Consider the following 57,671-nt stretch of genomic DNA (forward strand, 5'->3'; position numbering starts at 1 on the left):
TCTGAACCTTAGCCAGGCAATGTGTACTAATCATTTGGTAAAAATCCAAAATACCCGATTTATATAGTTCACTTTGCGATGCAAATTGTGGATTAGTTTTAAGTGCAAATTAACAACCGAATATTCACCGAATTGAGCTTGGTGGGGGGAGAAGATTGGGAAAGGGGCTTAATTTCACATCAATTTTTCGTAAATCACAGCCTACGTCTACTTTTACCACAATATAGTTGATTCAGTTGGCATTAAAGGGAGAAAAATTATTTTACTTTTGAGTCAGTGCAAACAGTAATATAGAAGCGAAAGCAATAATACCCAAACCACTTGAAACCATAACGATGCCAATGAGCCACATCAGGGGGGTAAACACACCAGCAATTACATCGAATAGTTTAAAGCCTTCCATTATGAGATAGGCACTGCCACCCATGGCGATCAATCCAACTAGCCATGCAAGATATACAAAAACTTTATTATTCTTCAATTTATCTATAAAAGTCATATTAATTCTAGACCTTGTATAAGTTTTCCATGCAATAACTAATATGAATAGTCTCACAACGTGTGCAGTGGTACAACAGATTTGTTCTCTGTCACTCAACAATACGTAACTCATTATAAAGTAAGTGGTTGCTCGTATTCGGAGCATTATCTTTATTCAATACTAATTTGCCTCCCGGGAACGACGTAATGCTTTAAAGTCAAATTGCCAAGTGTCAGTATTAGCTCATAAAAGCAAATTAGCATTAATTATGAAGTTAGAGCAAAAAAAGCCCTGTTCATAGAGCAGGGCTTTGTACGTTGCTAGGCTGCACCTCAAAAATACAGCATTTAACAGGCTGGGTTATCGAGCGGAGCCATCGCCACCATAGATTTTTCCATTATGGGCATCACAGCCATTGGCTTCGATATAGTCGATTGCATCTTTAGCTCGAACTAGGCCCCAACCAAACTTATGGTCATATCCAAATTCCCCTAAGTCTTCAGCAGACGCTCGTAAAGCCAGACGAATTCCTTGCGCTGAACATTGCGGAAAGTTGCTCCACACCAATGCTGCTACTCCAGATACATGCGGTGTTGCCATTGATGTACCTGACTGGAAACCGTGATTTGGATATTTATGGATATTAATCGTTGTCTCTTTGCCGATATTTTCCCGCAGCGCCAATCCCTGCTGTTTGGATACTGTGCCTGCTAAAATAGAAATATTATCAACTGTCCCTGGAACCGGTCCCGGTAGGTGATTTCGAATAATTGTAACGGTCAAATAAACTTGGAGACTTCTTTAGGCACTTTTTCTTAATTTCATCTCATAATCTGCTGGTGAGATGTTTCCTAATTTGTAGTGTCGTCGTTTTTGATTATAAAACGGTTCGATGTAATCAATAATATCAGCCATCGCCTCACGCCTTGTCAGATAGCGACGATAGTTAACTCGCTCTGATTTTAAACTACGAAAAAATCGTTCGGTAACCGCGTTATCCAAACAATTTCCAGCACGACTCATACTAGAGATTATTCCATGTTCTTTCAAGGAGCGTTGGAAAGCATCACATGTATATTGCACACCCTGATCTGAGTGAAACAACACTCCGTCAGTTGGTTGGCGTTTGTTTACCGCTAGTCGCAATGCTCGGGTTGTTAACTCGCTATTTGGCTTGTCTGAGAACGCCCAGCTAATCACTTTGCGAGAGCATAAGTCCATGATAACCGCTAGGTACAACCAACCCTGCTGTGTGCGTATATAAGTTATATCACCAGACCACAGCTTATTTAATTGCTGTGGATTAAACTGACGATTTAGGTAATTAGGCGCAATAACAGACGCTTTACCGCCAACCGGGTATTTGTGCTGTTTAGGGCGTTTGGCAACTAACCCCAGTCGTCTCATTGATGTACGAACACGGTGAATGCCAATATCAAAGCCCATAGCTTGTAATTCACCATGCATACGCACTTTGCCGTAAGTCGCATCCATATCGACATGAATTTGCTTCATGGCAGCATCTAACTGTACTTTTTCTGGGCAAATGGCCTTAGGCTTAGCTCGATGGTAAAACGAACTGACAGCAATAGACAAGCAGCGACAAATTTGTTGAACATTGCTTCCTGCCTTTTTCAACTTAACAGCTACTTGCTGACGTTGTTCATTTCCATAGCGAAAAAGGCCGAAGCTTTTTTTAACAAAGCATTGTCACTTTTTAGCTGTTTTACCTGTTTTTCAAGCTCTTGGATACGTATTTGCTCAGGCGTTAGTGCGCTCGCTTTAGGCGTTATTCCAGTTTGCTCGGCTTCATACTGGCTTACCCAACGCTGAATTGATGACAAGCCAACATTCATTGCTGCGGCTGCATCTTTATGTTTATAACCGTGGACAATGACAAGTTCTGCACATTCACGTTTAAATTCTGCTGATAATGTTTTCTTTGGCATTTTTAACCTCTTTCGTTAGTCGTATTTTACCTCTAACGAAGCCTCTAGTTAAATCATACCGTTACAAACTCTAAGATCATTATACTTGAAGGTTCAGACATGGAATGTGGATTATCATCGCTGTTATTGAAAATGGAAAATCACCTACGCCAAAATTTGTAATGAACATAAGCGTCATGCAACTGCTCAGAATTAGAACATGACGGTGTCGCAACTGGCGATTCACTTCTAAGGGCGGTTAGATTATGTCTTAGATATCTATAATAATTTAGCTGGCACAGTATTATTGACAGGCACTCTCAGCGCCTTCCTAACCTGATATAATACACTTTAGAACTATTTTTTCTTCAAACTAAAGATTAAGCTTGTTTTGTAATCCTAGTCGAATTATTTCGCGAGGGTTAAGGCCAAGCAGTTCTTCACAAGAAGCCACTTTCATGTATCCTAACTTAAGTACTTGACGATAACTAGGTTGAATATTTCTTTCTAAACTAGATGAAACCTCTGGTGGAAAGTATTCGGATTCAATAACCTTAAGCGTTTTTTTGAATGTGTCTTTAAGTGAAGCTATATTTTCGCTTTGGGATTGGTCACATTGAACAATCGGACTTTCAGGAAACTCTTCGGCCACTTCCAAAACGATTTCAGCGATGTTCTTACCAGCCAGGTTCTGTAAGACTTTTCGTTGAATATCCATTGCTTCACTTGTCTTAGGCTTAATCTCAAATATATCCTCTACGTCCAAGCTTTCAGAATTGACGTCTACAGACATACTTCTGATGATTTTGTGTGTATAAACTCCGAAAACCGCGGCAACGAAACGACCATCAAAGTCAAAATACTCACTTTGGTTTTGAACATGCTCTCTAAATTGCTCGATAGTTAGGTTGTCGGGTATTTTGGGCCCAATGTCTGCGATCTTAGTTTTACTGACCCATTCGACATCCACTTTAGGCTCCGAACAGGCAGCGATTATAAAAGATAATATCAACAAGAAGTACTTTTTACTCATAATCAATTTCCTTTAGGCCGTGTAAAGAGGGCAATTTACTCGCCTTGTGACGTTAGCAAACACTTTAAATTACTACCCGTAATTGGCAGTCTACCGCAATTCTCGATTTATTTAGCCTCGGCAATATTGTGATGCTGCCCTGCCGGCATTTTGCAATCTGTTCGAATATCTTAGGAAGTCTTCACTACTCATATCAAAATCTCGTTGAGCTACCGCCCTCACCATTTCATGATCATTCCTTATTTCAGGATCATCATACATTTTGGAAAGTTTAACCAACACTTTCCTGTCATCAGAATTGAGTAATTCGAGTATTTTTTCCGTTTCACAAACACACCGGTCTAATTTTTCTCCACTGTAATCAGAGCAACTCGCCGTTACAACTTCGCTATCGCCATTACTCAAACCGTTAGCAAAAAAATTTAAAATAACCGCTCCAGCAATAAATAGCAGTCCAACTCCAAGGATAATTCTTCTCATAAAAAAAAACTCAATCAAGGGGTTAACAATAAGCCTGACCATCAAATCCAGTTATAAACTAGTCACTTTAAACTTCACAGACTTTTCAAAAACTCTAGAGCAGAATAGTAAAAATGCAATTAATTTGTGCATCAATTTGCAGTATGCGGTCAAAGTACTGCGTATACAGGTGCGAATATCTTGTAGATATAAATTTATCAAGAGAGAACTTTTCGTGCGTTTGTAGTTAAAAAATCATCAACTATACTTACCGCCAATCGTCAGGTTCGGTGCTGAATTGCAGCAAAAACCACAATCTACCTTGCTGACGTATTGACACACCATTTATTTTCACCTTTAGAGGACTAGAATCATGTCATCAAGGAAAATATTATTTAGCAGTGCTGTTTCTTATTTACTTCTAATGAGTTGTTCTGAAAGTAGCGCACCACTGTCAATAGTCGGCACATCAATCTCTTGGAATTCGGAATACAACATATGTGTGCTAGAGGTTGCGGTGAATAATTCATCAAAGCATACGATTGATTTTGGGACTGTCTTAAAATGGTATGATGAAAGGGATATTCCCAATACATATGGGAATATAAACGGTTATTTACAGCCTGGAGAGGAGAAAACTTCATCGATTAGAATTTCGCGTGTATTTGGCAGTATGACAGAAGATAAGTGCAACACGGATCATTTACATGATGGCTATGTATTTGAGGTAGTTCAATGTAGTGTTGACGGCATTAGTGCGCCAGACTGCCTTGACAAATATATGAGCTTTAAACTACGTACTTAATCCGCAAGTAATTGTTGAGTGTTTTGGCATTCAAAGCTGGCGTAAATACCGAAGCGAGATTAAAAGCCGTTTATTCACATATAACACCATTATTATCAAGAAATGACGTATTGTAAGGTCCTAGGTTTATTTTGTGACTTTTAACATCCAAACTTCGTATGTTGAAGGTTGTCAACTATTACTTCTACAATGTTGACTTGGTAGGACGATAAGTCGATTAATCAACAATAATAGGGCTGAAGTACAGCTGATTTTTTAAGTTTCGAGCTATTCAAGCGTTGAGTAAGATTCACATATCAATAAAGAGTAAATTATTTGACATTTAGAGGAGAGAATCATGAAAGGTGCATTAATTTTTGCTGTTGTTATAGGTGTAGCTGTTTTGGTGTTTTGGGGATAGGTTGGGGTAGGTAAGAATAACAGTTTAAGCGATATAAAGCGCGAGGCTAAAAATGAGCTTACACAAATGCTAATGCAAATGGGCAAATACAAAGATAAAGAGGAAGATGAAGAATTTATGAAACTTATTGATGATTGTCTTAACCAGTGGATGGAGAATGTAACTGATGAAGCTGCCGAAATTTATTCGGAATATCTACGTCGCCAAAACTTCTCATCCGAAGATGCCTTTATAGATCCTAACCTGATCCTCAGACAAATAATGATAGAAAAAAATTTAACAGAAGAAGAGCTTATGAATCACATAAACAGTTTTGATCAAGGCCAGAGTAAAGTGGATAAAAACTGTCCTTTTTAAGTGAGTTGATTGTCGATCATTCCTTTTTAATGGATAAGAAGTTGAAATATTATGCAGTTTACGAACAGAAGTATTTCCAGAAAGCGGAAAAACAACATTGAACGACAAGATAGGTAAGCGGTAATTGTAATCCAAGAGTTAACATCTAGATGAAAGATAATCAAATAAGGCATATCTGAAGGAAATAATCATCCACTATCCCGGCCTCGCTTTGTACGGGAACATTCAGACACAAAAAAAGACGCTCTCGGGCGTCTTCTTTGTTCTAAATGGTGGCCCCTCCGTGACTTGAACACGGGACCTACCGATTATGAGTCGGGTGCTCTAACCAACTGAGCTAAGGGGCCATTTAGAAGTGTTTGCTTATCGTTGTTATTTATACCGTCTATAGCCTAAAGGCCAAGCCTGATAACCGATAACGCAGGCAAGTATAAGGTCTTTTTTTTCAGATGTCACCACTTGTAAAAGAAAATTATCGCGCTTTTTGTTTGAGTGGTTAATTTATAGGCGGTGGTTGTATCTCAAGCTAATTTTTCTTGCTTGCGCAGGTTTCACATATCATTGTGTGGCAGTGCTAAGATGCGAATTAATGATTAACATCGGTTAAAAAGTTGTTACTATAAAGGGGCTTTCAATAAAATTTACAATAATCACGAGGAAGGCAGGTGACTGGATTTTTACAAACAAGTAAGGCGTTTATTTTAGGGTGTATCTTTATTTTTGCTCTACACGTTGGCGCTGAGTTTAGTGTTGTTCAATGGCCTCAATTTGCGTTATCTATTGATAGTGTCGTCCCCATTTTACTTGTTGTTGCATGCTTGTTAGCAGCGTACTTTAAACAAGCCCGATTGTGTTTGCTTACCATTATTGTCGGCAGTTATTACGCGTTGCTTAAAACCCCGCACCCACTCTCTGAGCAGGCGGTATTTCTGTATGGTTTAGCAACCTTAGTTTGGGTATCGCTAATCAGTGAGCGTGGCTTGTTAAGCTTACACATGCTAAAGCAGCTGTTGTTTCTTTTGCTCAGCGTTGGCCTAACCCATGCTTGGTTGCAGGTAACACCACTGTTGCAAGCGAAATGGCCCATGTTAACAGCACAAATAGTTGATTTTTACCTACCCGTTTCTGTCGCGTTTGTCGTTCTAATGACGCGTAATGTGAGGCAAGCACAGTTAGCGCAAACGGCAATACTGATCACGGCAACTATTTGGTGCCTGAGCGCTACTAAGCTTATTACCTTGAATTGGCCTGTGACCATCGCCACTATTTGCGGTTATTACTTGATCGCGATATTAATGAATTCGTACTTTCTCGCTTATCGAGACGAGCTCACTGGGTTATCGTCAAGGCGATCGTTGTATCATCACGTCAGTACGCTGGGGAGTAAATACTCGGTGGCCATGCTCGATATTGACCATTTCAAAAAGTTTAATGATACCTATGGTCACGATGTCGGTGATCAAGTATTGAAATTGGTCGCTGCTAAGATTGCTCAAGTGAAACGCTCAGGTAAAGCGTTTCGCTATGGCGGTGAGGAGTTCTCATTGGTTTTTGCTGGTAAAAAAACAGAACAGATCACTGAAGAGCTCGAGCGCATTCGTTGCTTAATCGCCGACTATGAAATTGTTATCCGGCAAGCCGATATGCACAAAGGCAAACGCACTAAGACGGCAAAAGCTAAGAAAGTCAAAGTAACGGTATCAATGGGCGTGGCGACGCACAACAAGCAAGAGAGCTTTGACGACACGTTAAAGCGCGCCGATCAAGCGTTGTACAAGGCGAAGAAAAACGGCCGTAATGCGGTGGTATCAGCAACCTAACAGTGAGTTAATGACATTGCGGACGAGGTTATGTTTGGCTTACATAAACGGCCTACACCTACCTTAATGACTTAGCGGCAGATTTATTAGCGTACAAAAAAGGGACCATCAGGTCCCTTTTATCGTTAATAATAGCGTTGTTTACTCGCCGTCTAAGAAGCTTTTTAGTTGCTCTGAGCGCGACGGGTGACGCAATTTGCGCAACGCCTTCGCTTCAATTTGACGAATACGTTCACGAGTTACGTCAAACTGCTTACCCACTTCTTCTAGCGTGTGGTCAGTATTCATATCGATACCAAAGCGCATACGCAGTACTTTTGCTTCACGGGCGGTCAGGCCGGCAAGAACTTCGTTGGTGGCGGCGCGCAAGTTTTCCATAGTTGCTGCATCAACCGGCAACTCACCGCTACCGTCTTCGATAAAGTCGCCTAAGTGCGAATCTTCATCATCACCAATCGGCGTTTCCATTGAAATCGGCTCTTTGGCAATTTTGAGTACCTTGCGAATTTTATCTTCAGGCATCATCATGCGTTCAGCAAGCTCTTCTGGCGTTGGTTCGCGTCCCATTTCTTGTAACATTTGACGTGAAATACGATTTAACTTGTTAATTGTTTCAATCATATGCACAGGAATACGGATGGTACGCGCCTGATCGGCAATTGAACGCGTAATCGCTTGTCGAATCCACCATGTGGCATAGGTCGAAAACTTATAACCACGACGGTATTCAAACTTGTCTACCGCTTTCATCAAACCGATATTACCTTCTTGGATCAAGTCCAAGAATTGCAAGCCGCGGTTGGTGTACTTCTTGGCAATTGAAATAACCAAACGTAAGTTGGCTTCAACCATTTCTTTTTTCGCACGACGAGCTTTGGCTTCACCAATAGACATGCGACGGTTGATATCTTTAATGCCTTGCACTGACAGATAGGTTTCTTTTTCAAGTTGCTCTAACTTGTAGGTGCAACGCTCAATGTCAAACTGGACAAGCTTCAATTTGTCAGAGTAGCTGTGACCCGCGGCAATTTCGTTTTCAAGCCATTCAGTTTTGGTTTCGTTGCCCGGGAAAATCTTAATAAAATGCGCTTTTGGCATACCGGCGCCAACCACGCAGTGCTTCATGATCAAGCGCTCTTGTACGCGAACTCGGTCCATCACGTCACGCATGTTTTTGACTAAGCGATCAAACACTTTTGGAATTAAGCGAAATTCTTTGAACAACTCAGCAATGTCGTCTATTGCCTTAACCGCGTCTTTGTGGTCGCGACCTTTTTGTTCGATAACGCCATTGGCAACATCGTAAAGACGTCTTAGTTCAGTGAACTTCTCACGAGCCAGTTCCGGATCTGGACCTGTGTCCTCTTCTTCGTCACTTGAACTGTCATCGTCATCATCGCTATCTTCGTCTAGATCATCATCTTCGTCATCTAGCTCTTCTTCAGATAACTCAGAGCCAACGTGAGTAGCCGTTGGTGCAATATCGTCATCGTCCGCTAAGGGATCGGCAAAGCCTAAGATAATGTCGCTTAAACGGCATTCTTCGGCTTCAAAATTATCCCATTGATCTAATAAGTAATTGATCGCGGGAGGGTATTCGGAAACACTTCGCTGAACTTCGCGAATCCCTTCTTCAATGCGTTTAGCGATTTGAATCTCGCCTTTGCGGGTTAATAGTTCTACGGTACCCATTTCACGCATATACATACGTACAGGATCTGTGGTGCGACCTATTTCACTTTCAACCGTTGCAAGTGCTTGGGCAGCGGCTTCGGCTGCGTCTTCATCGGTATTAGCTTCACTCATCATTAATTCATCGGCATCTGGAGCGTTCTCAAACACTTGAATACCCATGTCATTGATCATGCGAATGATATCTTCAACTTGATCAGAATCAATGATGTCTTGTGGAAGGTGATCGTTTACCTCTGCAAAGGTTAAAAACCCTTGCTCCTTACCTTTAGTGATAAGTTCTTTCAGTCTAGATTGTGGGGCTTGATCCATTGACGAATGTCCACCTGTATTGGCTATCAAAATTCAAACAGTAAAGGACGAAATTATAGCAAGTCGAAAACAAAAATACCAGATAAAGCGAGGGGGTATTTTACTTAACTGCGAGCGTTAATAAGCACTTGCAGTTCTTTCTTTTCCGACGCACTAAGTTGTCCCATACGCGCTTTTTGTAACAGTAACTCGGTCCTTTTCTCGACAAAACTGTTAATAAGTTTTTCTAATATATCGCTAAAAACGTGTTCAGCAGCGTCACTATCTACGTGGTGATCCCACATTAATAGCTTTGACAATATTTGTTGTTGCGGTGTTCCGCGCCACATCTCAAGTAATTGACTTGAGTTCATTTTCGGGTTTTGCTTACACTGTTGCATAAGCTGTCTAAACAGCTCTATGCCAGGCATGTCTATGCGATCGAGTACTGATAAATCATCTAATACTGATACTAAATGGGGATGCTCGAGCAATAATGCAATAGCTAATCTGATCGGCGTTACCTTGGCGTGGTTATTCCGTTGTTGCAACTTTTCATTAGTTGTTTGTTTTTTATTAAGTTTTTGGAGTTGTTGTTGCGAACCGGCGCCAAGTTTATTTGCCAATTCGTTAATAATAGAATCTTTTAACAGGCTGTCAGGTAATTTTTCTATATACGGTTGAAAAATATCGGCGAGGGCCGCTTTGCCTTCTAGCGTATTAATATCAACAGTCGACATTAAATGCTCAAATAAAAACTTCGACATCGGCATCGCTTGATCTAATAACTGCTCAAATGCCTGTTGTCCGTGTTGGCGCACCAGGGTATCAGGATCTTCGCCATCGGGGACAAAGACAAATTTTAAACTGATGCCATCGCGTACTAGCGGTAACGCATTTTCGAGTGCTCGCCAGGCCGCATCGCGACCTGCTCGGTCACCATCGTAACAACAAATCACTTCTTTGACGGTGCGAAATAGCGTTTGCAGTTGTTCGGCTGTAGTTGAAGTGCCAAGTGAAGCCACCGCATATGGGATACCGTGTTGAGCTAAGGCGACCACGTCCATATACCCTTCAACAACGACCAAACGTTGTAAATCTTTACAGTTTTGCTTTGCTTCGTATAACCCGTAGAGTTCTTGACCCTTGTGATAAATTCGCGTTTCTGGGGAGTTGAGATACTTGGGCGTACCGTCTTTTATGACTCTACCACCAAAACCAATCACCCGACCGCGTTTGTCTTTTATTGGAAACATCAGTCGACCGCGAAAGCGGTCATACGGGCGCGCTTTGTCGCCTTGAATGGCCATCCCCAAATCAACTAATTGTTGCTGACTATCGCGATTACGCGCAAATGTGCTGACAACGTCATCCCAGCTATCAGCAGCATATCCAATGCCAAAGCTCTTGACGATTTCACCACTCAAGCCACGGCTTTTAAGGTAGCTAATAACGTTTGGTGCATCGGCGTGTTTACGCAGGTTTTGTTGATAAAAGCCACTGATGTTACTCATTAATTGGTAATCATCTTGCTTTTGTTTGTGAACGAGTTGCTCTTTTTTTAATTGGGCTGGTGTTTTGTGAGATTCTTCTCGCTCCACCTCTAAACCGTGAAAGCTCGCAAGTTCTTCGATCGCATCGACAAACTCTAAACGGTCGTACTCCATAATAAACGATATGGCGTTACCGTGCGCACCACAGCCAAAGCAGTGATAAAATTGTTTATCTCTAGAAACGGTAAACGATGGGCTTTTTTCACTGTGAAAAGGGCAACATGCCTGATAATTTTTACCGGCTTTTTTTAAAGCGACGCGAGATTCAACCAAGTCGACGATGTCGGTACGAGCTAAAAGATCATCGATAAATGTACGAGGGATTAAACCAGCCATAAATACTACGTGCTCTGCGCCAATGCTAAATTAGTGGTTTGATAGACGATGAATTACTATAGCAAATTCACCTTTAGAAAGACAACGCGAACGAGACAGTTTATCCATATCGCCTGTTACCAGCGACAGCGGTCAAGAATTGAGGATAAAAAAAACCGCACTTAGGTGTGCGGTTTTCTATCACAACAAAATGTAGGGCTTATGCATTGAGTGCAGCGCGAACTTGTCCGCTTACCTGACCTAGGTCAGCACGTCCTTGCATTTGGGGCTTTAACAGCGCCATTACTTTACCCATATCGGCCATTGATGCAGCACCGCTTTGCTCTATCGCTTGCGCAATCAGAGATTTGATTTCATCTGCACTGAGCGCTTGTGGAAGAAACTCTTCTAGCACATCAATTTCGGCCTGTTCACTGGCTGCGCTGTCCAAGCGACCGCCGTCAGTAAACATAGAGACAGATTCTTTGCGTTGTTTGATCATTTTAGTGATCAAGGCAAGGATATCGTCGTCGGTCATTTCTTTTTGACCGTCAATTTGCGCTTGCTTAATCGCCGAAATCGCCATGCGAAGTACACTAAGACGAGGTTTGTCTTTGGCACGCATGGCGTTTTTCATTTCGTTGTTGAGTTGTTCAAATAAACTCATAACTTAAAGCAAATATGCCTAAAGTCTTAGTATAAACGAACGCGACGAGCGTTTTCGCGAGCAACTTTCTTCGCGTGACGCTTAACTGCAGCTGCTTTCTTGCGCTTGCGTTCCCAAGTTGGCTTTTCGAAAGATTCGCGACGACGAACTTCAGAAAGGATACCTGCTTTTTCACATGAACGCTTAAAACGACGAAGAGCTACATCAAACGGCTCGTTTTCTCTTACTTTAATTACTGGCATTGTGCCTCTCACCTCTAGTGAATACTTAAGGACCGATATAAAACTATCGAGTCTGATTAAAAATGGTGCAGTATTCTAATCCGATCCCTTCATTAATGTAAAGGCTTAAATTGTTTTTCTTTAAAAGCGGTGGTGAAAAAAGGCATACGAGGTTAAAATTGCCACGTTGGGTTAAAAACCAGCGCCAAATTATTACTCATTCTGCCTACGGAATTATACAGTTATGCGAATTTTAGGTATCGAAACCTCTTGTGATGAAACCGGTATAGCCATTTATGATGAAGAGCAGGGCATTGTCGCCCATCAGCTTTATTCACAGATAAAAGTGCATGCCGATTACGGTGGGGTTGTGCCAGAATTGGCATCGCGCGATCACGTTCGCAAAACCATTCCGTTGATCAAGCAAGCATTAGCTGATGCGGGCTTAAGCCCAAGCGATCTCGACGGTGTCGCTTATACAGCCGGTCCTGGTTTAGTTGGTGCCTTGCTCGTCGGCTGCTCTATTGGCCGTTCGCTCGCCTATGGTTGGGATATTCCTGCGGTTCCTGTTCATCATATGGAAGGACATCTATTAGCGCCAATGTTAGAAGATGATGTGCCTGACTTTCCATTTATTGCGTTACTGGTGTCCGGTGGCCATACCATGCTAGTGCGCGTTGATGGTATTGGCAAATACCAAGTGCTGGGTGAATCGGTCGACGATGCGGCAGGTGAAGCGTTTGATAAAACCGCTAAATTGCTCGGCTTAGATTATCCGGGTGGTCCTGTTTTAGCAAAAATGGCAGAGCAAGGAACCAAAGGGCGGTTTAAATTTCCACGGCCGATGACCGATAGACCGGGTCTTGATTTTAGTTTTTCTGGCTTGAAGACCTTTGCCGCCAATACCATTCGCGACAACGACGACAGCGATCAGACTAAAGCCGATATCGCATATGCCTTTCAAGAGGCGGTGGTTGATACACTGGCAATAAAATGTAAACGCGCGCTTGAACAGTGTGGTTTGAACCGACTAGTCATTGCCGGTGGGGTAAGTGCGAACACTTCACTGCGAGAAAAGTTAGCGACTACCATGCAAAAACTCAATGGTAAGGTGTATTACCCACGTCCTGAGTTCTGTACCGATAACGGGGCGATGATCGCGTTTGCCGGTATGCAACGACTCAAATCAGGTGTTAGTGCCGATATGACGTTTAAAGCGACGCCGCGTTGGCCGTTGGATAGTTTACCACCAGTGTAAACGCTTAAATCTTGCTTTCTTTACCCTGTAGCAAGCGAATGATGTTGTCTCTGTGGCGAAATAAAATCAGCAGAGACAACATGGTTACCGAGTTGGTATACAGGGGCTTTATTAGATAGGTATACAGTGGCGCTAGTGTAATGGTAACTATAGCGGCTAGCGAAGAATAACGGCTGTACTTAACAACCGCGCCCCACGTAAGGATTAGCGCTAACGCCATAATCCAACTAATTGGCGCGAGCGCGCCAAATGCCGTTGCCACCGCTTTGCCACCTTTAAAGTTAAAAAAGATAGGGTACATATGACCGAGACACGCGGCAATGGCGATAAAGCCCAAGTGCAACGGTTCAACGCCCAGCTTATACGCCCCCCACACCGGAATCATACCTTTTAACACATCAAACAGTAACACCGCAGCTGCCGTGGCTTTATTGCTGATCCGCAAAACGTTGGTCGCGCCGGGGTTGTTTGAGCCTTGACTACGCGGGTCGGGTAACCCAAGCAGGCGACAAATTAAGATGGCACTTGAAATAGAGCCTAACAAGTAAGCAAAGATAATGATGGAGATGGTTAAAATCACAGTGTTTTTCCTATCTCGTTATAGCCTCATTGTCGGCTCGCGGGGCGATAACGTCAAACGAATCGTTAAGATGGTTAAAATAAAACCGTTATCACGCATTCTAACAAGACAATGAGTGGTTTTTCTATAGCACATTAGGGTAAAATTAAATTTTTACCGCAAGCTAGCGAGTCAACATGGATATTGTCTTTATCGAAGGTTTAAAAATCGACACCACCATAGGGTATTACGATTGGGAAAAAACCATCAAACAACCGCTGATATTTGATCTGCAAATGGGCTGTGATATTCGTTTGGCAGCAGCGGGCGACGAATTACACAAAACCGTAAATTACGCTGATGTAGCGGCTGATATTGAATTGATAGCGCAAGAGAAAGTCGTTGATTTACTCGAAACCTTAGCCGAAAACATGGCTCAGCGGTTGATGCAAAAATACGCCATCAGTTGGCTGCGCTTGAAAATTAACAAACCACAAGCGGTGGCCAATGCACAAGGCGTTGGGGTCATTATTGAACGAGGCAGCAAAGGGTAATGGCGCAAGTATACATTTCTATTGGCAGCAATATTGAACGAGAAACACAAATTGTACTTGCCGTGCAGTCATTGCGGGATGAATTTGGCGCTGTCGATGTATCATCGGTGTATGAATGTGAACCGGTGGGCTTTAGCGGCGAAAATTTTTATAACTTGGTTGCCAAAGTACACACCAACAAGTCACCGCAATACATTGGTGAGTTGTTAAAAACACTAGAAAAACAACATGGACGAGTCGATTTTTCAAAAAAGTTCAGCCCGCGTAAAATGGACTTGGACATTTTGTTATACGACGATTTAGTGATGGAGCAACCGGTCCAGTTGCCAAGAGATGAAATTCCGCTAAATGCGTATGTGTTGCAACCGCTCGCTGAACTAGCTCCTGATGAAGTACACCCCACGCTGGGACAAACGTATCAACAAATTTGGCAACAATACGACAAAACCAAACAGCAAGTGCAACGCATAGACTTTACCTGGCCTATTGCGCTGTCGCATTAATACTTCAACAAAACAATAATAACAACTCAATGGACTTTTAGATGTCGACCATAGAAACCATTATCCTCGCCCTGATTCAAGGGTTAACCGAATTTTTACCGATTTCGAGTTCCGCGCACCTTATTTTGCCATCGCAACTCTTGGGCTGGAGTGATCAAGGGCTTGCTTTTGATGTCGCCGTGCACGTTGGCACGTTGCTGGCGGTAATGATTTATTTTCGCCAAGAAGTGGCCAATATGTTTGTCGCTTGGACTGACAGTATCGTTCACAAGAATCGAAGCTTTGATGCCAAGTTAGCGTGGTGGATTATCTTTGCCACAATCCCCGCCGGCCTATTTGGTTTGTTTGGCAAAGACTTTATCGAACAGCATCTGCGCAGTGCCGCTATTATCGCCCTAACTACAATCGTTTTTGGTTTGTTGCTTGGTTTGGTCGACATCAAGGGCAAACAAAACAAGAATATTGAGCAACTGGGATTCAAAGGAGCGATGATGGTGGGATTAGCGCAAGCAGTGGCATTAATTCCCGGTACGTCACGCTCAGGTATTACCATGACCATGGGCATGATGCTTGGTCTCACCCGCGATGCGGCGGCGCGCTTTTCGTTTTTATTATCAATCCCGGCTATCGCCATGGCCGGTACCTACCTAACGGTTAAGCTGGTATTTGCCGCACATGCCGTCGACTGGTCAGCCATCGCTTTAGGAGCCAGTGTGGCGTTTGTCAGCGCCTATACGTGTATCCACTATTTTTTAATTTTACTGGATAAAGTTGGTATGATGCCGTTTGTCGTTTACCGCTTGTTATTGGGGGCGTTTTTAGTCTGGTTTATCATCTAAACGCAACCGGTTCACGGTAGCTACTCATGACCAAGGGGGCAACAAGCCCCCTGTGCTAGCTAGGTTGCTGGTGCACGGGATCAGCGAGTAGCTTGATTGACTGTAACTTGGGAATTTCTATTTTAGGGCATCTATCAACGATCATATCAATGCCGTACTGTTCAGCCTGCTGTTCAGCCCCGTGATGAACTACGCCGAGCTGCGTCCATATGCGCTTAATGCCAAGTTGATGACACTGTTCGACAATCTCTGGCAGCGCATCGCCTTGGCGAAACACATCGACCATATCTATGGGGGCAGTAATATCGGCGAGACAAGCATATACTCGCTCATTGTGGATCTCTTTACCCGCCACTAGCGGATTCACTGGATACACGCGATAGCCTTGATGCTGCAAAAACGCCATCACTTGATTGCTCGCTCTGTCGGCTTTGTCGCTAGCTCCGATCAGCGCGATGTGTTTTACATGAAATAACGTATCGGCTATATGGCTTTGCATCGGCTCACCTTCAACATTCACTGAACAATTTTACTGTATTAATTCTAGTGCATCTTTCAAGGTTGATATCAATTTTAACCGCTGTTGATAAATAGCGTCTTTTATTTCTTTACCCTGTAAACCACGTTCGACAAAAGGCTTGGCTTTTACAGTTAAGCACTGTTGATAGGCGTCACGCAGATAGTCAGCTTGTCGATAGTCACTGTGTTCAAACCCTATTCGTCCTTTGGCATCGGCTTCACAAACCAATAGATAGTGCTCAAATTGCTGCGGTTTACGCCACGCATCGAGCTGGTCAAATAACGTTAATACCGTGCTTGGCTTGAGCTCAAACGCGCGATGAGCATGGAGGTGAAATTCGCACGCTTTGATACTTAAATCACGCACTTCATTGGGTACTTTAAATGCTTTGCACACCTGTTTTACCAATTTAATACCAGACTTTTCATGGCCGTAGTGCCTTGGCCATTGGCTTTTATCGGTCAATCCTTTACCGAGGTCGTGGCACAAGCAAGCAAAGCGCACCGCAATACTATCGGAGAGTTTTACCGCTTGCTCTAACACCATCAGGGTATGGACACCTGAGTCAACTTCGGGGTGGTGATGCGCTGGATTTGGCACCCCCCATAAGGCATCGAGACTTGGCCATATAACGCGCAAAGCACCGCATTGGCGAAGTACTTGAACAAAAACTTGTGGGTGTTGTTCACTAAGCGCCGATGAGACTTCCTTCCAAATCCTATCCGGTGTCAAGTGAGCTAGCTCGCCATTATCGGCCATCTGTTGCATCAGCTCTATGGTTTCTGGCGCCACGGTAAAACCCAAATAGTGGTAGCGGGCGGCGAACCGAGCCACGCGCAGTACGCGAAGTGGGTCCTCACTAAACGCCGTCGATACATGGCGCAGTAGTCTTTTTTCTAGATCTGCTTGGCCGTTATAGGGATCAATTATATGACCGTGTTGATCTTGCGCCATGGCGTTAATGGTTAAGTCTCGACGCAACAGATCTTGTTCAATGGTCACATCGGGCTCGGCATAACAGCTAAAGCCCGTATACCCCTTGCCTTGTTTGCGCTCAGTGCGCGCAAGCGCGTATTCCTCTTTGGTTTTGGGGTGTAAAAACACCGGGAAGTCTTTGCCTACTTGTTTAAAACCGTGGGCCAGCATCGCCTCGCGCGTTAATCCGACAACCAGATAATCGCGCTCGTGTATTGGCCTGTTGAGCAGACCATCGCGCACAGCGCCGCCGACTAAATAGGTGTGCTCGGCTAGATCGTTACTATCAAGAGTCATAGCGTTACATGTCAAAATTACAGATAGGATTATTGTATGGTACTTTATCGCGTTGGGTAACGACAAGTTTTGACTTATCGGTCGCGTTTGGGTAGCTTTGCCTTAGACAGCAGAAGAATAACACCATGAACCAAAATTATTTGCACTACTTTGGCTTAACGCAAGCACCGTTTTCCATAGCCCCTAACCCCAATTATTTGTATATGAGCAATCGCCACAAAGAGGCGTTGGCGCATTTGAGTTATGGCTTTGGTGAATCAGGAGGTTTTGTTTTGCTCACTGGCGAAGTGGGCACTGGAAAAACCACCTTGAGTAAACGGTTGTTGAGCCAATTGCCGGACAACACACAAGCGGCGTTTATTCTCAATCCGACGTTGTCGGCTTATGAGCTGTCGGCAACGATTTGTGATGAACTAGATATTAATTATCAAACCAGTGCCAGTGTCAAAGATTTATCGCAAGCGATTTATCAGCATTTATTGTCAAACCACGAAGCCGAACGTCACACGCTGTTAGTGATTGACGAAGCACAGCATTTACAACCCGCGGTGCTCGAGCAATTGCGCTTACTGACAAATTTGGAAACCGATACCAAAAAACTATTGCAGGTTATTTTAATTGGCCAGCCAGAATTACAACACCTATTAAAGCGCCAAGACTTGCGACAACTGGCACAGCGAATTACTGCCCGCTACCATTTACTACCCCTTAATTTAGCCGAAACCAAGCAGTATATTAATTACCGTTTAGGTGTCGGCGGAACCAGCGAATCCTTGTTTGACGACAAGGCTATTGCCCTTATACAGCGCTTCTCTACCGGTGTACCTCGGTTGATTAATTTGCTCTGTGATCGCGCCTTACTCGGTGCTTATGCATCACAGCAAAAACGCGTCGACAAATCGCTGGTGATTAATGCGGCTGCTGAAGTGCTCAACCTTGATACCAATCAGCTGGTTGTGTGGAAAAAGACATGGCTTCGCTACGCCCTTGCAGCGACAGTGTTGGTGGGAGTAGTTACCTGTTCAGGGCTGTTAGGACAGCGACAATACCAACAACAACAGTCACTGTTCACTCAAACACAGCAACAGCTTAACGTTGAGCAACAACGCGCTGTTGAGCGCGAACAAAATCGCATACCAACATCGTTAATTAACCAAAGTCGCAGTTTGCGGCCGGCGTTTGAAAAGTTATACCAACAGTGGCACATTCGTTATGCAGTTGGTAACAGTCAGTCGTCAACGGAACAACAAACCGCGTGTGATGTCGCCTTGTCATATCAGCTACAGTGCCATTGGTCTGATGGCAGCCTTGATACCTTATTAAGTCTTAGTCATCGCGCGATTGTGGTGCTCTACGATGACAATGATGATCCTTTTTATGCCGTTGTCGAACCCAGTCAACATACTGATTTATTGCAGTTGCACTTGGCGACAGAGTCGATATGGGTCAACAAGCACGCGGTTGCCTCGCGCTTTAAACAACAAGCGTTATTGCTCTGGCAGCCACCGACGGATTTTGTAGAAACCCTCGACAAGACACTGTCAAATGAGCTGTTAGTGTGGTTAGAAACCGCACTGGCAAACGCCCAACAGCGCCTGCCGCGCCAAGGTGTCGCATATGATGCGATTTTCGTTAATCAACTGAGCCAATTTCAACAAGGCCATCAAACACCTCTATCGGATATTGAAACTGTTATTGCGCTAAGTCGTTATACCCATAGCAGTGACCGCATAGTTGATGACCAAGTTGTCAACGTCACACCTCAAGCGACGCAGAGCAACAAGGCGACAATGGACCCTATTAGCGTTGATTTGGCAACGGAGGAGTAAGCGAGTGTCGTTTATTTTATCGTCATTACAAAAAGCCAATGAGCAACAGCTATCCAGTTCGTCATTGGCATCAGAAGCACTGCAAGAGGCATTGGTGCAACCCGATCAGCAATTGATAGATGACAAATTTACTTACCTAAAAAAGCTAAGTGGGCTAGTCATTTACTGCTTGCTGGTCAGCGCTTTGGCGGCGGTAAGTTATTACTTATTTGGTGGCTATCAAGCTGACCAATTACGCCAGCAACGCCTTTCGTTACAAAGCCAGTTAACGTCACCCACCGCTGAGCAACAACCGCTACGACCACTAACCGAGCTAGACCGTCAACACGCACTGGTGGCCAATGGTTCGCAGATCAACGTCAATATGACACAGCAACGTCTCAACGCCCGTCAGGCGCGGCAACAAGAACTTCGAGCGCTACAACAGCGTCAACAAGCTAAGCAAGCCGCAGAGCTCGCATCAAGGCAACAGCTCGAGCAAAAAATTAATCGCTTGTTATTGATGCAACAACACAGCGCTACTGAGGAGGTGAGTTTCGATCAAGAACAGTTAGTGGCGCAGGCAGATACAGATGCGCAGGCGTTATCGGTTGAAGAAGTGCAAGTAACACCGTCGTTATCGTTAAATCGCGAGGCTCTTGACGATATCGATCCAGCGCTACTTGCCGCTGTGGAAGCTGCATTGACCGAACCTGAGTTATTAACTAACGACAATCAAACTTCCCAGACACCTGACATTGACAACACCAGTAATCAGCAAGATCCGTTGATAAAACCACTGGGGCAGATGCCCAGTTGGCTGCAAGAGCAAGTGTCACCCTTAAGTTTTTCACTGCACATGTACAGCTCAGATGCCAACAACCGCTGGTTGCGCTTAAACGGCAAGGATTACTACGAAGGCGAGGTTAGCGATCGCGGTGTGGTGATTGAAACAATCGCCCCGCAACAGGTGATCTTATCTTACCAAGGCTACCGATTTAAGGTGCCCGCTCTGTCGGCAAATTAGCATTAGCAATGGCTATTGAGTTAACCTCGTTCAAACACTGGCAGGCGATAGTAAACGGTCGGTAGCAAAGACTTGGCAGTAATTACTGCCAAATCGGTAAATTGCGTTCAAAGGCGTCAATCTTATCTTGCTTTTTCAATGTCCAGCCGACGGCATCAACTCCGTTTAACAAGCAGTAGCGCTGAAACTCGGTGAGGGTAAAATCAAAGCGCTGCTGGCCCAAAATAACCTGACTGTTAATTAAATCAACGGTAAGTTGCAGCCGCTCGATACTGGTTTGTTGAAATAAGTAATCGATCACGTGTTCCGGTAAGGCGACGGGGAGTAAACCAATGTTAATGCAATTGGCGAAAAATATGTCGGCAAAGCTGGTGGCAATAACCGCTTTAAAACCGTACTCTTGAATGGCCCAAGGCGCGTGTTCGCGCGATGAACCGCAACCGAAATTTTCGCGCGAAAGTAAGATACTCGCGCCTTGATTTTCCGGTTTGTTCAAGACAAAATCGCTATTGGGCTGCTCGCCTAATTCATCTAGATAACGCCAATCGTGAAATAAGTGATCGGCAAATCCGGTGCGGGTTGTTTTTTGCAAAAACTGTTTCGGAATGATTTGATCGGTATCGATATTCGCGCGATCAATGGCAACCACGTAACCTGTGTGTTGTGAAAACTTTTGCATGGCAAATTCCTTAAACCTGAACGTCAGTAAAATGACCTGCTAATGCGGCGGCAGCGGCCATAGCAGGGCTGACTAAGTGAGTACGAGCACCGCGACCTTGGCGACCTTCGAAGTTGCGATTGCTGGTTGAGGCGCAGCGATCACCGAGCTGTAATTTGTCATCATTCATGCCCAAACACATTGAACAACCGGGTAAGCGCCATTCAAAACCGGCGTCGATAAACACTTGCGCTAAGCCCTCGCGCTCTGCTTGTTCTTTGACTCGATAAGAGCCAGGTACCACGATTGCGGTTACCCCTTGAGCTACTTTGTTACCGGCAACAACTTTGGCTGCGACGCGCAAGTCTTCGATGCGAGAGTTCGTACACGAACCAATAAAGACGTTGTTGATGGCTACGTCTGTGATCTTCATGCCCGGCTCTAAATCCATGTATTTAAGCGCATTGATACAAGACTCGCGCTCTACAGGATCGCTAAAGTGCATGGGATCAGGGATCTGTGCATCGATGGCAATTACTTGCCCTGGGTTTGTCCCCCAAGTCACTTGTGGTTTGATGTTTGCACCTTCAATAGTAACGACTTTGTCAAATTGGGCATCGCTGTCTGATTTGAGTGTTTGCCAGTCACTTAGCGCCGCTAACCAGTTATCGCCTTTGGGCGCGAACTCCTTGTTGTAAAGGTATTCGAAGGTAGTTTGATCGGGCGCGATCAAGCCGGCTTTGGCACCGAGTTCGATACTCATATTACACACCGTCATACGCTCTTCCATCGTCAGTTTACGTATCGCATTGCCGCTGTACTCAATGACGTAGCCAGTGGCCCCCGCATGACCAATCTCGCCGATAATCGCCAAGATGATATCTTTGGCACTGACTCCGTGGCCGACATCGCCGTCAATGTGAATATTCATGGTTTTGGCGCGCGTCTGGCGCAGTGTTTGGGTTGCTAAAACGTGTTCAACTTCAGAGGTGCCTATGCCAAAGGCGAGTGCGCCAAACGCCCCGTGAGTCGCCGTGTGAGAGTCGCCACAGACAATGAGCTGGCCCGGCAAAGTCAAGCCTAATTCAGGGCCAATAACGTGCACGATACCTTGGTTTTTATGACCCATGCCATATAGTTCAATACCAAATTCAGTGCAGTTTTGTTGCAGTGTTTTTAATTGAATCGCCGCACTTTCTCCGGCCGCATCAATATCACAGCGCTTGGTTGATATATTGTGATCCATGGTGGCGATGGTCCGCTCTGGACTGCGCACCGAGCGCTGGTGGTAACGCAAATTGGCAAATGCCTGAGGTGACGTTACCTCGTGAATCAAATGGCGATCGACAAACAGTAGTGGTGTTTCGCCTGGCGTGGCGTCAATTAAGTGACGTTGCCATAGTTTTTCGTATAACGTTGTGGCCATAAGATCTGCTAACTCCGGTTATTGTTCTATTTGAGCGACAATAAAATCGCCAATTTGTGTCGTTGACTTGGCGTGCTGCTGTTGCTCTGTTGTTAATAAGTCGGCGCTTAACATGCCGTGTTGCAGGGCGCTCGAAACCGCGTTTTCAATCGCTTTTGCCGCTTGTTCATGAGCAAAACTAAAGCGCAACATCAATGCCACCGACAGTATTTGCGCAATCGGGTTAGCAATGCCTTTTCCGGCGATATCAGGAGCGGAACCACCTGCAGGCTCGTACAGGCCAAAATTTTGTTGATTTAAGCTAGCCGACGGTAGCATCCCCATTGAGCCGGTTATCATCGCGCAGATATCGGATAGAATGTCGCCAAATAGGTTAGGGCACAGTAGCACGTCAAATTGGCCAGGGTTTTTGACCAGTTGCATCGCAGCGTTGTCGACGTAGATGTGTTCGAGCTCAACTTCAGGGTAGTCAGTGGCGACCTCATTGACTACCTTACGCCAAAGTTGGCTGGTGGCCAACACATTGGCTTTATCAACCGAACTCACTTTGTTGTTGCGCTTTTTGGCTGCCTCAAAAGCTAGGCGAGCAATCCGTTTTATTTGAGCGCGCGAATAGTTCATGGTATCGAAACCGTATTCACTATCGCCACAGCCGGTTCGTCCTTTGGGCTCGCCAAAGTATATATCGCCAGTTAATTCGCGGATTACTAGAACATCAAAGCCGGCATTGCTGATATCTTCGCGCAACGTTGATAAGTGTGCCAATGACGGTTGTAAGGTGGCTGGGCGCATATTACAAAACAAGTCAAAATGAGTGCGCAAAGACAGCAACGCGCAGCGCTCTGGTTGTTGCTCCGGTGGTAAGTGGGTCCATTTGGGCCCGCCTACACTGCCAAATAAAATCGCGTCGGCTTGCTGACAACCGTATAACGTAGTCGCTGGTAAGGCGTGTCCGTGCTTGTCAATGGCGATACCACCGACGTCATAATCTTCCATTTGTATATCGAGTGAAAAGCGATTAACAACCGCATCCAACACTTTTTTTGCTTCAGCCATGACTTCTGGACCTATGCCATCGCCTGCCAATACTGCTATTTTTGCCATTGTTGTTAAACTCCGCGTACTGATTTTTGTTGATTTGCTTGTTGTTTTAAAAAGGCCACTTGCTGAGCTCTAGAAATCGCATTTAAAGCGTTGATTAATGCTTTGCCTGAGGCTTGAATAACATCGGTCTCGATTCCGTAACCGTGAAAATTTCGTCCTTGGTAGTGAACCACCAAATCCGCCTGACCCAATCCGTCTTCGCCTTCACCTTTGTTGGAAATTTTATAATCGGATACCTCAAAGTCGATATCGACCGCTTGCTTTATCGCCCGATAAAGTGCATCAACAGGACCATTTCCGGTGGCCGATTGAATTTGCACCGTGTCTCTACAGCGTATTTTAATACTTGCGGTGGCAAACTCACCGCTACCAGAGTGTACGGTAAGGTATTCAATCTTAAATGCATCTTTTTGATTTTGCTGTTTTTTATCAAAAAGTAGAGCTTCTAAGTCGTCATCGAAAACTTGGCCTTTTTTATCGGCTAAGGCAAGAAAGTCTTGATAGAGCTCGTCTAAGTTAAAGTCGTCATCGTGATAGCCCAGTTCACTCATGCGGTGTTTGATGACGTGCCTGCCACTGCGCGATGTTAGGTTTAATTTAGTTTTGCTGATACCGACGCTTTCTGGGGTCATGATTTCGTAGGTATTACTCGCTTTTAACATACCATCTTGGTGAATGCCGGAGGAATGACTAAACGCATTACTGCCGACAATCGCTTTGTTCGGTTGGACTGGCATATTACACAATTGACTGACTAGCTTTGATGTCCGAGCAATTTCGCGGTGTTTGATTGCCGTGGTCAGATTAAGGTGTTTTTCTCGGGTTTTAATGATCATTGCCACTTCTTCAAGGGAGCAGTTACCTGCGCGCTCACCAATGCCGTTGATGGTGCATTCTATCTGCCTGGCACCGGCTTGCACCGCAGCCACGGAATTTGCAACCGCTAAACCTAAATCATTGTGACAGTGCACCGAGATAACGGCTTTGTCGATGTTAGGTACGCGGTTAAACAATTGATTGATAATGCCGCCAAATTCATCGGGTAGGGTATAGCCGACCGTGTCTGGAATGTTGACCGTCGTTGCGCCGGCGTTGATCGCCGACTCAACCATACGACACAGATTGTCAATTGGCGTCCTACCGGCATCTTCACATGAAAATTCAACATCGTCGGTAAATCGTCGAGCATAAGATATCGCCTTAATCGCCATCGCTTCAACATCGTCAAACGGCTTGCGCAGCTTTTGATTGACGTGAATATCTGAGGTTGAAATAAAGGTGTGAATGCGAAACTGCTGAGCAACGCCAAGGGCGTCAGCACAGGCTTTAATATCGGCTTCTACCGCACGAGATAAGCCACATACGGTGGCGTTTTTTATTTGTTTTGCTATTTCTTGTACCGAGTGAAAGTCGCCCGGCGAAGAAACCGGAAAACCCGCCTCAATCACATCGACACCGAGGCGTTCAAGCGCTAAGGCGATTTGAATTTTTTCGTGAAAAGACAAACTAGCGGTTAGTGCTTGTTCACCGTCTCTAAGCGTTGTATCAAATATTTTTACGGAATTTGTCATGGTGATACCTTGGTAAAATAGAATGGTTAAAAGCAAAAAGCCCGCATTGTTGTGCGGGCTTCTAGTTTATCTTTGGTTTTTATTTAAACACTCGAAAAACACCCGCTAGTCAATTCCAGCAGGAGCAGTAAACCGATGTTGTCGTTATTCTGTTGACGGTTGGTTGGCAAATATTCAGTCATCAATATTAACTCGTGTGCATAAAACAAAGGCTGTGTTTAACAGTGCATTAACAATAAATGTATGTGCTTGAATAAGCACTGTCAATAACTAAATTTGCGCGGTTAATAAATTGCGAGCCATAAAGGCGTGAAAAAAACATCGACTGATCAGCCCTTGGCTTTATTACTGGCGCAACGAAACGAGGTGCAAAATGCATTAACGCCTGTTTGTCTTTAGCGCTTATCGAGTTTTTAGGGCAGCGCGGATCAGGAGGACGAGATAGACGATCAGCGAGGTATAGAGGAAGGTGGGAATAAGCCAACTGATCGCGGTATCGTACATAAACGGCCAATGGCTATCAGTGGCATCGCGAAAGATACCTGCCGGGTTTTCATACCAGTGCCATAGCACAACAGCACAAGTCACAAAAAGTGCCGTTGTTACACCGATGGCGATTGCAATAACGCATTGTTGCAGCGTTGTTTTAGTACTGAGCAAAGACGATGAGTTGCCTCTGATGAATCACATTACCTACCTTTTAGCATATAAGTGATATCGGCTTTGCGCTAGGGGCTATTGCACTAGGATCTGAAAAACTTCCAGTAACCGAGTTTACGGCGCATTTTGATTTGTCTCAGCCAATTTTTAGGCTTTGCTGCAAGTGGATACTTGCCCGCTAGCATGTCATCAATGGCATCAAGCACTCGGGATGATGACTGGCCATCTTGGTAAGGGTGAGTATCAGCAATGAAACGCTCTATGTTTGCGCGCAATGTAGGGCTTGGGTTTAACGCCTGTTCAATCGCACCAACAAGTAGCTCTGGCTCGCTGATATTGATCATATAATCTTTCGGCGCAATGTTATTGAATGTCACTACGGGCTTGCCTTGTAATGCAAACATTAACAATACCGAAGAGGTATCACACACCATAACATCAGCTTGCTTGAGCAAAGGTAAGACATTATCGGTTTCAATGAAGCTCAGGTTGTCGTTTTCCAATCCTTTGTATGAATCGACAATATCTTGTGACATTTTCGGATGAAATTGAATGAGCCACTGCCACTTAGAATCTTGACTGAGGTGTTTTACCGTATCGTATAAATGAGGTGCGCAGGTGAGGTTACGCGAGAAAGTCGAACACATCAAAATGGTCGGTCGACTGTGTTCCTTTATGCCGCTTGTGGCCGCGTCCGTAAACAGCGGGTCGAGTGCTGACCAGCCGGTTTCGATGACTTTAAAGTGACCGTGTTGTGCTTCAAGTTGCTTAAATGGCTCAGTGGTGTTCGGCCCTTGAGTGCAATAAAGATCAAAGCAGTTGCGTATTTGAAAGTGATCAACCTGACCACGGCGATTAAGCTTGCCAGCATTGAACCCATGAAACACCGCAACCTTAAGGCCGGGAATAAAGCTGGGCACCACATTACCGGGTAATAGAGTGGCATCGGCTTGATAAGCGACAACGTCGTCTATGGTCATTAAACGCTGTTCATTATCGTGCAAATAATCGGGATTAATATCGCCATGTAAAAACCACTTCACCTCGCCGTTACGACGCCAAATCTGTTCTTGAATAGGCCGTAAAATCGCATAACTGTAGTTCTGTGACACGTAGAATAGATATTTTTTCGCGACCATGAGCAACCTAAATGGATTGTTTGTCAATAGAGTAAAGCATACTAGCCAGCAAGCGTAGCCGCGTTTGCTTTGTCGTTTAATTCAGCGTTGTTTAAATAATGGAACTTTTAACGATTTCAATTACTTTCGTGGTCGAGACCGATGGCGTTCTCGGCAAGTAAATCACCTCACAAAGCTCTTTTAAATGATCAAATTTGCCTTGCCAATCATCACCCATAATGAGCATGTCGGCATTAAAGTATTTGATGTATTCGGCTTTAAGTTCTAGTGACTCTTCAAGAAACACTTCATCGACGACGGCCAAAGAGCGGATAATATGCATACGATCTTTTTCGCAGTAAATCGGGTAACGATTTTTTTTCTTATAATTGAGTTCATCCGACGATACACCAACGATAAGATGGGTACCGTGCAGTTTCGCTCGTTCTAAAATATTGACGTGGCCGACGTGAAAAACATCGAAAGTACCAAATGTTATGATTCTCATAATGGATTAATATCTAAAATCTCTAGTTAAGTTGCCCGCGCAAGTTATGCGCCAATTTAAGCACAGACTACGAATAGCGTAAACGCTAGTCGGCAATTGATGTCCATCGCTAGCCGTTTGACTTAATGAGCACACAGGTAATCGACAATTCGCTCACTGGCCTTACCATCCAAGGTACCGGCTAATTTTTCACTCATTTGTAAGCGTATCTCGGCAAGTTGCTGCGGTTGCTGGTATTGTTCGTTGACCAAGGCTTTTAAATGACTGTAGCTGCGCGCATGTACGGCGATGTTGGCATAATCGCCATAGTCTTGATCCATACGCTTATTAAAGCGAAACTTTAATGGTCCGCTGTAACTGAGTCGTAATTTAAGGAAATCACACCAGACGACCGGTTTATTCAGAGCCGCAAACTCAAATAATGCCGACGATGCATCACTGATCAGTACATCAGCACTGGCCAAGAAAGGCACCAAAGAATAATCGTTATCGTTAGCAAGATAGACATTGTCAAACCGTGCCCAATATTCAAGCAACTGTTTGTGTTTCCGATATTTACTTTTAGCAACGGAAAAATAATGCGGTTTGATTAAGATGTTGTACTGCTTAAAATCATCTGGCCAATTTTTGGCGAACTTCTCAATCGAACTTGGGTAAAACGTCGGCGCGTATGCCAAGGTCGGCTTAGTACTATCCAAGCCTAACGCGTCAAGGTTTAAGCCAGGTTCTTCGCTGTTAAGTATCGGATCGAGTTTGCTGAAGCCGACATCGACAAATTGTCCTTCGGGATACATATGCCGTAATCGTTGGCAACGGTATTCACCTTCTACAAAGCGCACAGTCGTGGTGGTGGCCGATTGTGTATAATAGCTGCTTTTGGGGCCGATACCATGGCCCATCTGGGCAGACTTACTCACTTTATGTAGTTGCTCTAGATAGTCAAAGCTATTAGCAAAAAACACCCAATCGGGCTGATGCTGTACATAAACCTCAAGCGCTTGCTTGTCGTTGTCTACCCAATGCACAGCCAATTGCTCTTCGTTAATAACGTGCTCTAATACGTGATCAAAAGCACCGTGATAAAACACAAATTGACTGTCTATACCTCGCTTTTGTAACTCCTGATGAACAGGCAAGTACTGCGGTAAATAATAGAGGTGCAATACATCAAAGAAAACCTTCATAACGCAGTATTAGCCCCAAGACGAATAGTTGTTACGGCGTTTGAAAAAGCGCGGTAAAATCAGACCGAGCAACACCCCAATGGCCATCACTCCACCACCGTACATAAACCACGTGAGCATAATATTGAGTTCTTTGTTGTCTAACTCATTTGCCGCCACTTGGTATTGCTCATTCAACACCTTATGTTGCTCTTGCAGTTGTGATAATTGGCTGTCTAGCTCGGCAACTTGTTGGTTGGCTTGAGTCAATTTCTGCTCCAGCGAATTCTTGCTACTGACGTGATCGGCAAGCTCGGCGTTGAGCTCAGCCACAACCACTTTAAGCCCAGGGGATTTAGATAGGTATTTTGCATCAACCCAGCCTTCGCGTTGGCGCTCGTCAACCAACTGTTGATAGCCATTTTTGGGCGCGCCCATCAAGGTAACTTGTTCACCGGCATCGATGGTGCCCAAAATGCGATACTGCGTACCCGGTCCTGAATGAAAATAAATAAACAGTTCATCACTGATATAAGCCGTGTTGTTGCTTGTGCTTGGCGTGAGTGATTCAGCGGGTTGCTGCTCAGCACTTACTGAGTATGGCAAGGCCAAAACAACAAGTGATAAAAATAACGAGAGTAACTTCATAAATACATATAATGCTGTGTGAGTCTTTGGTTACAAATACTAGGTGTTTGTTAAAGTGATGGCAAGACATAGCCTGAAATTGCTCATCAATATTGTCTATTTGAGTGCTTATTAGCGAGAATTATTGACTTTTTGCGCGTTTTTTGTGCGTTATTAAGGCTCAGTTAAAGGCGAGTTATCGCCCGTGATTGGCGATTATTTGCGAAGTTTTGTTTGAAAGCCGAGCAAAGCTTTTGTATTGTTAGTTTATCAACTCTTTTGAGACACCCCTAACCTTAGATGGCCACTGAAATAGAGCTTAAATATCTGTTAACAGATAGTGACGTTGCCGAAAGACTAAGTCACTTACTTAGTCAGCAGCAGATAAAATTTTCACAGGGTATAAAAACACTCACCAATACCTATTTTGACAGTAAAGATTTTGTTCTTAGACGCCATGATATAGGCTTGCGCATTCGCAGCTTTGACAACGGTACCAAAGAACAAACGATTAAGCTGGCTGGCCAGGTTGTTGGAGGCTTGCACTCGCGACCTGAGTACAACGTACCAATAGACAGTGAGTATCCCGATTTAACCTTGTTTGATGACACAATTTGGCCTGACAACTTTGCCTTGGAGCAGGTTAACTCGCAATTGTTACCGATTTTCAGTACCGACTTTACCCGTCACTTTTATCACATTCACGCTGCTGATGGCAGTGAAATCGAACTGGTTTTCGATCAGGGTAAGATAACCAGTGCGGATAAACAGCGCGACATCTATGAACTCGAAATCGAGTTGTTAAGTGGCGATAAGCAAAGCCTATTTGATTTGGCTAGGCTGTTATTTGCTCATTTTAATATGCGTCCAGGCACGCTGAGTAAAGCCGCTCGAGGATATCAACTGTCGAGTTTGTACAAACAGCATCGCCAACAAAGCAAGCCATCGGAAACGCAACGCAATGTATTTGATGAACAAGCGCAAAACCTGCGTATTGATTTAACATCTGATCAGCCCTTGTTAGCCTCGTTTCAATTTGGCATGCAGCAATGTTTACAGCACATTCAACAATTGACGGCCAAATGCATTAATGATCCTCAGTTGGATAAACTCAAATCGATTAGCGACACCCTAGCATTGGCAAGGCACGGCATTTGGCTTTATTCAGATTACCTGCCGAGTCATGCAAGTGAACAATTAAGACAACAGATAAAAGCGATATTAACAGAGCTTTCTTGGGTGAAAACAGCAAGCCAAATCAAAGAGTTAACTGCCAGAAAAGGCAATTATCGCAAAAAGATTGAAAATAGCGAAGAGTTGCTGGCAACGTTAAAAGAGCAACGTCATCAATTGATGCAAAAAAAGCAAATCAAAAGCTTATTGCAAAGTGAGCGCTTCAACAATCTGCAATTGAGTGTGTTAGCAATATCTATAGAGGACTTGCCCGAGCCAGAAAACTGTCCGCAATTGATGGACTTAGCGCCGAGCTGGTTGTCAATTAACTTAGCAACGCTACAACAAAACATGCCAATCGACAAACCGTTTTCAGCCACCGATTACATCAACAATCACCAACACGTGGTGTACAGTTTGCTGACTGGTAGTTGGTTTGGTCGACTGTATAACATTGATGAACGACGCCAGTTTAGAGGGCCTTGGTTGGATATTCACCACGGCATTGATGAGCTCGAAACACTGTACTTTTTAATGCACTATCTTCAGCAGCATCACTTTGGCTCGCATGCAAAATTGGTCGGCTGGTTAAATGATAAAATAGATAGCTTGTTGGTGGCGCTTGAACACACGCGCAAAGCAGCATTTACGGTCAAGCCTTATTGGATGTAAGCAGCCGACTGACTCACTGAGCTTTAGCGCAAAGGGTTGCTTGGTGGCGACGCTTAATCGCTGTGTTGATCGACAAACTCGATCAACTCGTCCATTAAGCGTCGTTTTATGTCGAGCTGCTTTTCTGGTGATATCGAATATTTTTCACCCAGAACTTGGTAATCTTCGGGGCTTAACGAGACGGTCAAGCGCGGACGCTTGGGCTTGCGATGAACACTTAAGCCGAGAATCTTTCGAATTTGATCCGATGGACTCAAGCCGGCTTCCACCGCAGCTTTGCGAATTTCTTTTTGCACTTTTTCGTCCATATCGAATGCGACCTGTACCGCTTTTAACGCTTTGACATTCGATTGCCATTTCTCCGGTATCTTTACTTTGCTCATGTCAGCTTCCAGGAAACATGTCTTTAATATCGGTTAACGGTCGATAGATGTGTACTAGGACATCGGTATCACCGTCTTCAAATACTTCAATATCCACGCCAAACTTGTCGTTGCTACCTTCGAGCTGATAAAGCTCAAACGGCTCGCCCTGAGCCTCGCCTTGGTATTGACCGAGCGCTGTTGAACGGTGGTCTTGGCGATGAAAGTAACCCACTTTAGCAAAGGTGGAACGACGATACTGTTGGCACGTCCAGCCTTCGGTTAACGCGTTGTCATTTTGCTTGTCAATGAGGCATTCACCTTGTTCAAATACATCGGCAAATTGGTCGAGATCAAACAGCTCTGCCACATCGGATTCAGCCAGTTTAACGGAGAGTTTTAAATAGCGCTCATCGTCATTATCAACAGATAAGTAGACGTTTGTTTGACTGCTGCCACGTAGCACCCATTCAGTATCGGTATGGTATTCGTATTCATAGCTGTTGACCGCTGACACCATAAATTGTTGACTGCGTAGGAGTTGGGGAAGGGCGAACGAGTCATCAAAGACGATAATGTCATTGATTTGCAGTTCCTCTACATCGCCAATTGTGCGCTGTTTATTTGGTTGTGCAAATAACTTTTTAAAAAAGTTCATAGGATTCTTACGTTGTTCATATAACAAAAGGCGCAGTGATTAATCTGCGCCTTTGGGGCTGTTATTTTTGTTTCGCTTTGATGCGTTCCAATACTGAGTTGGCGGAGGTATCTTGACCACCAATGCCAGCAGCCTTGAGCTGAGCTTCAAGCGAACTATCTGAATCTTCAGCTTCTAACACTTCTGCCGCTTTCAACTTGTCGTCAAACTGTTGCTGTTTGGCTTTTATGCGCTCTAAAGAATCTTTAGCGTTCAACAACTTTGAGTTACTTGATGAAAAGTTGTCGGTAATGGCCGACGTTGCTTTTTGCACACTTTCTGTGGTTTTCACCATAGACAACTGGCGCTTGTATTCAGCGACTTGGCGTTCTGATTTCTTGACTAACTCTTTTAAGCGATTGGCGTTGCCACTAAAGCTGTCAAGCGCTTGTTGTTGCGTACCAAGCTCGCTTTCCAAGCTGGCAATTTTTTCTGCTACTTGTAGAGCTAGGTTTTCATTGCCTTGCTCTAGGGCTTGCGTTGCATAGCCTTCGTGCTCGCTGATATCGCGCTTAAGGCGATCTACCTCTCGTGACGCCGACATTTGCTGGGCCATGACCGCGGTTAAATCGCGTTTCGCCTTGGTCAAATGGTTTTCAGCATCGCGGATTTCTTGTTCAAAAATTCGCGTTGAGTTGGCATCTACAATGTTCTCACCAATCTCTGTTGCACCGCCGCGAATGGCTGTCATAATTTTTTTAAAAATACTCATAATGTCTCCGCTATGCCTTACAGCAAAAATTCATCCATATCATCGATGACTTCGATGGCGTTATTGCTTAATACCGCTAATTCATGTTCAATTTCAGCAAAATCGGAAGATACCGATAGCGCGCCAAAAATGACAAATTTATCAGCAATTTTTGAAAACGATGACAATGGCATTGGAATACTCATTTCTAACATGGCTTCAAGCATGTCCGTGCGCTTTTCAGGTTTTACTTCGTCTTCACCCCATAGGTAGGTAATACAAAGTACTTGATCATCGGTAACCGATAAGAATATTGGAAGTTCTTCACGTCCGTTGATGCTAATTTGCAGCACATCAACATCGCCGCTAATCGGTTGGCAATCAAAGCCCAAACCCGTCACTGAGTTATCGCCTAATCCATTTAGGTGATCAGCAATCTTATGAATATTCATTATTATCCTCGTTTTACTTTTATGGCTCGACATATTATGTCAAGTGATCTTACTTTAGCATGGCGACATAATATGTCAATTGTTTTTTTGTGAGCTCGGTTGCCAATATCTATTACTGCTTATCACAGTCAACGTGCTAACCGAAGTTCCTCTAACAGCGTCAATACACCTTGGTTAAACTAAAAGGTTATCGGCGCTATTGCAAGTTTGCGTTGTTTAATCCCTGTTGCGCTTGCCATGCCTGTTGATGATATTGATACACTTGATGTGAGCCTAAGTAATTGACTTGCACTTTGTCTGCGTGTTGATAAAAATCCTTGGGAAAGGCGAAGGCGTTAGTCAGCAACTGTGGTGTTAACCATTCAGAGTCAACGGGAAAACGCTCTATTTGTTGCAATCTAGTTGACGGAATTGCGCCTTGCTTACTGGCAATGGTCCAGCCCCATTCGCCAAAGCTGGGCACGTTTGCGTGCAGTTGTTCGACGCCGGCAAAGCCTGCTCGGGCGACGGTTTTACCAATAGAGATAAAGGCTTTTTTTGCGTGATATGGGCTGGTTGATTGAATATTTATCAGTCCGTCACCTGCGAGCAGTAATTTCAATCTGGCGTAAAAGTTAACCGAATACAGTTTGTTGAGATCAGGATGGCTCGGATCGGGTAAGTCGACAATAATAGCATCGAACACCTCGCCTTTAGCCAGTAATTGGTCGATATAAACATAGGCATCATCATTGATGATAGTGACGCGTTCATCGCGCAAGCTCGCTTGGGTAAGTGATTCAATCCTGCGGGCCAAAGCTGGTGGTAAGTGTTGTTCTGGGTAGCTAAAAATATCTACCAGCTCGGCGTCTAAATCGATTAAGGTGACCGCGCTTACTGGCCATTTTAATACATTGCGAAGCGCTAGCCCATCACCTCCACCGATGATCAACACCTTGTCTTGTCGGGCGGAGCCGAGCAAAGCAGGTGTGACTAAATACTCGTGATAAATAAATTCGTCATTGGAAGAAAATTGTAATCTGGCATTGAGATAAAAGCTCGTCACCGGTGTAGCGTTACCGATATTGCGTTCCGTAAAGGTCAGCTGTTGATACCGCGTCTTTTGACTGTGGCTAACTTTGTCGAGAAATAACAAGTTGCTCATCTGTGTTAGCCACTGATTGCCGTGTTGGTATATCAGCACAATAAGAAACAATAATAATGCGTGACAAAGGATCAGCAGCTTTTTAAATTTCAGTTTATGCCAAAAGCGATAAATAAACACGCTACCGGCCAGCAAGTTTAGCGAGGCGGTTAATGCCGCGGCATTGGCTATGTCAATGGTCAGTAATACTCCCACCCAAACGGCGGCGCCAATACCGGCACCGATGTAGTCAGCACCGTACATAGTTCCGAAATTATGGGTTAGGTGTTGTTGGTGTTGTTGTTCGCGTATCCGTGCCACCAACGGAATTTCCATACCAATAAAAAAGCCGAGAATAAAACCAAAGACATAGGGGGTGGCAAAGGCAAATTGGGTCAATGTTTTAAAAACGCCACCATTGGGCATTACGTCTTGTGGCAAGGCGAGCATATCGCTGACCACTTGGGGCAGCACTTGAGTAAAGCCAATAAAGCTGGCAATGATCAGAATACTACCGCACCCCAACAATCCAATAACCAACTCGAGTACCACAAATCCTTGGTAAGCGTCTTTGACTAAGCGCGCGGCAAAAGAGCCCAAGCCCATGGCGACGATCATCAAGCCTATCATCGCGTAAATGGTACTTTCCATCACACCTAATACGCGCCCGGCGTAATGGGACAACAAATACTCGTAGATTAACCCACAGCCAGCGAGTACGGCCATGGTCAAAATCAGTAACACGTCGTCCCAAAACAGCGGTGTTCTATATCGCATTGGCAAACGGTTTACTTGGCCTGTTGAGTCACTCACGCGTTATCGAACCTTGCTGATTAGGCCATTAAACCGGTTAAAATTAGGGCAATGGCAATACTTATCGCCATTTCAACAGCCGCTACACCAACGTTGTGTTGCTGATCGACTTCTTCAAACATATTAATACCGAATAGGATAATGCGTTTGGCAAAACCGGTTAGCACGGAAACGAGTACCGTCATCAACAAACCAAATACTAGCCAACCAAGCAAGTTTTCAATGATCGTTTCTGGACTGTAAATTAAGAAATAGCTGGCTGCCGTGACCGCCAGTGCGGTGGAAATTATTTGTCCGCTGTAGCGCAGCGACAGAGCAATTTGTCCATCGACAAACGCATCTTGCATTGAGTCACCTTGATTGTTGCGCTTGTAGTGCGCTTCGCGAATACGGGTGACCAGAACTAACATGATTTGAGACACGATAAAGCCACTTAAGATAGCGACAAAGGTGTAGACGTTAATGCCATCAACCCAAATTAATACGGCGCGAATAATGATTGCGGTTGCAATAACACTGGCGGCATCAACAATGCCAACGGTAATATTGCGCTGGCGAATTTGCTCCATTTTGTTGAGCTTGTTCAGCGCGAATTTATCGTGCACCATGCGACCAACTTTGATCAGCATTAACCCCATTAAGCCATAGGCAAACATACCCAATGCTTCGAGAATGTAATCACTGGCGCTTTCACCAGTAATTGCACCGGACAATACAATGCCCAATGCGGCAATGGAGCCAGCGACGGAGATACCAAAGGCAAAGTTGTCTTGCTTGGCTAACTCGTCTTTGCTGTTCACTTTGGCCGTCATTCCGGTGACAAACCGCATCGCCGTTAGCAAGGCAATGGCAATAGCAATATCGATGAACAAGATGATCAATAAATGCTGATTAAGAGCTGTAATATTTAATAAATTACTCATTGTTATTTCCATTATTTACCGCGTCTGAAACTGCGTGTTGTTTTTGTTCTGCTGTCGCGAAAACTTGAATTGTTGCCGTATTTTGATTGATTGCCCCGTTGGGCAAATTTCGAGTTGTTGCCAGCACGTCGAAATTTACTGCTTTGCTGAGCATTAACGCTTTGTCTTGACAACCCCGACGACCCCACTCGGTTTTTACTGTATGCGCTGTTAAAGGTTTTACCTTGATTGGCAAAAGATTTACGCACGCGAGTTTCAACTTGTTGTTGTTGTCGCATTTGATTGGGTGAGGTAAAACGACTGCGTCCGTAATCGTGATAATAACTGTAACCGCGGCGACTGCCCCAGCGCCCGTATGACACTCGATCGGTAATATTACTAATCAGCGCGTACATACCGTACCACTGCCAAAACGACATGCCGGAGTTATCGGTTTGCCATTGGCCATAGGCCGGATTGCCAATAAGTTGCGAACCTGTACCAAAATCTTCGGCGCCGTTGGCTTGCAACGCCTGCTCTTTACTCATTGCGTTAACGCGAGGCAGTTGGCCTTTTGATAAATCGGCCAATACGTTTAACGGGTCGCTGAGTGCGTCGGAATAAAGCTGTTTGTCAGCGGCCAAGTATATGTTTTGTAGCTCTTGATAGCGTTCCTCATTACTCGCAAACACCACCGGTTGTTGGCGAACTATACGCGCTCGCTCCACTAATGATTGGTATAAGGGACCTTGACTCGTGGCATCTTTTCTCAGTTCGTTAACTATCGGTGCCAAGTCGGGTTGAACACCACTAATGGTATCTGCGTATTGAGCAATTAAATTGGCATTGCGAATTTGGCCGTTATCTATCGCTTGTGATAACTGCTGCAAGCGCTGCTCAACCAGGGGGAGCTGCTGGTCGATTTTTGCGATGTAGGGATCGCCACAGGCGGTGATCAACATGACAAAAATTAAGATGAAGGCTTTTCTGTAACCCATTACGTCGAATTTCCCTTTTTAATGCTAAGGTCAGTATAATAATAACAGCGCATAGCTTACCTTGAACGACATAATATGTCTAATAGCATGGCTGTCTTAAGTATTGCACAGAACGCGTTGTACAGCGTGACTTTACGCCTGTCAGCATATAATAAGCAACAGAGAAACCTATGACCCAACCTGTAAAAGTATCATTGCCTGATCAACTTGTAAGTAAGTACGAAGGGTACTATCAACGTTTAAACGATTGTGCCGTCGAAGTTGTACAAGGATTGACTACAAAGCAGTTAGAGCAGTTAAAACAACTGTTCGCACTGAGTGACTTTGCGGCAGAACACTTGTTGCGACAGCCTGATCTCATTCACCTTTTACTCGCGGAACTAGGGCCTGATTTTGTTAACAAGGTTGATATACAGCAGCAGGTTGCAAGCGAAGTGATGGCTTGCCAAAGTGAGGCGGATTTGCATCGAACGCTGCGCTTGTTGCGCAATAAATACATGTGTGCAATAGCTTACGCCGATTTGTGCCTAAACGCGCCGTTGGTTAACTGTATGGCCAATTTATCTCACCTCGCCGATAGCCTTATCGATGCGGCAAACCAGTGGTTAACCGCCTATTGTCAACAGCTATGGGGCGTACCGGTTAGCCTGGAGGGGCAAATTCAACCATTGTTAATTTACGGCATGGGCAAGTTAGGGGGGCAAGAGTTAAATTTTTCATCGGATATCGATCTGATTTTTTGCTTTCCTCAAAATGGTGAAACTCAAGGAGCTCGTCGCAGTATCGATAACCAAACATTTTTTACCAAATTGGGACAGAAATTGATTGCAGCGCTAGACCAAGTGACGGTGGATGGTTTTGTCTATCGGGTAGATATGCGATTGCGACCATTTGGGGCAAGTGGTCCTCTGGTGTTGAGCTTTGCCGCGATGGAGTCATATTACCAAGAACAAGGACGAGACTGGGAGCGTTATGCAATGCTCAAAGCGCGACTTATTGGCAACAGTGATTATCACCAAGCGTTAAGTAACTTGCTGCGTCCATTTGTTTACCGACGTTATATCGACTTTAGTGTAATAGACAGCTTGCGCCAAATGAAAATGTTGATAGCCCAAGAGGCTAGGCGACGCCAACTCGATGACAACATAAAACTCGGTATTGGCGGGATCCGCGAAGTCGAATTTATTGTGCAAGTATTTCAACTGATGCGTGGCGGCAGAATTAAGGCGTTGCAGCAACGCAATTTATTAAAGGCATTGCCATTACTGGTTGAATTTGAGTGTTTAACCGACACCTCGGCCGAACGGCTAAAGCACGCCTACGCTTTTTTACGGCGCAGTGAGAATGCGATTCAGGCATTCGCCGATCAACAAACCCAACAATTACCCAACGATGAAATCAATAGACAGCGTTTGTGTTGTGTCATGGGCTTTGCAGATTGGGATGAGTATTACCAAACGTGCAAGCATCACATGCAGGCGGTACATCACGAGTTTGGTTTACTTATAGGAGAGGAAAATAGCGCTTGCGAGTCAACCAAAGAGCATTGGCAAACACTGTGGCAAGCGAATTGGCAAGTACAACAAGCCTGTGAGTTTATCGCTAGCTATCAGCCACATTGGCCGGCGACCGATATTTATAAAGCGTTGCAGAACTTTCAGCTCGATGTCAACAAGCGCGGTCTTGGCAATCGCGGCAGGGTGATACTAGACAAGCTGATGCCGGTACTTTTACAGTTGCTAGAAGGGGAATCACAACCCTTGGTGACCCTGCACCGCGTGTTGCAAGTATTGACCAAAATCGCCACCCGAACGGTTTACCTCGAATTGTTATTAGAAAATTTACCGGCATTTAATCAGTTGCTGTCACTGTGTCGCTCCAGTGCTTGGATCGCCGAGTATTTGGCTAAATATCCATTGTTACTCGATGAGTTAATCGATCCGAAATTATTGGTCGATATTCCCACGCTCGATGAGTATCAACGCTCCTTTGCTGAGCATATGATGCGCATACCTGAAGATGATTTAGAGATGCAAATGGAATCTATTCGTCAGCTAAATCACGCCAAGCAATTAAAAATAGCCGCAGCTGATATTACCGGTATCTTGCCGGTGATGAAGGTAAGCGATCACTTAACCGCAATAGCTCAAGCAACCATAGCGATGGTTGTCGATATGGCATGGCAGCAAATGGTGCACCGCTATGGTCAACCCAATTGTAGTTTGGGTAGTAACGACAAGCGCTTTGCCGTCTTGGGGTATGGCAAGCTCGGTGGTATCGAGTTGGGATATGGCTCCGATTTGGACTTGGTTTTTATTCACCGAAGCGACCCCAATGACGTAACCAATGGCGAGAAGTCGATTGCCTCAAGTCAGTTTTATTTAAAGTTAGCGCAACGAATTATGCATTTGTTTAACACGCGCACGGCCAGTGGTATCTTATACGAGGTTGATTTACGGCTGCGACCCTCCGGTGATTCGGGGTTGATGGTGGTACATGTTGATACCTTTGAACACTATCAAAATCAAGATGCTTGGACATGGGAGCATCAAGCCCTCACCCGAGCTCGGTTTGTTTGCGGTGACGAAACCCTTGAACAACGCTTTAAAGAGATTCGTCACGCGGTGTTGTGTTTGCCAAGAGAGCCGCAAAAACTGGCCGCTGATGTGATTGATATGCGCCGTAAAATGCGCGCTCATCTCGACAAATCAAACGACAGTGTTATCGATATCAAGCAAGGCCCTGGCGGGCTAGCCGATATCGAATTTTTTGCTCAGTTTATGATTTTGCAACACAGCCATAACTATCCAAAGTTAACCGAGTATTCTGATAATGTACGCATGTTTAGCTCGTTGGCAGAACAAGGGTTGATCAGCGAACAACAAGCTAACGGCTTAATTGATGCGTATTGCACGTTGCGACACTTAGGTCATAGTTTAACCTTGCAAAATCAAGCGTTAGTCATTGACCACCGTCAACTGTCTGAGCTGTGTGAGGTCGTTGAACAGTGCTGGCGACACTATTTATTGAGTTACCAAGCAAGTTGACCAAGCCGCAATCAAGACTGCGGCGCTGGTTTCTTAGCTGGCCTGGAGTTTAGTAGAACTTCGGATCACTGGCGCTTGGGCGAGTTTTAAAGCGTCTATGCAACCACATGTATTGCTCTGGCTTTTGTCGAATGGCGCGTTCTATCTTTTCGTTGACTAAGGTGATGTCGGCTTTGTCATCACCTGAAGGAAAGTTATCAAAGCCGCCGATAAACTCAATTTGATAGCCACTGCCATCATCTTTGCGCGTTGGAATACCCATCACAGTTTTCACGTTCGGTTGTTTGGCAAAAATCATCGTTCCTATGGTACTGGCTACGTCGTCGACACCAAAGAAGGGAACAAAAATAGAGCGCTTGCGCCCGTAATCTTGGTCGGGTAAATAAATCGCAATTTCGCCGTCGGCCAGCGCTTCTTTCATACCGCTAACATCTGATTTATCCAACATGTACTTATTGGAACGAGCTCGGCCTCGATGTTGAAAGTACTCCATCAGTTCATTGTGATTAGGTCGGTAAAAGACCACGGTCGGTTGCACGTAACCAATCAGTCGTGCACATGCTTCTAAGCACAAATTGTGAATGGCTAACAGCAAGATGCCATGACCTTGTTGTTGCGCTTCGCGCAGAACCTGTTCGCCAACAATATTGACCTTGCGCTTGAGCCGCCAATCAGGCCACCACCAACCAATACCCGTTTCAAATAGGGCGCGACCGGTGTTCTCAAAGTTTTCTACTAACAGGGCGTGTTGTTGTTGTTCAGATAATTCAGGGAAACAGGTTTGAATATTCTTTTTAGCTACTTTTAGTCGTGTGCCGCCTAGTTTCATCATCAGGCGACCTAGTATTGCCCCCATTGCCATTTGCATTTTGTAGGGCAGCCACGACAAACTGTAAAGAATAGCGACACCAATCCAGGTTAACCAATACTTAGGAAGTAGAAAACTGGCCTTGAATTTGGTTTGTAAAGATTTGTTTTTGCTCAAGGTTAATCAACTCATTGAAAAGCTTGTGATACACTATACCTAATTTCAGCAATAAATGCCGCTTAGGCCATTAATTAGCCCGTGTTTTGGCTGACGTTGTCAATCGACCAATCAGCACAACAAAACTAATAACAGCTAATTATACCCATTTTGGAAACAGGTATGAAAGTAGATATTCCCAATTTTAGTCAGGCCCGTGTATTAGTCGTGGGCGATGTTATGCTCGATCGTTATTGGTCAGGACCTACTGGTCGCATTTCACCCGAAGCGCCTGTACCGGTTGTAAAAATTAACGGTCGAGAAGATCGCCCCGGCGGTGCTGCTAACGTTGCACTGAATATAGCGTCTCTTGGTGGGCAAGTCACCCTGTCGGGAATTACCGGCCAAGATGAAGTTGCCACAGCGTTAGACACCAGTTTGTCAGCGATGGATGTCATTTGTAAGTTTAGTCAATCAGAATTAGTGCCCACTATCACTAAACTGCGGGTGTTAAGTCGCAATCAGCAATTAATCCGCCTCGACTTTGAACAGTCTTTACACCAAATAAACAAACAAAATTTAAATCAGTTAGTGGCCGACAATATCGCCCAGCATCACTTGTTACTGCTTTCAGATTACGACAAAGGCACGTTATCGGATGTCCAGTCTCTGATCACACTTGCAAAGCAACACGGCGTACCGGTATTAGTTGATCCCAAAGGCAGCGATTTTGAAAAATATCGCGGAGCTACTCTCATTACGCCTAATATGTCTGAGTTTGAAGCGGTAGTTGGCCCTTGTAACGATGAAAATGAGATCGTTGAAAAAGGGCAGAAATTATTGGCAGAGCTCGAGCTAGAGGCGCTGCTTGTCACCCGCTCTGAACAAGGGATGACACTTATTCGCCCAAATCAAAACGAATTGCACATCCCCACTCAGGCGAAAGAGGTCTACGATGTAACTGGCGCTGGCGACACGGTTATCGCCACCTTGGCATTGGCAGTCGCTGCGGGAAGCTCTTTATGTGAGGCGAGTGCATTAGCCAATATTGCCGCCGGTATTGTGGTTGGCAAGTTGGGTACATCAACGGTCAGCGAAGTGGAAATTGCACAGGCGTTATCTACCGGTAAAGAAAGCGGCAACGGTGTGGTGAGTGAGAGTCAATTAAAGATAATCATTGAACAAGCTCAAAAGCGCGGCGAAAAAGTGGTGATGACCAATGGCTGTTTTGACATTTTGCACGCAGGTCATGTTAGCTATCTGACTAATGCGGCAGAGCTTGGCGATAGGTTGATTGTCGCTGTCAATGATGACGAGTCGGTAAAGCGTTTGAAAGGGTCGGGTAGACCTGTTAATCCACTTGAGCGTCGCATGGCGGTATTAGCCGGGCTTGCTGCCGTGGATTGGGTGGTCAAGTTCAGCGAAGACACCCCTCAGCGGTTAATTGCTCACCTGTTACCGAATGTTTTAGTTAAAGGCGGGGATTATCAGGTCGAGGATATCGCCGGAGGTAAAGAGGTTGTCGACAATGGTGGACAAGTGATGGTGTTGAATTTTGAAGAAGGCGTGTCAACGACAGAAATCATCAATACCATTCGCCTTGAGGATTAAATAGGACCGTATTGGACCAAACAGACCCGTTTTAAAGGCGCTACCCAGCGCCTTTTCCGTTTTGGCAATGTCGCTAGCAGATAACAGACCGCTTATTTGACGCCAAATTGTGTGACGTCTAGGTACAACACCTTTAGCGATTCTAGTGACATTCATCTCTCCCTACAACCGCACTTAGATAATCGCTACCGAGAGTTAACTTACCGCGTATTGTCAAAGAGATGCCGGCGGTTCCTGTTACGTTGTTAATGTTAAGTTATTAATTAACCAAGCGATATATCGTGGCTTGGTTTTTTGTCAATAACCCGTGACTTCAGTGCTGCGTTAGTAAAGCGCTCAAGCATTAAGGTAATACGAGCGGTGAATGGTCAGGTGATTGTTAGTTGAGTGATTTTAATAGTTTTATTTTCGCCTTTACCGCCAGCGGAAAATGCACACATTTATTGGCGCAAGCCTTATTTAGCTATTATTATTAAGTATCGCAGTAGTATTTAAGCGATGGTTTTAAACAAGCAAATATAGGAATAAATGATGTCTTACACTCGTTATATCACCCAAGCATTTGCAACAATCACACTTGTTACTGCTACCTCAATACCAGCGTTCGCTGATGATGAAACATGTTGGATCGAAAACAATGAACAACACTGTAAATCGCGCTTAGGTTGGTATCTAGGGGCCGAGTACAATTACAATAAAACGGATATCAGTAACGGAGACGTCAGCCGCTATTACGATATCAATGGTTTTACTGAAACAACGGTAAACTTTGATGACGATGATGACGGCTATGGTGCCTTTATCGGCTACAAATTTGCCCCGGCCTGGGCCGTGGAGCTAGGTTATCTCGATCTTGGCGATCGGGAGGTTTACTTCAACGGTATTGCTGAAGATGTACAGCAGTTTTACGATACCGCGCAAGATATTTACCCCGAGACAGGTGAAGGGGTGTATTTTGCACTTATTGGCTCATACTCGCTATCGCAACGCGTAGATTTGTCGGCGAAAGTCGGGGTATTTGACTGGGAATACGACTATGACAAGTCGAATTTACCATTGCCTTTGACGCGACCTGCGGATGCCGATGCGGTGAGTACTAAATCTGGAACCGACTTTTTTGCCGGTGTTGAGCTGGGCTTTGATCTCAGCAAGAGTTGGCAACTGTATTTTGCCGCTAATTATTTTAATCTACAGCGCGATAGCAACGAGCAGCTGGCGGTAGGCTTGCGCTACTACTTTGGTAAAACAACGTCGACGCCAATTGCGGCAGCGCCGGTAGTTGCACCAATGGATAGTGATGGCGATGGTATCGTTGACGATCGAGATAGTTGTCCAGACAGTGACTCTCGTTATGTGGTTGATGAAACTGGTTGTACGGTCATGACAGAGCGAATGAAATCGACCAGTCTGGTTATCAACTACGCAAATGATAGCGCTGAAATTGATGCGAGCTATTACGATGATATCAGAGAGTTAGCTGAGTTCATTAAAACCTATAATGTGCAGAAGCTGACAGTCTATGGTCACACATCGGCACCTGGTAGTGAAGCATACAACCAAGCCTTATCAGAACGTCGAGCAGAGTCTGTTGGTCAAATCTTAGAAAGCCAATTTGGCATTGACGCGGATGTGATAAACCCTGTTGGTAGAGGTGAGTCTGAGTTACTTGACCCGTCTAACACCGCAGAAGCAAATGCAAAAAATCGCCGGATAGAATTGGCAATTAATGAACGCTTGATGTTACCGGTTGAAAAATTGTAATAGCATTGCTTAGCCAATCTGAAACACGCTTTTTACAGACTGGTAATGACAAGCAGAAAAATCCAAGAGCTGTTAAGTTCTTGGATTTTTTATTTACCGCAACACAGTAGAACACCCATGACATCAGCGGTAGCTAACAGGCTTTAAAGCATTCAGATTAAAAAACGATAGTCTTATTGCCTTTTATGATCACTCTGTCTTCTAGGTGGTAACGCAAGCCCCTCGCCAAGGCGAGCTGTTCTACGTCTTTACCAAGTCGTATCAAGTCTTGTTGACTGCAACTGTGGTTGACGCGAATAACTTCTTGCTCAATGATTGGGCCGTCGTCGAGTTTGGCGGTGACGTAATGACAGGTAGCACCAATAAGCTTAACACCGCGGTCAAAGGCGCGCTGATATGGATTGGCGCCAATGAAAGACGGTAAGAAACTATGGTGAATATTAAGCAAACGTCCAAAGTATTTGTCACACAGAGCATCAGGAATAATTTGCATGAAGCGCGCCAGCACAAGCGTATCAGCGCGATAGTGGTCGAGGAGCTGCTCGACCTGTTGAAAGGCTGCGTGTTTATCGCTCATCGTCATGTCGATGTAGTGATATGCAATGTTGTAAAAGTCGACTAACGGTTGCAAATTTTGATGGTTGGATATCACAGCTACAATGTGGCAGTCGAGTTCACCTCGATGCCAGCGGTGTAAAATGTCGGCTAAACAATGTGAGGTTTGACTGGCAAATAGCACAACGTTGGGCTTGAGCGCGTGATCTTTCACATGCCACTGCATATTGTATTGCTGAGCGATATTGGCAAATTGTTGTCGAAATTGGTCGATATTGATGCGCATTTGCTCGGTATTGATCACATTGCGCATATAGAACCAATTGTCCTCAACGTCTGAATGTTGATTTGACTCGACAACCGAACCTTGGATGTCGGCAATAAATTGACTGACTCGCGCGACTATACCAATACCATCGGGGCACGAAATGACCAGAGTGAGCATTATTTATCCTTTTGTTATTTGTGTTATGTCGGCATTGACCTCAATCATCGCGCTGTATGATAAAACAGAGCCGATATTTTAACCCTAGTCGATAAAAAACGAGAAAAAAAGCTGCACTGTGTTATTGCGCTGATTTTACTTTAAGTCGCGTTGACAGTGCCGTGTCAACGCCCTCTATAGGCGTAGCGGGTAAACGAGTCAGCTGATTAAGATCTCAGCCACATATCTTTGCGTATACTCAACGTATAAACAGCGACGTTAAACCCTGTTTTGCGTAGTTTGCGACCGTGTTGAATAGGTTTACTTTAGTCACTGCACATGAGAAAATTTGCCGTTATCGGCACGTCGGTTTTGGCCACCGGTACACAGAGTTGCGTGGCCGTATGGCAAACCTGTTGATCAACTTCAAAAAGCTTAAGAGCATATATGTCTAACGAACCATTACTTTTTCACCGTGTTATTTCTCACCCCAGCTCCGAAGAGTGGGTGGTATTTGTGCACGGTGCCGGTGGTAGTTCATCGGTCTGGTTCAAACAACTCAAAGCGTACAAGCAACACTTTAATTTACTCTTTGTCGACTTGAGGGGGCACGGGCGCTCAACGCCTGTGTCTTTGCGAAACCTGTTGAAACGAGGCTATACCTTTAATGCGGTGACACAAGACATCATCGACGTACTCGATCATCTCAAAATTGAACGAGCCCACTTTGTCGGGGTTTCACTAGGTACTATTTTAATTCACAAGTTGGCTGAGATTGCTCCCGATAGGGTCAAATCTAAGGTGTTGGGCGGAGCGGTAACGCGCTTTGATTATCGCTCGAAAACTCTAGTCAAGTTGGGAGATATGTGCAAGCACGTGATACCTTACATGTGGTTGTACCGACTATTTGCATTTATTTTAATGCCGCAAAAAGGCCAGAAAGAATCGCGTCACATGTTCATTAACGACGCAAAAAAACTGTGTCAAAAGGAGTTTAAACGCTGGTTTAAACTGGCCAACGACGTAAACCCATTAATGAAATACTACCGCCACCACAACAGTGGAAAGCCAACCTTGTATTTAATGGGCGAAAACGATTATATGTTTTTGCGTTCGGTACAGGACTTGGTCAAGTTGCATCCACACAGCGTGTTAATTGAGATCGCCAATTGTGGTCACGTTTGTAATGTCGAACAACCGCGTCAGTTCAATCGACAATCGATTGCCTTTATCAAGCAACACTCGTAGAATCCATATACTGGTTAGACCTGTTTGTGGGTGATGCTAATGCACATCGATGTAATTTTAAATGATGTAAAACAACAGCTTTGCAACGGCAACTCAAGCGCTGTCGTGAAAATAGATAAATCTTGGACTCAAGGACGAACCGTGTTTGGCGGTTTGTCAGCGGCGATAACTTACCAAGCAATCGCCGCGCATCTCACCGGTGACCGATTATTGCGCTCATTGTCAACGAGCTTTGTCGGACCGATAAAAGCTGGCGTTGATATTTGCATTGAGGTAGAGGTTCTGCGCAGCGGTAAAAACGTCACTCAAGTGATGGCCAAAGCAGTGCAGGACAACAGTGTATGCCTAACCTGCTTGGCCAGTTTTGGCGTTGAAAGGGCGTCAAAAATTGTGGTTCAAAGCAAGGATTCTCATCCTCACAACGCGCCGAAGAAGGCCAACTTTATTCCACAAATACCCAAGATTGTACCCAACTTTTTACGTCATTTTGATTTGGCTTTAGTCGAAGGGAAAATGCCATTTCGGGCCAGTGAACAATCAAACCTGTTTGGCTGGATGCGCTTTTCCAAGGCTCCTAACGCGGTAACCGACGCTCACCTAGTTGCTCTCATCGACAGTTGGCCTCCCGCGGTATTACAAATGTTGCGCTGGCCTGCGCCGGCCAGTAGCCTCAGTTGGAATTTAGAGTTTATTCATCCGCATCGCACATTTGCCTGTGACGCTTGGTTTGCCTATCAAGTAAACACCCGACAAGCCGCTGATGGATACGCCCATACCGAAGCCAATATCTGGGATCAAAACGGCGACTTAATCGCCATCTCTCGTCAAGTGGTGACGGTATTTGATGGCTGATGTTGGGAAAATAGCCTGACTCGTGCTATACGTGTATCCACGTCTTATTGCCAACGGCAATTTTTAGCCGAAGAGAACGGGTTACCGAAGATAGCTATGAAACATTGGTTTATTGTCAGTTTGTTAATCAGCCTATTTTCGTGCACATCTGTGCCGGAAAACGTTAAACCCGTCGATAATTTTGATTTGAGCAAATACCTTGGCACCTGGTATGAAATCGCTCGCCTAGATCATTCGTTTGAGCGAAATATGAATCAAGTTAGCGCCAATTACGCGATTGCCGATGATAAAAGTGTGATCGTACTCAATCGAGGTTTTGACACAAAAAAGCAGGCGTGGCGTCAGTCAAAAGGACAGGCGGTTTTTGTTGATAACAGCTCTATTGGACATTTAAAAGTATCGTTTTTTGGTCCCTTTTACAGTTCTTATGTCATTTTTTACCTAGATGCTGATTATCAATATGCCTTTGTCAGTGGGTACAATCACGACTATTTATGGCTGCTCAGCAGACAGCCACAGGTGCCAGAGTCAATCAAGCAAAAATTTATTCAGATGAGTGCGAATTTGGGTTTCGCCACTGAGCAATTAATTTGGGTTGAACACCGAGCTCAGCAGTTAAAATTTACCGTTAATTAAATACTACTTGTCCGCCTTTTTTCACGGCAGTAGAGCAGATGTGTTAACGCGGTGTATTTAGCGCGACCAGCTGACTAAGCGAATTGCTAAGTGTGGCTAAAAAACAAATCTATTCATGTTCTTAGTTGTCATTGGTCGCTTTATTTTTCACAGTTTAAGGCGGTCAAATCAAAATTGTTTAAAAATTGATCCTTTTCAAAATCCTTCTAGTATTGTATTGCGCGACACAATTTCATAACAGAGGAAAATAAGATGAAGAGGATCAATAAGATCATTTTACCCGTGTTCCTGCTGTCTGTCATCACTGCGTGTGATAGCGACGGCGATAAAAAACATGTCATCATTGACTCAGACAAGTCAAATATTGTTGAAACCGCAATTGAAGCCGGCGAATTCACCACCTTGGTGGCTGCGTTAGAGGCGACAGGTTTAGACGCAACGCTCGCAGATGAAAACGCCAGTTATACCGTATTTGCGCCCACTGATGATGCCTTTGAGTTACTCGGTGAAGACGTAGTCAATCAGTTGTTGAGTGACCCTGACACACTGACGCAAGTGTTGACGTATCACGTACTGGACTCGCAAGTAAATTCCAGTGCGGCTGTCGATGCTGCGGGCTCAACGGTAACTACCGTTAATGGCGCTCCAATCGCTTTGTCATTAAGCGGCGATAACTTACTCGTCAATACTGTGACAGTCACCGCAACCGACATTGAAGCGAGTAACGGTGTCATTCACGTTCTCGACGCGGTACTGATGCCACCTGCCGCGATGGGTGAACCAACCGCCAACATCGTTGACACAGCTGTTGCCGCTGGCAACTTCACAACACTCGTTGCGGCGCTACAAGCAGCTGGGCTAGACACCCTGCTAGCCGACGAAAGTCAAACCTTTACTGTGTTCGCACCGACAGACGACGCGTTCGCTTTGTTTAGCGATGCAACGTTACAGGCGCTGTTAGCCGATAGCGACGCATTAACTGCCATTTTGACTCAACACGTTATCGCGGGAAGTGCCGTTGATTCGGTGACCGCCTACACGTTAAACGGTCAATCAGCTGAGACAGCCTCAGGGGCCATGGTTGATATCAACATTAATCAAGCTGACGATGGTTTGTACATCAATGGCGCTAAGGTTGTGGTGAAAGACATTTACACCACCAACGGCATTATTCACGTTATTGATACGGTACTCATTGGTGATGTAATGGTTCCGGCTCCGCAAGCGTCGATCACTGAGGTGGCGGCGTCGGTAAATGACTTTTCTACTCTCGTTGCGGCATTGCAAGCTTCGGGGCTGGACAGTGTGTTAGCTGATACCAACAATAACTATACCGTGTTTGCGCCAACTAATGCGGCCTTTGACAAGTTGCCGGCCGGCACAGTTGAAGCGTTACTGAACGATACTGATGCCTTGGCGTCTATTTTGCTGTACCACGTAGTTGAAGGTAAAGTTCAGTCAGATGCGGCCATTGGTGTTGCGCGTTCAGGTGACAATCAAGTGATGACCGTTAACGGTAACAACGCGGCTCTGTCGTTTGTTGACGGTGCTTTGTATATTAATGGTGCAATGGTTGGCCCTGCTAATGTTCAGGCTAGTAACGGTGTCATTCACGTAATCGACAACGTTATTTTACCTCCACAAATGAACGAAGCTACTGGTACTATCGTTGATGCAGCCCTCGGTGACGAAAATCTGTCAACACTTGTCGACGCCCTCACTGCAGCAGGTTTGGTGGATACGTTAGCAGACGAAAGTGCGACATTTACTGTTTTCGCACCAACTAATGATGCGTTTGCTGCCATCGACCCTGATGTGCTCGATCAAATTTTGGCTGATAGTGATGCGTTAAACGCCTTGTTATTGCAACACGTGATAGCCGATGCAAGTTTGTCTTCTATCGATGCGTACGCTGCTAACGGTCAAATGGTTAGTACCGCATCAGGTGCTAAGATTGGTGTGGCTGTAGAGCCAGACACCGGTATTATCACTTTTGGTGGTGCCAAGGTTATTGTCAAAGATATTTATACCACCAACGGCGTGATTCACGTTATCGATAGTGTGGTTGTAGGCGACTTAGAGTTACCTGAGCCACGCACTAGTCTTATTGATTTAGCTCGTGAAAACGGCAACTTTACTACCTTGCTTGCCGCCTTGGAAGCAACGGGTTTAGACGAAACCCTTGGAGACCTTGATGCAAGCTATACGGTATTCGCTCCAACCGATGACGCCTTTGCGTTATTACCAGAGGGCACCGTTCGCGCGCTATTAGAAGACAGTGATACGTTAACCAACATTTTGCTTTATCACGTGTTAGCTGGCAATGTCGATTCAACCACTGCGTTAGAAGTGGCTGCATCGATGAGCAATCAAGTAGAAACGGCTAATTCGTCGAACTTGGCTCTGTCAACCGTTGACGGAAAACTGTATGTCAATGGCGCCATGGTGCAAACCGCTGATGTGGTTGCTGACAATGGTACTATTCACGTTGTTGACCGAGTTATCTTGCCTCAAGATTCGACCGACAGCACCGACAAAACCATTGCCGAAATTGCGGTGGCTACCGGTAATTTGTCTACCTTAGTTAGTGCGGTATCTGCTGCCGGCTTGGTCGACGCATTAAGCGATGAAAGTGCTACTTTCACCGTTTTTGCGCCAACTAATGCGGCATTTGAGGCGCTGCCTGATGGCACCTTGGAGGCTCTGTTAAATGATATTCCAGCGTTGACTGATATCTTAGAATTGCACGTGATCAGCGGCGCGGCCTTAACGGCAACGGATGCCTATGGTGCAAACGGTCAAATGGTGGAAACACTAGGCGGTGAAACAGTGACTTTCGGCATTGATGAAACGTCGCGGATGATTACCGTGTCAGGTGCTAAGGTGGTGTTAACCAACATTTATGCCAGTAATGGTGTGATTCACGTTATCGACGCGGTGATCACTGAGTAGATGTGGTGACCTAACCTAGGACTTATAAGGCCTACATATTGACCACAAATGTACTTACTGAGGCTTAAGCCAGGTTAGACACGACTCAGTAAATCGTAACAGATAAATTAAAAGCCCTCTGGTATTAGAGGGCTTTTGTGATCCGAGAGGGCGCTTTTAAAAACTTGTAACCCCTTGCCAAGCCATAGGCTAACTATTCGCTAAAACGGGCTTGAAACACATGCTAAAACAGAGCCTGAGCTACTTAATGGGGCTGGTGTGGTCGATTTGTAAGCGGTTTATCGATCAAGCCATTGCGCTTTGTCACTATCGCCACAAAAATGACCGCTATAACTGTTGAACCAGTGATCAAACTCGATTGCGCTTGCGTACTAATTGACAGTACACAAAGGAGGCGCTCAGCGTTATGAAAATACCCGTTTTTCCATTACCTGTTTATTTGTTGCCCGGCGGCGTTACGCGCTTGAGAATTTTTGAGCAACGGTATTTAAACATGGTTAAAAACGCTCATTTAACAGACGGTTTTGTCATCGGTTTATACCGACCTCAACAATCGCCGTGTGTTGGCGAGTGGGGGAGTTGGGTAGAAATTTGTGATTTTCAACTAGGCAGCGACAATTTGCTGGTCATTGACGTCAAATGTCGTTCTCTGGTGCACTTGAGTCAGTTTGAACGAAACTTAGATAACCTATTGTTGGCGACAATGGCGAAAATCGATCACTGGCCACCTATTTCAGCTGGTACTCATGTTAAAATCTTTGCTGAGCAATTGCGCAAGCTGTTTTCACAAACCGATGAGCTCAGCCAGCTTTACAAGACAACCTATTTTGACCAGCCCAATTGGGTTTGCGCACGTTGGCTGGAGCTTTTTCCGATCAGCGTCGAAGAAAAAGACCACTTTGCTAAATCCTCCAGTGCTGACGATGTGGTTGACTTTTTAAGCTCGGTGATAATCGAGCAAAAAAACATCGAAAATCTCTCGTAAATATTGATCCGATCTTTTTCTAAAGCCGTAAGACGTTCTAAATGTATAGCTTATCAGGGTTTTCTATGGCGTTAACTATGCTAACATCAAGGTCATCAACTCAATTAAGATCGGCGAGATCAGTTTCGATGACGGAAGAAATAGACCATCAGCAGCTAGTAACTTGGCTGATTGCGGTGGCAGAAAAGCGGGATAAAGTGGCATTCACTCACTTGTTCAAGTTCTTTGCCCCCAAAATCCAGCGCATAGCGACGAGTAAGTTCACCAATGAAGCACTGTCAAATGAAGTGGTGCAAGAAACCATGACCAATGTGTGGCGAAAAGCGCACTTATACAGTGCCGAGAAAGGGGCTCCCACGACGTGGGTTTATACGGTGATGAGAAATGTCACCTTCGATTTATTGCGCAAGCAGAAATCGAAAAAAGAAGACAACTTAAGTGACGACATTTGGCCAATGGTCGAGGCAGCTCAGGTAGAAGAGCAACCATTTGATGATCACTTGCAGTCGAAGCAAATTTTGGACTATTTGGATTTATTACCAGAAAATCAGAAACAAGTTATTAAAGGTTTCTATTTCATGGAAATGTCGCAAGAGCAATTGGCTGAGCACCTTGATTTACCTTTGGGAACCGTCAAGTCTCGGTTGCGTCTAGCGTTGAACAAGCTACGCAAGCAGATTGGAGAACAGTTATGATTAAACACCACCCATCAAATGAGTTGTTGCAGGCGTTTGTTAGTGGTGAGCTACCAGCGTCAATGTCTGCTGCAGTGGCGATGCACACTCAAATGTGCCAATGCTGCCAACAAGCAGTAAACGCTCAAACCGATGTCAATGCGCACCGTTTATTTGAACAGGATAAAGCCACGAAACAGGGCGCGTTTGAGTCGCAAGGGACCTTCGGTACCGACATTGCCAATTCAACATCAGATATGGCAGCTGATCTTGACATGATGGCGATGATTGACGAGATAACCTTGAGTGATGATATTGCGGTTGATGTTCAGCAGGCGGTGAAAACCATTGATCTTGGCGGAAAAACAGTGGAACTACCCCGCGTGTTAACGAATATGCCTATGGGTAATGCAACTCGGTTAGGGAAACTAACCAGAGCTCGAATGGATCTTGAAGAAGGTGACATTCACGCCAGCTTATTGCACATTGATGCAGGGGGCGAAGTACCTGAACACACCCATAAGGGCTATGAGGTAACCTTGCTACTCGAGGGCAGTTTCAGTGATGAAATGGGGAGTTATGAGAAGGGTGACTTTATTTTGTTGGACGCAGAGCACAAACACCATCCCAAAACTGAAGATGGCTGTCTGTGTTTTACCGTGGCTAATGATGCTCTGCATTTTACCCAAGGGTTGAACAAATTATTGAATCCGTTTGCGAGTTATCTGTATTAAGAGAGGATGTCACTGGCCCTTTACTCATTTGCGTGACATCAATTGAGGCGCCCAGAGACTACAACTCGCATCGATGTGAACAAGCCCGCATTTATTGCGGGCTTTTTGATGGCCGAGTTTTCTCTGTTTCTATATCGCTTTTTTTTCAGAATAAGCAGTTTAGCACTGACCTCTCTGTCTTTATTGATAACAAAATGTGATTGCCATTAATCTATACTAATAACTGACTCGTAATAAACGCTATAACGATTACAAACTTTAAGGTGGACACTATTATGGCGACTCCAATTACTATCGGTATCAGTGCTTGTTTAGTCGGACAGCAAGTTCGCTTTGACTCAAGTGCGAAAACATCGCACTTTTGCGTGAAAGAGTTGGGAAAACACGTGCAATACAGAGCATTTTGTCCTGAAGTTGCAATCGGGCTTCCAGTTCCTAGACCGACGATTCGTCAAATAAAAAAAGACGATATGATCATTGTTGCCAGACCTGATGGCAGTGGTGATGTGACTGAGGCGCTAGCTGAATACGGCAAGCGCGTAGCCAAAGTGGCAGAAAATTTTAGCGGCTATATTTTTTGTGCGAAAAGCCCAAGTTGTGGTATGGAGCGGGTCAAAGTGTATAGCGAGGATGGCAAAGGCTCGACTTCGGATGGTGTTGGCGCTTTTGCCAAAGAGGTGATGAAAGCCAACCCTTTATTACCCTGCGAAGAAAACGGTCGCTTAAACGACGCTTTGATCAGAGAAAACTTTGTGGCGCGGGTTTTTGCATACCGAGATTGGCAACAATTAAACAAACGAGGCTTGTCAAAACACGCGTTGACCCAGTTTCACGCCCGTTACAAATACACCTTGATGAGCCATGATTTGATTGCTTATAAGCAATTGGGGCGCTTACTTGCCGACGCGGATATCGAACTTGAGCAGATGGCATCGCAATACATCGCCGGATTGATGTCAGCGCTGAAAAAAATAGCCACTCGCAAGAAGCATGCGAATACCTTACAACACTTACAAGGTTATTTTTCCAAAGAGTTAACATCTGAGCAAAAACAAGAGTTAGCTCAGCAGATCGACGACTACCGCAACGGGGTGCTGCCGCTAATAGCACCTTTAACTTTGATCAAACACTATCAGCGAGAGTTTCCCAAGGATTACTTAGCCGAACAATTTTACTTAGATCCTTATCCAGCCGATCTCAAGTTGCGCTATGGTTACTAACTCCCTGCTATGGCTGCGCAGTGATGTTCGCATTGACGACAATCCTGCGCTCGATTTCGCCTTGGCCCAGCAGACTAAACGAGCCATTTTTATGACCACGCCGAAACAGTGGCGATCACATAACATGGCTCCCATTAAGGTCGACTTTATTCTGCGCCATCTGCAGCTATTACAACAACAGCTAGCTCACTTAGGTATTGAGCTCGATGTGGTTGAAGTTGATGATTTCCAGCAACAAGTAATATTCTTACAGCAATACTGCCAACAGCACCAGATCAACCATATAATTGCCAATCAAGAGCTTGAAGTGAATGAACGTCAACGCGATGAGGCGGTTAGTCAACTGCCATTGTCGTTAACGCTGTTTGAGGCTGATGTAATCGTACCCAAGGGTAAGGTATTAAATAAGCAGGGACAGATGTTTAAAGTGTTTACCCCGTTTAAAAAAGCGTGGCTTTCGTATCTGATAGACCATTATGACCAGCTCATTGAACCGACTCGTGTGCCGTATAGCACTCCTGTAGCTGAAGAGGCGAGAGAGATAACGTTTAAAACCGCATTTGATACCATAAGCTCGGCCCAGTGGCCTTTAGCAAACGACTATTTAAATCAGGTTTTACCCACTTTTTTATCCGAAAAAGTTACCGATTATCAAACCTTACGGGATATTCCTTCGGTAAAAGCTACCTCGGGTCTTTCACCATATTTGGCGATTGGAGCGATCAGCGCCAAAACAGTAGTTAGAGCATTACTTCGACGCGATCCTGAAGTATTGAGCCACCAATCGGGCGGCACTTTTTGCTGGTTAAATGAAATTATCTGGCGTGAGTTTTATCGGCATTTGTTAGATCATTTTCCCAAGCTCGCCAAAGGCAAAAGCTTTAATGCTAAATACGATGATTTGCCTTGGGTTGGCAACGCGGCAAATCTCCTTGCTTGGCAACAAGGCAAAACAGGCTACCCCATAGTCGATGCGGCAATGCGACAGTTGGTCAAAACAGGGTGGATGCACAATCGGTTGAGAATGATTGTTGCCAGCTTTTTATCGAAACACCTTTTGCTCGATTGGCGATTGGGTGAACAGTTTTTCAGCCAGCACTTGATCGATGGCGACTTAGCAGCAAATAACGGTGGTTGGCAATGGGCGGCTGGCACTGGCTGTGATGCGCAACCTTATTTTCGCATTTTTAACCCTATCAGCCAAAGTGAAAAGTTTGATCCCAACGGTATATTTATTCGTAAGTACATTCCAGAGTTAGCTCATGTGCCTGATAAATATATTCATTTTCCGCATCAGTTCTTGGCCAAAGAGCAATCGTCTGATTGCTACTGGCCGGCGATAGTGGATCACAAACAAGCGCGTTTGGCGGCATTAGAGTTCTACAAACAGGCTTGATAAGGCGTAACACCCACTTCTTTTGATTAACCTCGGGTACTATGGAAGTTCAATGGGAGGGCAAGGGTTAAGCCTAACAAGCTACTTTTAATAGCGTAAGCAACTGATTTAATGTAAGTTATAAAGTATCCTAAGTTATTGTGAAACACAGGAATACCACTTGATTTGATCGTTAGCGAGGCAATGTTGAAAGTAGTAGCAACGCAAAATATTTATAGGCGGACATGAGCACGTTAACAAGAAGGGTAATATTATGGATAATACAGCGACGCAACAGACCTTTGTCCACTCTAGCCTGCCAAATTGGTTATCTAATTTTATTCAAGTGTATGAGAGCCTCGGTGTGGATAACCTAGAAAACTTAAACGACATATATGACACTGATGTGGCGTTTGAAGACCCTATGCACAAGGTACAGGGGTTCGATAACTTACAACACTACTTTGACGCACTGTACACCAATCTTAGTGAGTGCCGTTTTACCATTGACAACGTCATAGCGAACCAAGATCAGGCTGCGCTTTATTGGCATATGGTGTACACCCACCCCAAATTGAATGGTGGTAAGCCGGTATCTGTTGAAGGGCACAGTCATTTAAAAGCAGCGAACGACAAGGTTATTTATCACCGCGACTACGTCGACGTAGGGGCGATGTTGTATGAACACATCCCCGTTGTCGGGCGCATGATTAAGGCGATCAAAAAAAGGGCAGGTCAATGAACGTGATGATCACTGGGGCAACGTCGGGCATTGGTTTATCGCTTGCCCATAAGTACGCAAAGCACGGCTACCAAGTTGTTGCTTGTGGTCGAAATGAAGATAAGCTCAATGAGTTGGCCACACATAACGCGATAACATCACTGGCCTTTGACTTAACTGATCAACAGGCCACTGAACGCGCATTAGAGCGAGCATCAACACCTGATTTAGTGATCATTAATGCCGGTGATTGTGAGTACATCGATGATGTAAAAGCGTTTGATGCCAGCTTATTCAAGCGGGTGATGAATATAAATATACTGTCGGTAGCGACCTTACTCGAGTTGTTGATCCCTCGGCTTGAATCCGGTTCGCGCATCGTGTTTGTCTCTTCTAGCGTTACTAAATTAGCGTTGCCTCGCGCCGAAGCCTACGGGGCTTCCAAGGCCGCAATGGACTATCTCGCCAATAGTTTACGCATCGATTTGCACCGCCATAACATAGACGTTACCTTGGTTCATCCTGGTTTTATAAAAACGCCATTGACCGATAAAAATGATTTCGATATGCCATTTTTATTGTCGAGCGACGAGGCGGCAGAGCGAATCTTTAAAGGCGTAAACCAAGGTAAAGCCTACTTAGAATTTCCCAAACGGTTAACGTGGTTGTTGTCATTATTATCGTTTATTCCGACAAAACTATGGACTAAAATTGCTTGCAGGAGCTAAAGCAAATGAAAAAAATAGCTGTTATTGGCTCGGGCATATCTGGCTTGACCAGTGCCTGGTTACTATCGCAAAAACACCACGTACAGGTGTTTGAAAAAAATAAT

At 44.7% G+C, this 57,671-nt stretch carries 55 protein-coding genes, 1 tRNA gene and 1 pseudogene (1 of these 57 running past the window's edge); 25 read left to right on the forward strand and 32 right to left on the reverse strand.

The window, feature by feature from the left end; translation table 11 throughout:
- Positions 1–262: 262 nt before the first annotated feature.
- The 6 genes and pseudogenes from ACAY30_RS03480 to ACAY30_RS03505 form a co-directional block, all read right to left on the reverse strand.
- The gene (locus ACAY30_RS03480) at positions 263–499 is read right to left on the reverse strand and encodes a hypothetical protein (protein ID WP_290250827.1); all 237 of its coding nucleotides are present in this window, start codon (positions 497–499) and stop codon (positions 263–265) included.
- 342 nt (positions 500–841) lie between these two features.
- Entirely contained in the window at positions 842–1,264 is a 423-nt protein-coding gene (locus tag ACAY30_RS03485; RefSeq protein WP_371190080.1) for a S8 family serine peptidase, read from the reverse strand.
- 18 nt (positions 1,265–1,282) lie between these two features.
- Positions 1,283–2,122, reverse strand: a pseudogene (locus ACAY30_RS03490) (IS3 family transposase); the annotation flags it as partial.
- Between the two features lie 5 nt (positions 2,123–2,127).
- Complete coding sequence (locus ACAY30_RS03495; protein ID WP_290250825.1) at positions 2,128–2,430, reverse strand: transposase; 303 nt, start codon at positions 2,428–2,430, stop codon at positions 2,128–2,130.
- 352 nt (positions 2,431–2,782) lie between these two features.
- Positions 2,783–3,442, reverse strand: coding sequence for a hypothetical protein (locus tag ACAY30_RS03500; RefSeq protein WP_290250824.1), 660 nt, complete (start codon positions 3,440–3,442; stop codon positions 2,783–2,785).
- 111 nt (positions 3,443–3,553) lie between these two features.
- Positions 3,554–3,922: a hypothetical protein gene (locus tag ACAY30_RS03505; protein ID WP_290250823.1), complete on the reverse strand. Its 369-nt coding sequence runs from the start codon at positions 3,920–3,922 to the stop codon at positions 3,554–3,556.
- Positions 3,923–4,274: 352 nt separating this feature from the next.
- Here ACAY30_RS03505 and ACAY30_RS03510 point away from each other — a divergent pair, with 352 nt between their 5' ends.
- Positions 4,275–4,706 (forward strand): hypothetical protein, encoded by a 432-nt coding sequence (locus ACAY30_RS03510; RefSeq protein WP_290250822.1) that lies wholly within the window; start codon positions 4,275–4,277, stop codon positions 4,704–4,706.
- Between the two features lie 466 nt (positions 4,707–5,172).
- Positions 5,173–5,463: a hypothetical protein gene (locus ACAY30_RS03515; protein WP_290250821.1), complete on the forward strand. Its 291-nt coding sequence runs from the start codon at positions 5,173–5,175 to the stop codon at positions 5,461–5,463.
- Between the two features lie 270 nt (positions 5,464–5,733).
- On the opposite strand, the gene ACAY30_RS03520 is transcribed toward ACAY30_RS03515, so the two are convergent.
- Positions 5,734–5,810 (reverse strand) — tRNA-Ile (locus ACAY30_RS03520).
- A 318-nt stretch (positions 5,811–6,128) separates the two neighbouring features.
- Here ACAY30_RS03520 and ACAY30_RS03525 point away from each other — a divergent pair.
- The gene (locus tag ACAY30_RS03525) at positions 6,129–7,283 is read left to right on the forward strand and encodes a GGDEF domain-containing protein (RefSeq protein WP_290250820.1); all 1,155 of its coding nucleotides are present in this window, start codon (positions 6,129–6,131) and stop codon (positions 7,281–7,283) included.
- A 141-nt stretch (positions 7,284–7,424) separates the two neighbouring features.
- Here ACAY30_RS03525 and rpoD read toward each other — a convergent pair whose 3' ends face one another.
- The 4 genes from rpoD to rpsU form a co-directional block, all read right to left on the reverse strand.
- Positions 7,425–9,287 carry an RNA polymerase sigma factor RpoD gene (gene rpoD / locus ACAY30_RS03530; RefSeq protein ID WP_290250819.1) on the reverse strand — a complete coding sequence of 621 codons (1,863 nt, stop codon included), beginning with the start codon at positions 9,285–9,287 and terminating at the stop codon, positions 7,425–7,427.
- Positions 9,288–9,391: 104 nt separating this feature from the next.
- Complete coding sequence (dnaG, locus tag ACAY30_RS03535; RefSeq protein ID WP_290250818.1) at positions 9,392–11,155, reverse strand: DNA primase; 1,764 nt, start codon at positions 11,153–11,155, stop codon at positions 9,392–9,394.
- Between the two features lie 199 nt (positions 11,156–11,354).
- Positions 11,355–11,801, reverse strand: coding sequence for a GatB/YqeY domain-containing protein (locus tag ACAY30_RS03540; RefSeq protein ID WP_290250817.1), 447 nt, complete (start codon positions 11,799–11,801; stop codon positions 11,355–11,357).
- Between the two features lie 26 nt (positions 11,802–11,827).
- Complete coding sequence (gene rpsU, locus ACAY30_RS03545) at positions 11,828–12,043, reverse strand: 30S ribosomal protein S21 (RefSeq protein ID WP_135437986.1); 216 nt, start codon at positions 12,041–12,043, stop codon at positions 11,828–11,830.
- Between the two features lie 223 nt (positions 12,044–12,266).
- Between rpsU and tsaD the strand changes: the two genes are divergently transcribed.
- A complete protein-coding gene (gene tsaD / locus ACAY30_RS03550) occupies positions 12,267–13,280 on the forward strand; it encodes a tRNA (adenosine(37)-N6)-threonylcarbamoyltransferase complex transferase subunit TsaD (protein ID WP_290250816.1) in 1,014 nt (337 codons plus the stop codon).
- A gap of 4 nt (positions 13,281–13,284) precedes the next feature.
- Here tsaD and plsY read toward each other — a convergent pair whose 3' ends face one another.
- Positions 13,285–13,857, reverse strand: a complete 573-nt coding sequence (gene plsY / locus ACAY30_RS03555; RefSeq protein ID WP_290250918.1) for a glycerol-3-phosphate 1-O-acyltransferase PlsY — start codon at positions 13,855–13,857, stop codon at positions 13,285–13,287.
- A 179-nt stretch (positions 13,858–14,036) separates the two neighbouring features.
- On the opposite strand from plsY, the gene folB reads away from it, so the two are divergent.
- The 3 genes from folB to ACAY30_RS03570 are packed head-to-tail and all read left to right on the forward strand — an operon-like array spanning position 14,037 to position 15,735.
- Positions 14,037–14,393 carry a dihydroneopterin aldolase gene (gene folB, locus ACAY30_RS03560; RefSeq protein WP_290250815.1) on the forward strand — a complete coding sequence of 119 codons (357 nt, stop codon included), beginning with the start codon at positions 14,037–14,039 and terminating at the stop codon, positions 14,391–14,393.
- Positions 14,393–14,896, forward strand: coding sequence for a 2-amino-4-hydroxy-6-hydroxymethyldihydropteridine diphosphokinase (folK, locus tag ACAY30_RS03565; RefSeq protein WP_290250814.1), 504 nt, complete (start codon positions 14,393–14,395; stop codon positions 14,894–14,896). The genes folB and folK overlap by 1 nt, the downstream gene beginning before the upstream one ends.
- Positions 14,897–14,937: 41 nt before the next feature.
- A complete protein-coding gene (locus ACAY30_RS03570) occupies positions 14,938–15,735 on the forward strand; it encodes an undecaprenyl-diphosphate phosphatase (RefSeq protein WP_290250813.1) in 798 nt (265 codons plus the stop codon).
- 55 nt (positions 15,736–15,790) lie between these two features.
- Here the strand turns inward: ACAY30_RS03570 and ACAY30_RS03575 are convergent, their stop codons facing one another.
- A complete protein-coding gene (locus tag ACAY30_RS03575; RefSeq protein ID WP_290250812.1) occupies positions 15,791–16,234 on the reverse strand; it encodes a CoA-binding protein in 444 nt (147 codons plus the stop codon).
- 30 nt (positions 16,235–16,264) lie between these two features.
- Positions 16,265–17,527, reverse strand: a complete 1,263-nt coding sequence (locus ACAY30_RS03580) for a multifunctional CCA addition/repair protein (RefSeq protein WP_290250811.1) — start codon at positions 17,525–17,527, stop codon at positions 16,265–16,267.
- 125 nt (positions 17,528–17,652) lie between these two features.
- Between ACAY30_RS03580 and ACAY30_RS03585 the strand changes: the two genes are divergently transcribed.
- Positions 17,653–19,356: an ExeA family protein gene (locus ACAY30_RS03585; protein WP_290250810.1), complete on the forward strand. Its 1,704-nt coding sequence runs from the start codon at positions 17,653–17,655 to the stop codon at positions 19,354–19,356.
- A gap of 4 nt (positions 19,357–19,360) precedes the next feature.
- Positions 19,361–20,362, forward strand: a complete 1,002-nt coding sequence (locus ACAY30_RS03590) for a general secretion pathway protein GspB (RefSeq protein ID WP_290250809.1) — start codon at positions 19,361–19,363, stop codon at positions 20,360–20,362.
- An 82-nt stretch (positions 20,363–20,444) separates the two neighbouring features.
- Here the strand turns inward: ACAY30_RS03590 and leuD are convergent, their stop codons facing one another.
- The 9 genes from leuD to ACAY30_RS03635 form a co-directional block, all read right to left on the reverse strand.
- Positions 20,445–21,041 (reverse strand): 3-isopropylmalate dehydratase small subunit, encoded by a 597-nt coding sequence (leuD, locus tag ACAY30_RS03595; protein ID WP_290250808.1) that lies wholly within the window; start codon positions 21,039–21,041, stop codon positions 20,445–20,447.
- 10 nt (positions 21,042–21,051) lie between these two features.
- Positions 21,052–22,446, reverse strand: a complete 1,395-nt coding sequence (gene leuC, locus ACAY30_RS03600; RefSeq protein WP_290250807.1) for a 3-isopropylmalate dehydratase large subunit — start codon at positions 22,444–22,446, stop codon at positions 21,052–21,054.
- An 18-nt stretch (positions 22,447–22,464) separates the two neighbouring features.
- Positions 22,465–23,550 (reverse strand): 3-isopropylmalate dehydrogenase, encoded by a 1,086-nt coding sequence (gene leuB / locus ACAY30_RS03605; RefSeq protein WP_290250806.1) that lies wholly within the window; start codon positions 23,548–23,550, stop codon positions 22,465–22,467.
- Positions 23,551–23,555: 5 nt separating this feature from the next.
- Positions 23,556–25,121, reverse strand: a complete 1,566-nt coding sequence (leuA, locus tag ACAY30_RS03610) for a 2-isopropylmalate synthase (RefSeq protein ID WP_290250805.1) — start codon at positions 25,119–25,121, stop codon at positions 23,556–23,558.
- Positions 25,122–25,523: 402 nt separating this feature from the next.
- Positions 25,524–25,709 carry a hypothetical protein gene (locus ACAY30_RS03615; RefSeq protein WP_290250804.1) on the reverse strand — a complete coding sequence of 62 codons (186 nt, stop codon included), beginning with the start codon at positions 25,707–25,709 and terminating at the stop codon, positions 25,524–25,526.
- A gap of 155 nt (positions 25,710–25,864) precedes the next feature.
- Positions 25,865–26,920, reverse strand: a complete 1,056-nt coding sequence (locus ACAY30_RS03620; RefSeq protein WP_290250803.1) for a CDP-glycerol glycerophosphotransferase family protein — start codon at positions 26,918–26,920, stop codon at positions 25,865–25,867.
- A 91-nt stretch (positions 26,921–27,011) separates the two neighbouring features.
- The gene (locus ACAY30_RS03625) at positions 27,012–27,410 is read right to left on the reverse strand and encodes an adenylyltransferase/cytidyltransferase family protein (RefSeq protein WP_290250917.1); all 399 of its coding nucleotides are present in this window, start codon (positions 27,408–27,410) and stop codon (positions 27,012–27,014) included.
- A gap of 119 nt (positions 27,411–27,529) precedes the next feature.
- Positions 27,530–28,591 carry a CDP-glycerol glycerophosphotransferase family protein gene (locus ACAY30_RS03630; protein ID WP_290250802.1) on the reverse strand — a complete coding sequence of 354 codons (1,062 nt, stop codon included), beginning with the start codon at positions 28,589–28,591 and terminating at the stop codon, positions 27,530–27,532.
- Between the two features lie 9 nt (positions 28,592–28,600).
- On the reverse strand, positions 28,601–29,218 hold the full coding sequence (locus ACAY30_RS03635) for a TIGR04211 family SH3 domain-containing protein (protein WP_290250801.1): 618 nt from the start codon (positions 29,216–29,218) through the stop codon (positions 28,601–28,603).
- Positions 29,219–29,497: 279 nt separating this feature from the next.
- Between ACAY30_RS03635 and ACAY30_RS03640 the strand changes: the two genes are divergently transcribed.
- Positions 29,498–31,042, forward strand: a complete 1,545-nt coding sequence (locus ACAY30_RS03640; protein WP_290250800.1) for an inorganic triphosphatase — start codon at positions 29,498–29,500, stop codon at positions 31,040–31,042.
- Positions 31,043–31,095: 53 nt separating this feature from the next.
- Here ACAY30_RS03640 and ACAY30_RS03645 read toward each other — a convergent pair whose 3' ends face one another.
- The 7 genes from ACAY30_RS03645 to ACAY30_RS03675 all read right to left on the reverse strand — a co-directional run bounded on the left by ACAY30_RS03645 (position 31,096) and on the right by ACAY30_RS03675 (position 37,080).
- Complete coding sequence (locus tag ACAY30_RS03645; RefSeq protein ID WP_290250799.1) at positions 31,096–31,425, reverse strand: hypothetical protein; 330 nt, start codon at positions 31,423–31,425, stop codon at positions 31,096–31,098.
- A gap of 1 nt (position 31,426) precedes the next feature.
- Entirely contained in the window at positions 31,427–32,062 is a 636-nt protein-coding gene (locus ACAY30_RS03650; protein ID WP_290250798.1) for a hypothetical protein, read from the reverse strand.
- Between the two features lie 61 nt (positions 32,063–32,123).
- Complete coding sequence (locus ACAY30_RS03655; RefSeq protein ID WP_290250797.1) at positions 32,124–32,813, reverse strand: PspA/IM30 family protein; 690 nt, start codon at positions 32,811–32,813, stop codon at positions 32,124–32,126.
- 17 nt (positions 32,814–32,830) lie between these two features.
- On the reverse strand, positions 32,831–33,244 hold the full coding sequence (locus tag ACAY30_RS03660) for a YjfI family protein (RefSeq protein WP_290250796.1): 414 nt from the start codon (positions 33,242–33,244) through the stop codon (positions 32,831–32,833).
- 196 nt (positions 33,245–33,440) lie between these two features.
- Complete coding sequence (locus ACAY30_RS03665) at positions 33,441–35,144, reverse strand: polyamine aminopropyltransferase (RefSeq protein ID WP_290250916.1); 1,704 nt, start codon at positions 35,142–35,144, stop codon at positions 33,441–33,443.
- A 56-nt stretch (positions 35,145–35,200) separates the two neighbouring features.
- Entirely contained in the window at positions 35,201–36,103 is a 903-nt protein-coding gene (locus tag ACAY30_RS03670) for a DUF350 domain-containing protein (RefSeq protein WP_290250795.1), read from the reverse strand.
- An 11-nt stretch (positions 36,104–36,114) separates the two neighbouring features.
- Positions 36,115–37,080 (reverse strand): hypothetical protein, encoded by a 966-nt coding sequence (locus tag ACAY30_RS03675; protein ID WP_290250794.1) that lies wholly within the window; start codon positions 37,078–37,080, stop codon positions 36,115–36,117.
- Positions 37,081–37,250: 170 nt separating this feature from the next.
- On the opposite strand from ACAY30_RS03675, the gene glnE reads away from it, so the two are divergent.
- A complete protein-coding gene (gene glnE / locus ACAY30_RS03680) occupies positions 37,251–40,127 on the forward strand; it encodes a bifunctional [glutamate--ammonia ligase]-adenylyl-L-tyrosine phosphorylase/[glutamate--ammonia-ligase] adenylyltransferase (protein ID WP_290250793.1) in 2,877 nt (958 codons plus the stop codon).
- A 49-nt stretch (positions 40,128–40,176) separates the two neighbouring features.
- On the opposite strand, the gene lpxL is transcribed toward glnE, so the two are convergent.
- The gene (gene lpxL / locus ACAY30_RS03685; protein WP_290250792.1) at positions 40,177–41,112 is read right to left on the reverse strand and encodes an LpxL/LpxP family Kdo(2)-lipid IV(A) lauroyl/palmitoleoyl acyltransferase; all 936 of its coding nucleotides are present in this window, start codon (positions 41,110–41,112) and stop codon (positions 40,177–40,179) included.
- A 162-nt stretch (positions 41,113–41,274) separates the two neighbouring features.
- On the opposite strand from lpxL, the gene hldE reads away from it, so the two are divergent.
- Both hldE and ACAY30_RS03695 read left to right on the forward strand, forming a co-directional pair.
- Positions 41,275–42,702, forward strand: a complete 1,428-nt coding sequence (gene hldE / locus ACAY30_RS03690) for a bifunctional D-glycero-beta-D-manno-heptose-7-phosphate kinase/D-glycero-beta-D-manno-heptose 1-phosphate adenylyltransferase HldE (RefSeq protein ID WP_290250791.1) — start codon at positions 41,275–41,277, stop codon at positions 42,700–42,702.
- Positions 42,703–43,230: 528 nt separating this feature from the next.
- Entirely contained in the window at positions 43,231–44,463 is a 1,233-nt protein-coding gene (locus tag ACAY30_RS03695; RefSeq protein ID WP_290250790.1) for an OmpA family protein, read from the forward strand.
- 157 nt (positions 44,464–44,620) lie between these two features.
- Here ACAY30_RS03695 and purU read toward each other — a convergent pair whose 3' ends face one another.
- Complete coding sequence (gene purU / locus ACAY30_RS03700; RefSeq protein ID WP_290250789.1) at positions 44,621–45,463, reverse strand: formyltetrahydrofolate deformylase; 843 nt, start codon at positions 45,461–45,463, stop codon at positions 44,621–44,623.
- 426 nt (positions 45,464–45,889) lie between these two features.
- Between purU and ACAY30_RS03705 the strand changes: the two genes are divergently transcribed.
- The 12 genes from ACAY30_RS03705 to ACAY30_RS03760 all read left to right on the forward strand — a co-directional run.
- Positions 45,890–46,690: an alpha/beta fold hydrolase gene (locus ACAY30_RS03705; protein ID WP_290250788.1), complete on the forward strand. Its 801-nt coding sequence runs from the start codon at positions 45,890–45,892 to the stop codon at positions 46,688–46,690.
- Between the two features lie 39 nt (positions 46,691–46,729).
- Positions 46,730–47,542, forward strand: coding sequence for an acyl-CoA thioesterase II (locus ACAY30_RS03710; protein ID WP_290250787.1), 813 nt, complete (start codon positions 46,730–46,732; stop codon positions 47,540–47,542).
- 96 nt (positions 47,543–47,638) lie between these two features.
- On the forward strand, positions 47,639–48,178 hold the full coding sequence (locus tag ACAY30_RS03715) for a lipocalin family protein (RefSeq protein ID WP_290250786.1): 540 nt from the start codon (positions 47,639–47,641) through the stop codon (positions 48,176–48,178).
- Positions 48,179–48,430: 252 nt separating this feature from the next.
- A complete protein-coding gene (locus ACAY30_RS03720) occupies positions 48,431–51,130 on the forward strand; it encodes a fasciclin domain-containing protein (protein WP_290250785.1) in 2,700 nt (899 codons plus the stop codon).
- A gap of 406 nt (positions 51,131–51,536) precedes the next feature.
- Positions 51,537–52,115 carry an LON peptidase substrate-binding domain-containing protein gene (locus ACAY30_RS03725; protein ID WP_290250784.1) on the forward strand — a complete coding sequence of 193 codons (579 nt, stop codon included), beginning with the start codon at positions 51,537–51,539 and terminating at the stop codon, positions 52,113–52,115.
- A gap of 128 nt (positions 52,116–52,243) precedes the next feature.
- Entirely contained in the window at positions 52,244–52,810 is a 567-nt protein-coding gene (locus ACAY30_RS03730) for a sigma-70 family RNA polymerase sigma factor (RefSeq protein WP_371190087.1), read from the forward strand.
- Positions 52,807–53,523 (forward strand): ChrR family anti-sigma-E factor, encoded by a 717-nt coding sequence (locus ACAY30_RS03735; protein WP_290250782.1) that lies wholly within the window; start codon positions 52,807–52,809, stop codon positions 53,521–53,523. Before ACAY30_RS03730 ends, ACAY30_RS03735 begins: the two co-directional genes overlap by 4 nt.
- 275 nt (positions 53,524–53,798) lie before the next feature.
- Positions 53,799–54,743 carry a DUF523 and DUF1722 domain-containing protein gene (locus tag ACAY30_RS03740; RefSeq protein WP_290250781.1) on the forward strand — a complete coding sequence of 315 codons (945 nt, stop codon included), beginning with the start codon at positions 53,799–53,801 and terminating at the stop codon, positions 54,741–54,743.
- Positions 54,733–56,139: a deoxyribodipyrimidine photo-lyase gene (gene phrB / locus ACAY30_RS03745; RefSeq protein WP_290250780.1), complete on the forward strand. Its 1,407-nt coding sequence runs from the start codon at positions 54,733–54,735 to the stop codon at positions 56,137–56,139. Before ACAY30_RS03740 ends, phrB begins: the two co-directional genes overlap by 11 nt.
- Positions 56,140–56,392: 253 nt before the next feature.
- Positions 56,393–56,860, forward strand: coding sequence for a nuclear transport factor 2 family protein (locus ACAY30_RS03750; protein WP_290250779.1), 468 nt, complete (start codon positions 56,393–56,395; stop codon positions 56,858–56,860).
- Positions 56,857–57,567: an SDR family NAD(P)-dependent oxidoreductase gene (locus ACAY30_RS03755; RefSeq protein WP_290250778.1), complete on the forward strand. Its 711-nt coding sequence runs from the start codon at positions 56,857–56,859 to the stop codon at positions 57,565–57,567. Before ACAY30_RS03750 ends, ACAY30_RS03755 begins: the two co-directional genes overlap by 4 nt.
- Before the next feature lie 5 nt (positions 57,568–57,572).
- Positions 57,573–57,671, forward strand: the beginning of a protein-coding gene (locus ACAY30_RS03760) for an NAD(P)/FAD-dependent oxidoreductase (RefSeq protein ID WP_290250777.1). The gene runs 1,152 nt beyond the window's last position; 99 of the gene's 1,251 nt are visible here — the first part of the coding sequence; it begins with the start codon at positions 57,573–57,575; its stop codon lies off the right edge, out of view.

The sequence above is a fragment of the Thalassotalea ponticola genome, assembly GCF_041379045.1.
GTDB lineage: Bacteria > Pseudomonadota > Gammaproteobacteria > Enterobacterales > Alteromonadaceae > Thalassotalea_A > Thalassotalea_A ponticola.

Bases quoted from the DNA above. Each gene is read 5' to 3' on its own strand.
- ACAY30_RS03635 (WP_290250801.1), bottom strand. From the start codon at position 29,218: ATGAAGTTACTCTCGTTATTTTTATCACTTGTTGTTTTGGCCTTGCCA.
- ACAY30_RS03675 (WP_290250794.1), bottom strand. From the start codon at position 37,080: ATGGGTTACAGAAAAGCCTTCATCTTAATTTTTGTCATGTTGATCACC.
- leuD (WP_290250808.1), bottom strand. From the start codon at position 21,041: ATGCAAAAGTTTTCACAACACACAGGTTACGTGGTTGCCATTGATCGC.
- ACAY30_RS03505 (WP_290250823.1), bottom strand. From the start codon at position 3,922: ATGAGAAGAATTATCCTTGGAGTTGGACTGCTATTTATTGCTGGAGCG.
- ACAY30_RS03620 (WP_290250803.1), bottom strand. From the start codon at position 26,920: ATGGTCGCGAAAAAATATCTATTCTACGTGTCACAGAACTACAGTTAT.
- rpoD (WP_290250819.1), bottom strand. From the start codon at position 9,287: ATGGATCAAGCCCCACAATCTAGACTGAAAGAACTTATCACTAAAGGT.
- ACAY30_RS03570 (WP_290250813.1), top strand. From the start codon at position 14,938: ATGTCGACCATAGAAACCATTATCCTCGCCCTGATTCAAGGGTTAACC.
- ACAY30_RS03755 (WP_290250778.1), top strand. From the start codon at position 56,857: ATGAACGTGATGATCACTGGGGCAACGTCGGGCATTGGTTTATCGCTT.
- leuC (WP_290250807.1), bottom strand. From the start codon at position 22,446: ATGGCCACAACGTTATACGAAAAACTATGGCAACGTCACTTAATTGAC.
- ACAY30_RS03705 (WP_290250788.1), top strand. From the start codon at position 45,890: ATGTCTAACGAACCATTACTTTTTCACCGTGTTATTTCTCACCCCAGC.
- rpsU (WP_135437986.1), bottom strand. From the start codon at position 12,043: ATGCCAGTAATTAAAGTAAGAGAAAACGAGCCGTTTGATGTAGCTCTT.
- ACAY30_RS03660 (WP_290250796.1), bottom strand. From the start codon at position 33,244: ATGAATATTCATAAGATTGCTGATCACCTAAATGGATTAGGCGATAAC.
- ACAY30_RS03750 (WP_290250779.1), top strand. From the start codon at position 56,393: ATGGATAATACAGCGACGCAACAGACCTTTGTCCACTCTAGCCTGCCA.
- ACAY30_RS03725 (WP_290250784.1), top strand. From the start codon at position 51,537: ATGAAAATACCCGTTTTTCCATTACCTGTTTATTTGTTGCCCGGCGGC.
- ACAY30_RS03480 (WP_290250827.1), bottom strand. From the start codon at position 499: ATGACTTTTATAGATAAATTGAAGAATAATAAAGTTTTTGTATATCTT.
- folK (WP_290250814.1), top strand. From the start codon at position 14,393: ATGGCGCAAGTATACATTTCTATTGGCAGCAATATTGAACGAGAAACA.
- ACAY30_RS03645 (WP_290250799.1), bottom strand. From the start codon at position 31,425: ATGAGCAAAGTAAAGATACCGGAGAAATGGCAATCGAATGTCAAAGCG.
- purU (WP_290250789.1), bottom strand. From the start codon at position 45,463: ATGCTCACTCTGGTCATTTCGTGCCCCGATGGTATTGGTATAGTCGCG.
- ACAY30_RS03640 (WP_290250800.1), top strand. From the start codon at position 29,498: ATGGCCACTGAAATAGAGCTTAAATATCTGTTAACAGATAGTGACGTT.
- ACAY30_RS03740 (WP_290250781.1), top strand. From the start codon at position 53,799: ATGGCGACTCCAATTACTATCGGTATCAGTGCTTGTTTAGTCGGACAG.
- ACAY30_RS03665 (WP_290250916.1), bottom strand. From the start codon at position 35,144: ATGCGATATAGAACACCGCTGTTTTGGGACGACGTGTTACTGATTTTG.
- ACAY30_RS03630 (WP_290250802.1), bottom strand. From the start codon at position 28,591: ATGAAGGTTTTCTTTGATGTATTGCACCTCTATTATTTACCGCAGTAC.
- tsaD (WP_290250816.1), top strand. From the start codon at position 12,267: ATGCGAATTTTAGGTATCGAAACCTCTTGTGATGAAACCGGTATAGCC.
- ACAY30_RS03710 (WP_290250787.1), top strand. From the start codon at position 46,730: ATGCACATCGATGTAATTTTAAATGATGTAAAACAACAGCTTTGCAAC.
- ACAY30_RS03500 (WP_290250824.1), bottom strand. From the start codon at position 3,442: ATGAGTAAAAAGTACTTCTTGTTGATATTATCTTTTATAATCGCTGCC.
- glnE (WP_290250793.1), top strand. From the start codon at position 37,251: ATGACCCAACCTGTAAAAGTATCATTGCCTGATCAACTTGTAAGTAAG.
- ACAY30_RS03670 (WP_290250795.1), bottom strand. From the start codon at position 36,103: ATGAGTAATTTATTAAATATTACAGCTCTTAATCAGCATTTATTGATC.
- ACAY30_RS03585 (WP_290250810.1), top strand. From the start codon at position 17,653: ATGAACCAAAATTATTTGCACTACTTTGGCTTAACGCAAGCACCGTTT.
- ACAY30_RS03510 (WP_290250822.1), top strand. From the start codon at position 4,275: ATGTCATCAAGGAAAATATTATTTAGCAGTGCTGTTTCTTATTTACTT.
- hldE (WP_290250791.1), top strand. From the start codon at position 41,275: ATGAAAGTAGATATTCCCAATTTTAGTCAGGCCCGTGTATTAGTCGTG.
- ACAY30_RS03580 (WP_290250811.1), bottom strand. From the start codon at position 17,527: ATGACTCTTGATAGTAACGATCTAGCCGAGCACACCTATTTAGTCGGC.
- ACAY30_RS03575 (WP_290250812.1), bottom strand. From the start codon at position 16,234: ATGCAAAGCCATATAGCCGATACGTTATTTCATGTAAAACACATCGCG.
- ACAY30_RS03720 (WP_290250785.1), top strand. From the start codon at position 48,431: ATGAAGAGGATCAATAAGATCATTTTACCCGTGTTCCTGCTGTCTGTC.
- phrB (WP_290250780.1), top strand. From the start codon at position 54,733: ATGGTTACTAACTCCCTGCTATGGCTGCGCAGTGATGTTCGCATTGAC.
- dnaG (WP_290250818.1), bottom strand. From the start codon at position 11,155: ATGGCTGGTTTAATCCCTCGTACATTTATCGATGATCTTTTAGCTCGT.
- folB (WP_290250815.1), top strand. From the start codon at position 14,037: ATGGATATTGTCTTTATCGAAGGTTTAAAAATCGACACCACCATAGGG.
- leuB (WP_290250806.1), bottom strand. From the start codon at position 23,550: ATGGCAAAAATAGCAGTATTGGCAGGCGATGGCATAGGTCCAGAAGTC.
- ACAY30_RS03495 (WP_290250825.1), bottom strand. From the start codon at position 2,430: ATGCCAAAGAAAACATTATCAGCAGAATTTAAACGTGAATGTGCAGAA.
- ACAY30_RS03650 (WP_290250798.1), bottom strand. From the start codon at position 32,062: ATGAACTTTTTTAAAAAGTTATTTGCACAACCAAATAAACAGCGCACA.
- ACAY30_RS03515 (WP_290250821.1), top strand. From the start codon at position 5,173: ATGCTAATGCAAATGGGCAAATACAAAGATAAAGAGGAAGATGAAGAA.
- leuA (WP_290250805.1), bottom strand. From the start codon at position 25,121: ATGACAAATTCCGTAAAAATATTTGATACAACGCTTAGAGACGGTGAA.
- ACAY30_RS03715 (WP_290250786.1), top strand. From the start codon at position 47,639: ATGAAACATTGGTTTATTGTCAGTTTGTTAATCAGCCTATTTTCGTGC.
- ACAY30_RS03730 (WP_371190087.1), top strand. From the start codon at position 52,244: ATGACGGAAGAAATAGACCATCAGCAGCTAGTAACTTGGCTGATTGCG.
- ACAY30_RS03655 (WP_290250797.1), bottom strand. From the start codon at position 32,813: ATGAGTATTTTTAAAAAAATTATGACAGCCATTCGCGGCGGTGCAACA.
- ACAY30_RS03735 (WP_290250782.1), top strand. From the start codon at position 52,807: ATGATTAAACACCACCCATCAAATGAGTTGTTGCAGGCGTTTGTTAGT.
- ACAY30_RS03695 (WP_290250790.1), top strand. From the start codon at position 43,231: ATGATGTCTTACACTCGTTATATCACCCAAGCATTTGCAACAATCACA.
- ACAY30_RS03540 (WP_290250817.1), bottom strand. From the start codon at position 11,801: ATGAGTTTATTTGAACAACTCAACAACGAAATGAAAAACGCCATGCGT.